The following is a 49,146-nucleotide window of genomic DNA, read 5'->3' as shown; positions in this document are numbered from 1 at the left end:
GGCGGAGGAGGAGGCGGCGGTTCGTGGTGACCTTCGTGCTGGTACTCGTCCTCGCCGTCGCCCTCGCGGTGCTCGCCGGGATCGTTGTGGGCTACAACAGACTTCGCGCCGCCGATGTCCGGGTCGATGAAGCGCTCGGCGGGATCGACGTTCAACTCACCCGGCGAGCGGCGCTGATCCCGGGCTTGGTCAGCGCGGTGCAGGGCTACGCCACGCACGAAAAGGCCGTCCTGGGCCGGATCGCCGATGCCCAGCTCGCACTGACCGAGGCGACGGCGGGCAAGTCGGTGGCGCAGCGCAGCTCGGCCGAGCACGAGTTCGACACCGCGGTCGGTCAGGTGCTCGCCCTGGGGCAGACCTATCCGCAGCTGAACTCGTCGAACAACTTCCTCAACCTGCAGCAGAACCTCGCCGACACCGAGGACAAGCTCGCCTTCGCGCGGCAGTACTACAACGACGCCGCGGCAACGGTGAATCGGCTGCGGACCACCATCCCGTGGATGTTCGTCGCGGGACTCGCGGGGGTTGGCGAGCGCGAGTTCTACCAGCTGCCGCGGTAGCGGCAAAGGACCCGCATGCGGATCGTTTTCGCCGGCACACCGGAGCCGGCCCTGCCGTCGCTGCGGCGGCTGATTGATTCCCCGCGCCACGAGGTGGTCGCGGTGCTCACCCGCCCGGACGCGGTCTCGGGTCGTAGGGGAGCCAAGCCGGTGCCCTCGCCGGTGGCGGCACTGGCCGCCGACGCCGGGATTCCGGTGCTGCGGCCCGCGCAGCCCAACTCGGCGCAGTTCGTCGCCGAACTGGCAGCCCTGGAGCCGGACTGCTGCGCGGTGGTGGCCTTCGGTGCGCTGCTCGGCGCCGAACTGCTGGCGGTGCCGGCCTTCGGCTGGGTGAATCTGCACCTCTCCGTGCTGCCCGCGTGGCGCGGCGCGGCTCCCGTCCAGGCAGCCATCGCCGCCGGGGACGCGGTCACCGGCGCGACGACCTTCCGCATCGTGCCCGAACTCGACGCCGGTCCCGTCTACGGCGTGATCACCGAACCGATCAGGCCCACCGACACCGCCGGCGGACTTTTGCAGCGGCTGGCCGACGCCGGCGCGGCACTGCTGGAGGCCACGCTGGACGGCATCGCCGACGGGTCGCTGACCGCGGTGCCGCAGTCCGCCGAGGGTGTCAGCAGGGCGGCGAAGATCTCCGTCGAGCAGGCGCGGGTCCGCTGGGATCTGCCCGCCCATGTCATCGAGCGCCGGATCAGGGCGATGACGCCGGTGCCGGGCGCGTGGACGCTGATCGGGGACCTGCGCGTCAAGATCGGGCCGGTGGCCGTCGATCCGGAGGGCGCGCAGAGTCCGCTCGCCCCGGGTGTGCTCGACGTGCGGCGTGCCGCGGTCCGGGTGGGCACGGCGTCGCAGCCCGTGCTGCTCGGGATGGTGCAGCCGCCCGGGCGCACACCGATGCCGGCGGCCGACTGGGCGCGCGGAGCGCGACTGGCCGACGGCGTGCGGGCGTCATGACCGCTCGCCAGCCCCGCCGCAGACACCTCGATCCGGCCCGGCAGGCGGCCTTCGACGTGCTGCGGGCGGTCTCGACGCGCGATGCCTATGCCAACCTCGCACTCCCGGCGATTCTCGCCCAGCGGGGCATCACCGGGCGAGACGCGGCGTTCGCGACCGAGTTGGCCTACGGCAGCTGCCGCTGTCGGGGACTGCTCGACGCTGTCATCGTGGCGGCAGCCGGACGTCCCCTTGACCGGATCGACCCGGTTTTGCTGGATCTGCTGCGCCTGGGCGCCTACCAGTTGCTGCGCACCAACGTCGCCCAGCACGCCGCCGTCACCACCACGGTGGAACAGGCCGGCAGTGAATTCGATTCGGCCCGTGCCGGATTCGTCAACGCTGTGCTTCGCACCATTGCGGGGCGTGACGAGGCATCCTGGGTTGCCGAACTCGCGCCGTCGGCCGACGTCGACCCGGTGGGCCATCTCGCCTTCGCGCACGCCCATCCCCGCTGGATCGCCCAGGCCTTCGCCGACGCGCTGGGGGCCGACGCCGGCGAGCTTGATGCCGCCCTCGCCGCTGACGACGCGCGGCCGGCGGTCCACCTGGCCGCCCGCCCCGGTGTGCTCACCGCCGCCGAACTCGCCGCCGCAGTCGGCGGAACGGTCGGCCGCTATTCGCCCTACGCGGTCTATCTCGGCGGGGGAGACCCGGGCCGGCTCGAGCCGATTCGGGAAGGCCGGGCCCTGGTGCAGGACGAGGGCAGCCAGCTGGTGGCCCGCGCGCTGACGCTGGCCGAGCTCACCGGGACCGACGGTGGCCGCTGGCTCGACCTGTGCGCGGGGCCCGGCGGCAAGACCGCGCTGATCGCGGCGATCGGCGCGGAGCGGGGCGCGGCGGTCACCGCCATCGAGCCCCACCACCGGCGCGCCGAGCTGGTGGAACAGAACACGGTCGGCCTGCCGGTCGAGGTGGTGCGAGCCGACGGGCGCCAGTCGCACGTGCCGCCGGACAGTTTCGACCGGGTTCTGCTCGACGCACCGTGCACGGGACTGGGTGCGCTGCGCCGCCGGCCCGAGGCGCGTTGGCGGCGCACCCCCGCCGACGTCGGCGCCCTGACGAAATTGCAGCGTGAACTGCTGGCCGCGGCGATCGCCCTGGTCCGCCCCGGGGGTGTGGTGCTCTACGCGACATGCTCGCCGCACCTCGCCGAGACCGTCGGCGTGGTGTCCGGCGGGCTGCGCCGAGACGTGACCGCGCTGGACACCCGGGAGCTGTTCGCGCCCGTCGATCGCCTCGGCGGGGGGCCGTTCGTGCAGTTGTGGCCGCACCGCCACGGCACCGACGCGATGTTCGCCGCCGCGCTGCGCAGGGACCGCTGAGGCACACACCCTAAGCTGACGGTCATGGCGACACCGACCCGTCCGATGATCGCGCCGTCGATCCTGTCGGCCGACTTCGCCCGGCTCGCCGCCGAAGCCGACGCCGTCGTCGGCGCCGACTGGCTGCACGTCGACGTGATGGACGCGCACTTCGTCCCGAACCTGACGCTGGGACTGCCGGTGGTCGAAAGCCTGCTCAAGGCGACCGACATCCCCCTGGACTGCCACCTGATGATCACCAACCCGGGACGCTGGGCGCCCGGCTACGCGGAGGCCGGATCGCACAACGTGACCTTCCACGCTGAAGCCTGCGACGATCCGGTGGCGGTGGCGCGCGACATCAGGGCCGCGGGCGCGAAGGCGGGGCTCTCGGTGAAACCCGGCACTCCGATCGAGCCCTACCTGGAGATCCTGCGCGACTTCGACACGCTGCTGGTGATGTCGGTCGAGCCCGGCTTCGGCGGACAGAGTTTCATCCCCGAGGTGCTCGGGAAAGTGGCGACCGTCCGCCGGCTGGTCGACTCCGGCGAGCTGACGGTCCTGGTCGAGATCGACGGCGGCATCAACGCCGACACCATCGAGCAGGCGGCCGAAGCGGGCGTGGACTGCTTTGTGGCCGGCTCCGCGGTGTACGGCGCATCCGATCCGATGACCGCGGTCGAGGCGCTGCGTCGCCGCGCCGGTGCCGCCTCGCGGCACCTGAAGGGATGACCGGGGCGGACGCAGTCCCGGTGGACCTCGACGCCGCAATGCGACTGGCCGTCGAAGAGTCCTGGCGGGTCAAAGGCGCCACCTACCCGAATCCGCCCGTCGGCGCGGTGATCCTCGATGCCGGAGGGCGGGTCGTCGGTGCGGGTGCCACCGAGCCGGCCGGCGGGGCGCATGCGGAGGTGGTCGCGCTGCGTGCCGCCGGTGAGCGTGCCGCGGGCGGGACGGCCGTGGTCACCCTTGAGCCGTGCAGTCACCACGGCCGTACCCCGCCGTGCGTCGACGCGCTGCTGAAAGCCGGTGTCGCCCGGGTCGTCTACGCGGTCGGCGATCCCCATCCCGCCGCGGCCGGCGGCGCGGGCCGGTTGCGATCCGCGGGCCTCGCGGTGACCGGCGGGATTCGCGCGGACGAGGTGGCCGCGGGCCCGCTGCGGGAATGGCTGCACAAACAGCGCACCGGCCTGCCGCACGTCACCTGGAAGTTCGCGGCCAGTATCGACGGCCGCAGTGCCGCCGCCGACGGTTCGTCGCAGTGGATCACCGGGGAGCCCGCACGGACCGATCTGCATCGCCGCCGCGGCGAGGCAGACGCGATCGTGGTCGGCACCGGAACGGTGTTCGCCGACGACCCGAGTCTGACGGCGCGACTGCCCGACGGCAGCCTGGCTTCGCGTCAGCCGCTACGGGTGGTGGTCGGGCTGCGTGAGATTCCGCCCGAATCACAGGTGCTCGAAGGGGATTCCCCCAGTCTGGTGCTGCACACCCGGGACCCGCACGACGTCCTGCGCGCTCTGGCCGACCGTACCGCCGTCCTCGTGGAGGGCGGCCCGACCCTGGCCGGCGCATTTCTGCGGGCCGGCCTGGTCGACAGGATCCTGGCCTACGTGGCACCGGTATTCCTCGGCGGCCCCTTCGCCGCGGTCGACGACGCCGGGGTGGACAGCATCGACGATGCGGTGCGCTGGCGCTACGAAGGCGTGGAGCAGATCGGAGCTGATTATCTGATCAGCCTGGTGCCGCCGGGCTGACGCCGCCGGAGCTCAGCCTTCGCTGTGAATCGCCTTGTGTTCGATGATGTCGCGCGATCCACTCGCCCCGAGCAGTTCACGGAAACCCTGCACCGTGTAGCTGATGACGACCGCGTCGGTACGGGCGCGCGCGGTCGCCGAGCGGGGTAGCGCGAACAGCGGCGCCATCTCGCCGAAGTAGTCGCCCGGGCCGGCCACCCTGATCGACTCCTCGGCACCGCTGGCCAGCTCACGCGTCAGTTCGATTTCGCCTTCGGAGACGACATAAATGGAGTCACCCATCATGCCCTGCTCGAAAAGGGCCTCGCCGGCCGCCACGGTGACCGTCTCGGGCTCGTGGTCGGAAGCCGAAAGGTGCGGCACCAGTTCCACCACCCGGTCGGCCAGCGGCAGCATCCTGGTGTCGTGGGTGGCGACCACCACCACGCGCTCGCCGGTGGCCAGCTCCCTGATCAGCCGCAGCACCCCCTCGACCTGGATGTAGTCGAGGTGCGCGGTGGGTTCGTCGGCGATCAGCAGGGGCGGATCCAACGCGATGGCCCGCGCGACCGCGACCCGCTGCTGTTGGCCTCCGCTGAGATCGCCGGGCCGGTGGTTCAGCCGGTGCGACAGCCCGACGCGGTCGAGCAGTTCGGCAGCGCGGTCATGTGCCTTCTCGCGTTCCCACCGGGCTGCCCACAGGGGCACCATGACGTTCTCGATCGCGGTGAGGCTGGGGATGAGATTGAACGCCTGGAACACGATGCCGACGGTGTTGCGCCGGTATTCCGAGAGCTGGTCGTCGTCGAGCGTGGTGAGGTCGATATCGCCGAATTCGATGCGCCCGGCGGTCGGGCGCAGAATGCCGCCGAGGCACGACAGCAGGGTGGTCTTGCCGCACCCGCTGGGCCCCAGCAGGATCGCCAGCGATCCCTCCGAGACGTCCAGGCTCAGCTCGTTGATCGGGCGCACGGACTCCTCGCCGCTGGAGTACTCCACGACGAGGTCCTTGATGCGTAGGTCAGCCATTGCTCAGGGTCCTCCGAACGCCCGCGCGGGATCGACGGTCACCGCGCGGCGTAACCCGGCCAGGCTGGCCAGTACCCCGATCGATATGGCGACCACGGGCAGCAGCAGGAACGCGATCTGCGGGATGTCGACCCGCATCGGGAACAGCGGTCCGAGCAGGACCGACAGCACCCCGCCCAGGGCTGCCGCCAGGATCGCGACCACCACGGCCTGCATCGCGAGGCCGGCGAGGATGGCGCGCGTCGGTACGCCGACGGCTTTGAAGACCGCGAAGTCGCGGGTGCGTTCCAGCGCCGACATGTAGATCATCGACCCGACGATCAACGCGGCCACCAGCCAGAGCAACCCGGCCATCAGGGTCATCGCCTGCCGCGCTCCGGTGAGCGCCCGCAACAGGTCATCGATCGCTCCGGTCCGGTCGACGATGCGGAATCCTTCCGGTGCCTCACTGGGCTTGCCGCGCACGCCGACCGACGATAGCAGCGACTGCCCGGAGAACAGCAGAGCCTGGGCGCCCGCGACGGTCAGGAAGATGTTGGCCTGGCCCGCAAGTGCGGTGGAGTCTTCGACGATGCCGACGATGCGCAGATCCTGGGAACCGATTTCGACGTTGTCCCCGATGTTCCTGTCCATCGTGCTGGAGACGGCGACCTCATCGTTGGTCGACGGCGGCCGTCCGTTCGACATCACCGGTATCCCCGGACCGCCCTCGGGGGCGCCGAAAACATTGACACTGCGCGCCGAACCGCCGACCGGCATGGTCGCACTTCCGTACACCAGGGGCACCGCCGTCGAGACACCCGGCAGGTCGAGCTCGGTCGGCGGGAACGCCGCCGAACCGAGGAACGGGCCGGTCGCTCCGGACTTCACCACGTAGGCGTCCAGCCCCAGGGAATCCACGGTGCGGGTCGCCTCGACCCGGAAACCGTTGGCCAGGCCGGTGAGCACCAGGGTCATCGCGAAAACCAAGCCGGTGCCGATGATCGCGATGGCGAACCGGCGCTTGCGCCATTGGAGGTCGCGCAGCGCGGCTTTGAGCACCCTGTCTCCTGAGTCTTCTCCCGGCCGGTCCTCTGACCGGTCCGCGGTGTGCGCTCGACGTTACCGACCGTGGGCCGCGGGCCGAGGGCTTCCGTCGATTTGCGCCAGTGCCTCGCCGTCGGCTCGCTCGACGGCGGCCTGCCGGCCGCCGATGAACAGCGCGAACGCCGCACCGGCCAGGCACACGATCATGGTGATGAAGAAAATCGAGCCGTACTGCAGGGCGAAAGCCGTGCGGTAGCGCTCGGCCTCGGCCGCGATCTTGGCGGCCAGGGTGTCGGCCTGGGCGCTGGGCAGCGTGGCCAGGATCTGGTTGAACCGGTAGAGGCCCCACGCGCTGAGCGCGGCCACCCCGATCAGCATGCCGGTCATCCGCGCCACCACCACCAGCGACGAGGCGATCCCGTGCTGGGCGGCGGGCACGACCCGCAGCGCGGCGGAGGTCAGCGGCCCGATCACCAGACCCAACCCGATGCCGGCCAGGGCGAGGTCGGTGTCGAAGGCGGGCAGGGTGACAAGGCCGAGGTCGTGGCGCGCCGAGAGGACGTCGACGCCCCACTTCGACACCAGCCAGTAGGCGAATGCGGCGATCAGCATCCCGGCCACCGCAACCACCCGGTCACCGACCCGGGTGGCCAGCCAGCCGCCGACCAGCGCGCCGATCGGCAGGGCGGCCAGGAAGCGCAGCAGCAGACCGGCGGCCTGGTTCTGGTTCATGCCCAGTACGCCCTGTCCGAAGAGCTCCACGTCGACCAGGGTCACCATGAGCGCCGCTCCTGCGCACATCGACGTCGCCAGGGAGGCCAGGAGCGGAACGAACCGCACGCCCCGGGGATCGATCAGCCTGGTCTTGGCGAACCGCTCCCACACCGCGAACGCGATCGCGGCCACCACCGCGCCGCCGACCAGCGGCAGGCCGTAGCTCGGCAGCACCTGCTTGCCGTCCGGGGCCGGGTTGTACAACCCCCACACCGCCAGCCCGAGCGCAAGCGCCAGCAGCAGGCCGCCGACGAGGTCGACCCGTTCGGGCTCGGCTTGCCGGTCGTGGCTGGGCAGGCTGATGTGGATCATCAGCATCGCGATCAGGGTCAGCGGAACGTTGATCCAGAAAACGTCACGCCAGGTGTTGAGCAGCCACACCACGGCGATGCCGTACAGCGGCCCCAGCACGCTCCCGAGTTCCTGGGCCGCTCCGATCCCGCCGAGGACCATCGCGCGGCTGCGGGCGGCCCAGAGGTCCGCCGCCAGGGCGAGGGTCACCGGTAGCAGCGCACCGCTGGCGACGCCCTGGATCAGCCGGCCGATCACGAGGGTGGTGAGGTCATCCGACAGCGCGGTGACCACCGAACCGACCGCGAACCCGACCAGGCTCAGCTGCAGCACCAGCTTGCGCCCGAAGCGGTCCGAGAGCCGGCCCAGCAGCGGCATCGCGGCGATGTACCCGAGCAGGTACCAGGTGATGATCGGGGTGACCTGCTGGATCTTGTTCACCGGGATGCCGATGTCCCGCATGATGTCGACCATGATCGTGACGACGACGTAGGTGTCCAGCGCTCCGAGCAGCACGGCCAGGCTGCCGGCGCTGATCGCGATGCGCCGGCTCCGGCCCGTTGCCGCGGACCGCTCGCCGGTACTGTTCGGCGCGTCGGGCATCACACCGCCGGCTTGGTCACGGTGACCGGCTTATCCCATTCCGACAACGTCAGCGACACGCTGTTGCCCGCGCTCTGGTCGACTTTGGCCTGCACCAGTTGATGGGGGGCGTCCTTCTCGATCCACACCGTCGCGGGCAGCGGTCCGCCGGCCTTCAGTTGCGGGATGAGCTTGTTGACGGCGGCGGCGCCGACCTCGCCGGCGATCCGCACCGTCGGCACGCCGCCGACGACCTCGGAGGCTTCCGACGTGGCGTTGGTGACGTTGGCGAGCATGTTGGCCAGGCCGGCGTCCGGGTTGAGGATCACCGAGGGGTCGTAGATGTCGACCGCCGGACCCATGTCCAGCCAATTGTTCGGGGTCAGCGCGGCAAAGAGGGTGCCGTCGAGCACCACGAGGTCGACGTCGACGTCGGAGCCGCCCATGGAGATCGTGGAGTTGCCCTTGACCGCGACGCTGGGCACGTTGGTCAGATCTCCGGACAGCGTCTTGAGCGGCAGGCCGTCGATCTTTCCGGTGACGACGATCTCCAGGTGGGCACTGGAGAGTTTCTTGGTGGCCTCGATGGACTGCTGGGTCAGGCCGGCTGCCTCCGGCAGCGGTTCAGATGCTTTCTTCGAGCAGCCCGAGATCAGCAGAGCGGCGGTCAGCGGCACGAAGAGAGCAGCGAAGATTCGGCGGTGAGTCGGCATAGCTGCATCGTAGTGGGTCACCGGTGGCCTAACCCGTCGGCGACGCCCGGGTTGTGTCGTCGTCACCGGATCGGTATGAGTGTGCCTATGCAAGGCGACCTGCACTTTCGGACCGTGCCGATCGACACCGGCGACGGGGCGGCTCTGGTCGCCGCGATGATCGCCGAGATGCGCGACCTCTACGACGGCCTGGACCTCGACGCCCCGGACATGCCCCGGGCCGGGCCTGCCGAGCTCGGCCCCCCGGGCGGGCTGTATCTGGCCGGCTACCGCGACGGGGTCGCGGTGTGCGGGGGCGGTATCAAGCGGCTGCCCGACGGGGCCTGCGAGATCAAGCGCATGTACGTGGTGCCGTCGGCGAGGCGCGCCGGGGTGGCGCGTGCGTTGCTGGCGGCACTGGAAAACGCAGCCCGGGGGATGGGCTACCGGATCGCCCGGCTCGACACCGGATCCCGCCAACCGCACGCCCAGGCGTTCTACGAGGCTGCCGGCTACCGGCGGGTGGACAACTTCAACGACAATCCGGCCGCGGCGTTCCACGGCGAGAAGCGGCTAGATTGAGCGGGTGTTCACCGGGATCGTCGAGGAACTTGGCGAGGTCGTCGCGCTGGAGGACCTCGGCGATTCCGCGCGCTTGACCATCCGCGGTCCGCTGGTGACCTCCGATACGCGCCACGGGGATTCGATCGCCGTCAACGGGGTGTGCCTGACCGTGGTCGAGGTGATCGGCGACGGCCGGTTCACCGCCGACGTGATGGCCGAGACGCTGAACCGGTCCAGCCTGGCGGGGCTGGCCGCGGGCGGTCCGGTCAACCTGGAGCGCGCCGCGCCGGTCAACGGCCGCCTGGGCGGACACATCGTGCAGGGGCACGTGGACGGCACCGGTGAGGTGATCTCGCGTACGCCGTCGCCGAACTGGGAGGTGGTGCGCCTTTCCCTGCCGCCGTCGCTGTCGCGCTACGTGGTGGAGAAGGGTTCGATCACCGTCGACGGGGTGTCACTGACGGTGTCCGCGGTGGGACGTGAGGGCAGCGCTGACTGGTTCGAGGTGTCGCTGATCCCGACCACGCTGGCGCGGACCACACTCGGTGTCGCCAAGCCCGGCAGCCGGGTGAACCTCGAGGTCGACGTGATCGCGAAATATGTCGAAAAGCTACTTGCCCACGAAAGCTAGCTGATCTGCTCGTGCGATGCGTGCACGCCCAGTCGCCGGTTCTCACACCGGTAACCGGCCGACTCAGGCGCCCGCCCTGGTGATCATCGACATGCAAACCGTCTTCGGCAACCCCTCCAGTGAGTGGTTCACGCCAAGGTTCGCCGACGCGTCCGCGGTCATCCAACGCCTGCTCCCGGCGTTCGGCGAACGGGTGATTCTCACCCGGTTCGTCCCTCCCGTGCTTCCGGCAGGGGGGTGGGTGACCTTCTACCGGGAATGGCGCTGGGCGTTGGTCCCCGATACCGACCCGCTCTACGACCTGGTCCCGCCGTTCGGCGACTCCGGCTATCCGACGGTCACCGAGACCACGTTCAGTAAGTGGGGCACGGCCCTTGAGCAGGCCCTTGAGCAGGCCCTGGGTGAGGGCGGGGAGATGGTTCTCACCGGTGTGGCGACGGACTGCTGCGTGCTCTCGACGGCACTCGCAGCGGCTGACGCCGGAGTGCGCGTGCGCGTGGTAGCGGATGGCTGTGCGGGATCGACTGACGCCAACCATCAGCGCGCGCTCGACGTGATGGCTGGCTGGGGACCTCCGCTGATCGACATCACCGACTCCGCAGCAGTGCTGGCGAACCTGACGTAACCGCAAGCCGTGCGCCCGGTGTCCTGTGGTTCCAGGACAGCGATTCATCAGGTGCGGGGGCGTGCTCGTCGACATACAGCCGGGCATTACCTTGGCATCGTTGGTGATGCCCCGCGCCAGGAGGCGAACGCGGCTTCAGAACCTGACTACCTCGCGTCTGCTCTCAGCGAGGTGGCGTACTGACGCGCACCGGCAAGTCATCGGCCCGGATCAGACCCGGACGGCCCAGCGCCAGCCCGGACAGCGACCGCTGTCCCGCCGAGATGACTGCGACCACGTCGACGACCGCCTCCTCGAGGCCGTCGTGACTCTCGTCGGCAGGGACCAGAATGTCGTAGCGCACGCGCAGGATCTCCCCATCCGCCCACCGGACTTCGGTTACGCCTTCGGCGTCGGCGAGTTCGACAAGCGCCCGAAGGATCGGGCTGCTGATGTGGTTCGTCACGTCACCGGGACTCTATCCACCACCTCGGCTGTCGGATTCGGTGTCCTGTGATTTCAGGACAGCGATTCATCAGGTGCGGGGGCGTGCTCGTCGACATACAGCCGGGCATCGCCTTGGCATCGTTGATGACATCGACCAGCCGGAACCTCGGCTGGCCGTAACCGACGAGAGGAAGCAATCATGACGAACACCACCAAAACCAAAGGCCGGTTCGCCCGGTTCGCGATCAGTGCGCTTGCCGTGATCGGAATGGCCTTCGGCGGATCGCTGAGTATGACCGCGGTCAGCCAGGCCATGCCGAACCCCGGCTTCACCCCCTATGACCCCTACACCCCGATCCCGGCCGTCAACTGGTGCCCGGGTGGGGGCACCTCGGGCGGCTGGGGCGGCTACTGCGAGGGCATCAACTTCCCCGACGGCTCCCGCTGGAACATCGCGTGGGCCAACGCCCCGTTCGCCGGCACCGTCTACCAGCCGATGAAGTGCATCATCCACACCGGCAACCCGGTGCCCCCGCTCGCCGGGCCGTGGGGCTGCGGCCGGGGCAACGGCATCGGCGCGGGCGTGGGGAGCGCACCGAACTGACCCTGATCGGACCGGGGCGCTGCAGGAAAATCCCCCTGCGGCGCCCCGGGCACGTCGACCGGGACCGGGGCCGGCCCGCGTCGTGGTTCATACTTGATCAACGGTCGCGAGGGCCTTTCGCGGCTTCGCTGGAATGGCAGGCGGCACGATGACGAGATTGGACACCGTCGAACGGGCGGTCGCCGACATCGCTGCGGGCAAGCCGGTGATCGTCATCGACGACGCGGACCGCGAGAACGAGGGCGACCTGATCTTCGCCGCCGAGAAGGCGACACCGGAGCTGGTGGCCTTCATGGTGCGCTACACGTCGGGCTATCTGTGCGTCCCCCTCGACGGAGCGATCTGCGACCGGTTGGGTCTGCTCCCGATGTATGCGATCAACCAGGACAAGCACGGCACCGCCTACACCGTCACCGTCGACGCCCGGCACGGTGTGGGGACCGGCATCTCGGCCGCCGACCGCGCCACCACGATGCGGCTGCTGGCCGACCCGTCGAGTGTCGCGGAGGATTTCACCCGGCCGGGCCACATGGTTCCGCTGCGCGCCAAGGACGGCGGGGTGCTCCGCCGCCCCGGCCACACCGAGGCCGCCGTGGACCTCGCGCGGATGGCCGGTCTGCAGCCCGCCGGCGCGATCGGTGAGATCGTCAGCCAGAAGGATGAGGGCGCGATGGCGCTCACCGACGAACTTCGGGTCTTCGCCGACGAGCATGAGCTGGCCATGATCTCGATCGCGGATCTCATCGAGTGGCGCCGCAAGCACGAGAAACAGGTCGAACGGGTGGCCGAGGCGCGCATCCCCACCCGGTACGGCGAGTTCCGCGCGGTCGGCTACGCCAGCATCTACGACGGCGTCGAACACGTGGCGCTGGTTCGCGGGGACATCGCCGGACCGGACAACGACGGCCAGGACGTCCTGGTCCGCGTGCACTCGGAGTGTCTGACCGGCGACGTCTTCGGCTCCCAGCGTTGCGACTGCGGCACCCAACTCGACGCCGCGATCGAGATGGTGGCCGGGGAGGGCCGCGGGATCGTGCTCTACATGCGCGGGCACGAAGGCCGCGGCATCGGGCTGATGCACAAGTTGCAGGCCTACCAACTTCAGGACGCCGGCGCGGACACCGTCGAGGCGAATCTGGAACTCGGATTGCCCGCCGATGCGCGCGACTACGGGACCGGAGCGCAGATTCTCGTCGACCTCGGGGTGCGCTCGATGCGGCTGTTGACCAACAACCCCGCCAAGCGGGTCGGGCTCGACGGATACGGGCTGACGATCACCGAGCGGGTGCCGCTGCCGGTGCGGGCCAACGCCGAGAACATCCGCTACCTGCGCACCAAGCGAGACCGGCTGGGTCACGAGCTTGCCGGGCTGGAAATCGACGACACCCCCCTTCCCGGCGATCTCGGCGGCATCCGGTGAGAGCCGGGCGCGGCACGGACCGATGAGCGGGGGAGCGGGAGTCCCACCGGTTCCTGAGATGGATGCCTCCGGCATCACGCTTGCGATCGTGGCCAGCACCTGGCACGCCGCCATCTGCGAGGCCCTGCTGGAGGGCGCTCTGCGAGTGGCCAGGCAGGCCGGTGCGGCCGATCCCACAGTGGCTCGGGTGCACGGCGCCATCGAGATTCCGGTCGTCGCGCAGGAACTCGCCCGCACCCACGACGCGGTGGTCGCACTCGGCGTGGTGATCCGCGGCCAGACCCCGCACTTCGACTACGTGTGCGACGCCGTCACCCAGGGATTGACCCGGGTGTCCCTGGATGCCGCCACCCCGGTCGCCAACGGAGTGTTGACCACCGACAACGAGGAGCAGGCCCTCGACCGCGCCGGATTGCCCGGCTCGGCGGAGGACAAGGGCGCACAGGCCACCGCGGCCGCGCTGTCCACCGCACTGACGTTGCGCGGCCTGCGCCGCACATGACCGCGTCCGGTGACGACGACTGGGATGCGGTGTTCAAGCCGCGGGTCGCACCGCTCGTCGCCTACGGGGTCGCCGTGCTGATCGCCGGAGTCGGGATCACGGTCGCCCTGCTGCTCCGAAAGGAGTCGACCGGGCCGACACTGCGCACCGCCGATCAATTCGCGATGGCGGGCCTGGCACTCCTCCTGGCGGCCGCCGTGCTGCTTCTGGCCCGGCCGAGGGTGAAGGTCGGCCGTCGCGGCCTGGCCGTGCGAAACGTTCTGGAATACCGGCTGATCGGGTGGGATGAGGTGGTCGACGTGGCGGTTCCGCCGGGCGGCCGCTGGGCGCGCGTCGAACTCGGTAGCAACGAGTACGTTCCGGTGCTGGCCATCCAGGTCGTCGACCGCGAGCGTGCGGCCGTCGCGATGGAGGCCGTGCGCGAATCGATGGCCCGTCACCGGGGGTCCGAACAGTAGCCTGGGATCGTGCCCGATCCCGCGACGTACCGACCGGCGCCCGGATCGATCCCGGTCGAACCGGGGGTGTACCGGTTCAGCGACCCACAGGGCCGGGTCATCTACGTCGGCAAGGCCAAGAGCCTGCGCAGCCGGCTGACGTCCTATTTCGCCGACATCGCGAGTCTGCATCCGCGGACCCGACAGATGGTGACGACCGCCGCGAAAGTGGAGTGGACGGTGGTGGCCACCGAGGTCGAGGCGCTCCAGCTCGAATACAACTGGATCAAGGAGTTCGACCCGAGATTCAATGTCCGCTATCGCGACGACAAGTCCTACCCGATGCTGGCGGTGACCCTCAACGAGGAGTTCCCCCGCCTGATGGTCTACCGGGGACCCCGGCGCAAGGGTGTGCGCTATTTCGGCCCCTACTCGCACGCCTGGGCGATCCGCGAGACGGTCGATCTTCTCACCAGAGTGTTCCCCGCCCGAACATGTTCCCCGGGAGTATTCAAGCGGCACAGCCAGATCCAGCGACCGTGTCTGCTCGGCTACATCGACAAGTGTGCTGCGCCGTGCGTGGGCCGGGTCAGCGCGGCCCAGCACCGTCAGATCGTCCTGGATTTCTGCGACTTCCTGTCCGGCAAGACCGATCGCTTCGCCCGCGATCTGGAGCGGCAGATGAACGCCGCAGCCGCCGAACTGGATTTCGAGCGGGCAGCCCGACTGCGTGACGACATCGGTGCGCTCAAGCGAGCGCTGGAGAAGCAGGCGGTTGTCCTCGGGGACGGAACCGATGCCGACGTCGTGGCCTTCGCCGATGACGATCTGGAAGCCGCGGTGCAGGTGTTCCACGTCCGGGGCGGCAGGGTCCGCGGCCAACGCGGCTGGGTCGTCGAGAAGCCGGGCGAACAGGGTGAGGCCGCGCATGCCCGGCTGGTGGAGCAGTTCCTCACCCAGTTCTACGGCGACCAGGCCGAATGGGAGGGTGCCGCGGCGGGTTCGACGAACCCGGTGCCCAAGGAGGTCCTGGTGCCCTGCCTGCCGCCCAACGCCGGGGAACTGGCCACCTGGCTGTCCGGTCTGCGCGGCTCCCGGGTCGCGCTGCGGATTCCCCGCCGCGGTGACAAGCGCGCACTGGCGGAAACGGTTCAGCGCAACGCGCAGGAGGCACTGCAGCAGCACAAGTTGCGCAGGGCCACCGACTTCACGGCGAGATCGGCCGCGCTGCAGAACATTCAGGACGCGCTCGGGCTGGCGCAGGCACCGCTTCGTATCGAGTGTGTCGATATCAGTCACGTGCAGGGCACCGACGTGGTCGGTTCGCTGGTGGTCTTCGAGGACGGTCTGCCGCGCAAGTCCGACTACCGGCACTTCGCGATCCGCGAAGCGGCCGGCGGTGGCCGCTCCGATGACGTCGCATCCATCGCGGAGGTGACCCGCCGCAGGTTCGCCCACCACACGCAGACCGGCCCACCGGAGTCGGGTCGCAGGTTCGCCTATCCGCCTAATCTCTATGTCGTCGACGGTGGCGCCGCACAGGTGAATGCCGCGCAGACGGTGCTCGACGAACTGGGGGTGACCGATGTGGCGGTGATCGGTCTGGCCAAGCGCCTGGAGGAGGTGTGGGTGCCGGCCGAACCCGATCCGGTGATCCTGCCGCGCCGCAGCGAGGCTCTGTATCTGTTGCAGCGTGTGCGTGATGAGGCGCACCGCTTCGCGATCGGCTACCACCGCAGCAAGCGGTCCAAGCGCATGACGGCCTCCGCGCTGGACGCCGTACCCGGACTCGGCGAGACCCGTCGCCGGGCGCTGGTCACCCACTTCGGCTCGCTGGCCCGGCTGCGACAGGCAAGCATCGAGGAGATCAGCGCGGTGCCCGGTGTCGGTGCGGCGACGGCGGCCGCGGTGGTCGCCGCGCTGGGCGGTCCGGCCGATGCGGGCGAAGCGGCCGGCGACGCCGCGCACCGGGCCGCGCGATGACCGCCCCCGGCGGTGCCGTCGCGCCGGACCTCGACGTCGTCCTGGTGACCGGTCTGTCCGGTGCCGGCCGGGGGACTGCGGCCAAGGTACTGGAGGACCTGGGCTGGTACGTCGCCGACAACCTGCCGCCCGAACTGATCGCCCGCATGGTGGACCTCGGGCTGGCGGCGGGCTCGCGGATCACCCAACTCGCCGTGGTCATGGATGTGCGCTCCCGCGGTTTCTCCGGCGACCTCGATCTGGTTCGGCACGATCTCGCGATGCGCTCGATCACGCCGCGGGTGCTGTTCCTGGAGGCCTCCGACGCCGTTCTGGTGCGCCGGTACGAGAGCAACCGCCGCAGCCATCCGCTGCAGGGCAACCAGACGCTCGCCGAGGGTATCGCCGCCGAGCGGGCCATGCTTGCGCCGGTGCGGGCGGTCGCCGACCTGATCATCGACACCTCGGCGCTGTCGGTGCCCGAGCTGCGGGCGAGCATCGAGCGATCCTTCGGGGGGGCCGCGGCGGCGCAGATCAGCGTCACGGTCGAGTCGTTCGGCTTCAAATACGGGTTGCCGATGGACGCCGACATGGTGATGGACGTGAGATTCCTGCCCAACCCGCACTGGATCGACGAATTGCGCCCGCAGACCGGTCAATCCCCGGCGGTTCGCGACTACGTTCTGGCCCAACCCGGTGCCACTGACTTCCTGCAGACCTACCATCGACTGCTGGGACTGGTCGTCGACGGCTATGTCCGGGAAGGAAAGCGGTACATGACCGTTGCGATCGGCTGCACCGGGGGTAAGCACCGTAGCGTGGCCATGTCGGAAGCGCTCGCCGGACTGCTGGCCGAAAATCCGCAACTCGAGGTCCGCGTGCTCCACCGCGATCTGGGGCGCGAGTGACCACTGCGCAGGGGAGCACCGCGCGGGCTGTCAATCCGCGCATCGTCGCACTGGGCGGCGGTCACGGTCTGTACGCCACCTTGTCGGCGGCGCGCAGACTCAGCCCGCATGTGACCGCGATCGTGACCGTCGCCGACGACGGCGGTTCCTCGGGACGGCTGCGTGCCGAACTCGACGTGGTGCCGCCGGGTGATTTGCGGATGGCGTTGGCGGCCTTGGCGTCGGACAGTCCGCACGGCCGGTTGTGGGCGACCATCATCCAGCACCGCTTCGGCGGAAGCGGTGCCCTGGCCGGTCACCCGATCGGGAACCTGCTGCTCGCCGGACTCAACGAGGTTCTCGCCGATCCCGTGGCCGCCCTCGACGAGTTGGGCCGGATCCTGGCCGTCAACGGCCGGGTGCTGCCGATGTGCCCGATTGCGCTGCAGATCGAAGCCGATGTCGCCGGCTTGGAAGGCGACCCGCGGATGAGCCGGGTCATCCGCGGTCAGGTCGCGGTGGCCACCACGCCCGGAAAGGTGCGCCGGGTGCGCCTGCTGCCCGGGGATCCGCCGGCCACCCGCCAGGCCGTCGACGCGGTGCTGGCGGCCGATCTCGTGGTCCTCGGGCCGGGATCGTGGTTCACCAGCGTGATTCCGCACGTCCTGGTGCCCGGGATGGCGGCCGCCCTGCGGTCAACCCGTGCGCGCCGGGCGCTGGTGTTGAACCTGGCCGCCGAGCCCGGTGAAACCGCGGGATTCTCCGCCGAACGGCATCTGCATGTCCTGGCCCAGCACGCGCCCGGCTTCACCGTGCACGACATCATCGTCGACGCCTCCCGGGTGCCCTCCGAACGGGAGCGTGATCAGTTGCGCCGCACCGCGAGCCTGCTCGAGGCGGCGGTCACCTTCGCCGAGGTTTCCCGGCCTGGTACACCGTTACATGACCCCGCTCGGCTGGCCGCTGCCCTCGATGCGGTCCGGTCGGGGGGCGGGGGCGCGTCGACGGCTACCATCCCGACGGCGGCGGCCATGACGTCGCCCGTGGCCGGCGGGCGGCCCGGCCGGACGCAGCGCCCCGCTGACGGACCGAGAGGTGACGACCAGTGGCGATGACAGCCGAGGTCAAAGACGAGTTGAGCCGACTCGTCATCAACTCGGTCAGCGCACGGCGCGCCGAAGTCGCCTCGCTCTTGCGGTTCGCCGGCGGCCTGCACATCGTGTCGGGCCGGGTGGTGGTGGAAGCCGAGGTGGACCTGGGCAACGTGGCGCGCCGGCTGCGCCGCGACATTCACGACCTCTACGGCTACAGCGCGGTGGTGCACGTTCTCTCGGCCAGCGGAATCCGGAAGACCACGCGCTACCTGGTCCGGGTCGCCAAGGACGGGGAGGCGCTGGCCCGTCAGACCGGCCTGCTGGACCTGCGCGGCCGGCCGGTGCGGGGGCTGCCGGCCCAGGTCGTCGGCGGCAGCATCGCCGACGCGGAGGCGGCCTGGCGGGGCGCCTTCCTCGCGCACGGTTCGCTGACCGAACCCGGGCGCTCCTCGGCGCTGGAGATCAGCTGCCCCGGGCCGGAGGCGGCGCTGGCCCTGGTCGGTGCCGCCCGACGACTGGGCATCAGCGCCAAGGCGCGCGAGGTGCGCGGCGCCGACCGCGTCGTGGTCCGCGACGGGGAAGCCATCGGCATGCTGCTGACCCGCATGGGCGCCCAGGACACCCGGCTGGTCTGGGAGGAGCGGCGGATGCGCCGGGAGGTGCGGGCCACCGCCAATCGGCTGGCCAACTTCGACGACGCCAACCTGCGCCGCTCCGCGCGTGCAGCGGTGGCCGCGGCCGCCCGGGTGGAGCGGGCGCTGGAGATCCTCGGCGACTCGGTGCCCTCCCATCTCGCCGCGGCCGGGCTGCTGCGGGTGGAGCACCGTCAGGCATCGCTGGAGGAGTTGGGCCGGCTGGCCGACCCGCCGATGACGAAAGACGCGGTGGCGGGACGCATCCGGCGGCTGCTGTCGATGGCGGATCGCAAGGCCAAGCAGGACGGGATCCCCGACACCGAGTCCGCGGTCACGCCCGACCTTCTCGAGGACGCCTGAGCGAACCGGTTATCCGGCCGTCTGCTCGGTCATGGCCCAGCGGATCGCCCCCACCAGCGCCCGGCCCGCCATCCTGATCGCGGTGGCCTCCAGCGGCGGAAGATAGGGCAGCCACAGCGGCGATCGCGCCCAGGGCGGCAGCATCGAGATCGACGTCGCGGCCAGAACCCCGTAGGGCCCTCGCGCCAGCAGCGGAAGCGGCGGTGTGATCAGCAGGAAGCGCGCGGCGTCGCGGGCCGCCTCGGTGCCGTGCAATTCACCGCGGTAGGCGTTGATCCGTTCGGCCAGCTGCGCCTCGGTCCGCGGCGGGTCGGGCACCCCCAGGGCGCTGGCCACCCGGGCGGTGTCGGCGACATAGCCGTCGCGGCCCTCCTGGTCGAGCGGGGCGGCCCCGTAGAGCTGGTAGGCCGTGAGGAAGCTGTCCGCCTCGGCGATGTGCACCCACTCCAGCAGATGCGGGTCGTCGGCGCGATAGGGCCGGCCGTCGGGGGCGGTGCCGTGCACCCGGCGGTGGATGCCGCGCACCTTGTCGACGGCGCGCTGGGCGTCGGCCGCGGTACCGAAGGTGGTGACCGCCAGGAAGGTGCTGGTGCGTTGCAGTCGCCCCCACGGATCGCCGCGGTAATCGGAATGCCCGGCCACTCCGGCCATGGCCAGCGGGTGCAGCGACTGGAGCAGCAGCGCGCGCAGGCCGCCGACGAACATCGACGCATCGGCGTGCACACGGCGGATCGGTCGGTCCTCGGCGAACCACCGCGGACCCGGGGTGTCGTGAATGCGGGCCCGCTTGCTCGGACCGTCGGGGCCGGCGACCATCGCGAACAGCCCCTGGCCGAGCCGTTCCCGCACTCCGGCGACGTCCAGGGGGATGAGAGAGGCCATGGTCCCGACGGTACGCGCCGACGGCGCCACCGGGCCAACACCGGGCCGATACCGGGCCAACACCGGGTCGTTTGGGCAGGCCGGCGGACGGCCGGTGGCCCAACTGTGGCTAAACCGCCGACCGACCCCCGCCGCGCGCCACTAGGCTGACGTCCTGGCTGCAGGCGAGAACGACTGTGAGGAGAAGTGCGTGACGATCCGGGTCGGCGTGAACGGCTTCGGCCGCATCGGTCGCAACTTCTACCGGGCGCTGTCCGCCCGCAAGAAGATCGAGGCGATGGGACGGATGGCCCAGGAACTCGGGCTGCCCAAGGGGGCCGAGGGCAAGGCCGCCGACATCGAGATCGTGGCGGTCAACGACCTCACCGACAACGCCACCCTGGCCCATCTGCTCAAGTTCGACTCGATTCTGGGCCGGCTCTCCGAGGACGTCTCGGTCGACGGTGACACGCTGGTCATCGGCAGTCAGCGGGTCACGGCACTGGAGGTCAAGGAAGGTCCGGCCGCGCTGCCCTGGGGCGAGCTCGGCGTCGACGTGGTGGTGGAGTCCACCGGCATCTTCACCGACGCGCGGGCCCGGGGCCACCTGGAAGCCGGCGCCAAGAAGGTGATCATCTCCGCGCCGGCCCAGGACGAGGACATCACCCTCGTGCTCGGAGTCAACGACGACAAGTACGACGGCAGCCAGAACGTCATCTCCAACGCGTCGTGCACCACCAACTGCCTGGCACCCCTTGCCAAAGTGGTCAACGACACCTTCGGTATCGAGCGCGGCCTGATGACCACGATTCACGCCTATACCCAGGACCAGAACCTCCAGGACGCGCCGCACCGCGACCTGCGCCGCGCCCGTGCGGCCGCGCTGAACATCGTTCCGACGTCGACCGGCGCGGCCAAGGCCATCGGCCTGGTGCTGCCGGAGCTGAAGGGCAAGCTGGACGGCTACGCGCTGCGGGTGCCGATCCCGACCGGCTCGGTGACCGATCTCACCGTCGACCTGAAGAAGAAAGCCAGCGCCGAGGAGATCAACGCCGCGCTCAAGTCGGCAGCCGACGGACCGCTGCGCGGCATCCTGAAGTACTACGACGTGCCGATCGTCTCCAGTGACATCGTCACCGACCCGCACAGTTCGATCGTCGACTCGCTGCTGACGAAGGTCATCGACAAGCAGGCCAAGGTGGTCTCCTGGTACGACAACGAGTGGGGCTACTCCAACCGCCTCATCGACCTCATCGCCCTGGTCGGCAAGTCCCTGTAGCCCGGACATGCCCGTGAAAAGTCTCGCCGACCTGCTCGCCGAGGGAGTGCAGGGGCGCGGCGTGCTGGTCCGCTGCGATCTCAACGTGCCCCTCGACGAACACGGAACGGTGACCGACGCCGGTCGCATCGAGGCGTCGGTGCCCACTCTCAAGGCGCTCTCGGACGCCGGCGCGAAGGTCATCGTCACCGCGCACCTGGGTCGGCCGAAGAGCGGACCCGACCCGACGCTGTCGCTGGCGCCGGTGGCCAAGGTGCTCGGCGACAAGCTGGGTCGCCACGTCCAGCTCGCGGGGGACGTGGTCGGTCCCGACGCGCTGGCGAGGGCCGAGGGACTGACCGACGGAGACATCCTGCTGCTGGAGAACATCCGGTTCGACGCCCGGGAGACCAGCAAGGACGACGCGGAACGCGGTGCGCTGGCCAGGAGCCTGGCCGGGCTCGTCGGCGGTGCGGGAGGGGATGGCGCGTTCGTCTCGGACGGTTTCGGCGTGGTGCACCGCAAGCAGGCCTCGGTCTACGACGTCGCCGCGCTGCTGCCGCACTACGCCGGCAGGCTGGTCGCAGCGGAAGTCAGGGTGCTCGAGCAGCTGGCCACGGCCGGCGAGGCCGGCGAGCGGCCCTATGCGGTGGTGCTGGGGGGTTCGAAGGTCTCCGACAAGCTCGCCGTCATCGAGAACCTCGCCGGCAAGGCCGACAGCCTGGTCATCGGCGGTGGGATGTGCTTCACCTTCCTGGCCGCCCAGGGTTTCTCGGTGGGCACGTCACTGCTGGAGCAGGGCATGATCGACACCTGCCGGCGCCTTCTCGAGGAATACGGCGACGTCATCCATCTGCCGGTCGACGTCGTCGTGGCATCGGAGTTCAGGGCCGACTCTCCGCCGGAAACCGTTGCGGTCCGCGCAATTCCGTCCGACAGGATGGGTCTGGACATCGGCCCCGAGTCGGTCGAGCGGTTCACCGCGCTGCTGTCCAACGCCCGGACCATCTTCTGGAACGGACCGATGGGTGTGTTCGAGTTCCCGGCGTTCGCCGCCGGCACCAAAGGAGTGGCCGAGGCGATCCTCGCGGCGACCGGCAAGGGAGCCTTCAGTGTGGTGGGCGGCGGGGACTCGGCTGCGGCCGTGCGCCGGCTCGGTCTGCGCGAGGACGGCTTCTCGCACATCTCCACCGGCGGTGGGGCCTCGCTGGAGTACCTCGAGGGCAAGACGCTCCCAGGCATCGAGATTCTGAACTGAAAGGCTCACCCCGTGTCCCGTAAACCGCTGATCGCGGGCAACTGGAAGATGAACCTCAATCACTTCGAGGCGATCGCCCTGGTCCAGAAGATCGCCTTTGCGCTGCCCGAGAAGTACTTCGACAAGGTCGACGTGACCGTCATCCCGCCGTTCACCGACCTGCGCAGCGTGCAGACCCTGGTGGACGGCGACCGGCTGCGGCTGACCTACGGGGCGCAGGACCTCTCCCCGCACGACGCGGGCGCCTACACCGGTGATATCAGCGGAGCATTCCTCGCCAAACTGGGATGCACGTTCGTCCTCGCCGGGCATTCCGAGCGTCGCACCTACCACCACGAGGATGATGCACTGGTCGCGGCGAAAGCGGCGGCGGCATTCCGGCACGGTCTGGTTCCGATCGTCTGTATCGGGGAGCACCTGGAGATCCGCGAGGCCGGCGCTCACGTCGAGCACAACGTCACCCAGTTGCGCGGTTCGCTGGCGGGTCTGACCGCCGAACAGCTTGCGACGGTGGTGATCGCCTACGAGCCGGTGTGGGCGATCGGCACCGGCCGGGTCGCCGGGCCCGCCGACGCGCAGGAGGTGTGCGCGGCGATCCGCGCCGAACTGACCGCGCTGGCGTCCCGCCAGGCCGCGGATGCGGTGCGGATTCTCTACGGGGGTTCGGTCAACGCGAAGAACGTCGCCGAGATCGTCGCCCAGCAGGACGTCGACGGGGCCCTGGTCGGCGGTGCCTCCCTGGAAGGTGAGCAGTTCGCGGTCCTGGCGGCGATCGCCGCCGGCGGGCCGCTGCCCTGACGGCCGCAGCGGCCCGGTAAACTGCGCCCATGGTCTTCACGCTGCAGATCCTGCTGGTCATCACCAGCCTGCTCATCGTGCTGCTGGTGCTGCTGCACCGCGCCAAGGGCGGCGGCCTGTCCACGCTGTTCGGCGGCGGGGTCCAGTCCAGCCTGTCGGGTTCCACGGTGGTGGAGAAGAACCTGGACCGGTTGACGTTGTTCGTCACCGGGATCTGGCTGGTGGCGATCATCGGTATCGCGCTGCAGATCAAGTACTCCTGAGACGCCGGCGGCGCTCGACGCGCCCCTCTCGCCGTGCAGGATGATCGGGCGGGGCCGATACTTGACGCCGTGTCGGAAACGTCGCTGGAGCCGATCGGTGCGGTTCACCGCAGCGCGACCGGCCGCGAGGCCACCGAGCCGATGCGCGCCGACATCCGCCTGCTGGGGGCGATCCTGGGTGACACCGTGCGCGAGCAGAACGGGCAGGACGTCTACCGGCTTGTCGAGCGCGCCCGGGTGGAGTCCTTCCGGGTGCGCCGCTCGGAGATAGACCGCACCGAGCTGGCCGGGATGTTCTCCGGGATCGACATCCACCTGGCCATCCCGGTGATCCGTGCGTTCAGCCACTTCGCCCTGCTGGCCAATGTCGCCGAGGACGTCCACCGCGAGCGCCGCCGCGCCGTGCACGCCGGGGCCGGAGAGCCGGCCCCGGACAGCACGCTGGCCGCGACCTACCGCAAACTCGATGAGGCGGTGCTGGATGCCGGCACCGTCGCCGAGGTGTTGAGCGACGCCCTGGTCTCGCCGGTGATCACCGCACATCCGACCGAGACCCGCCGGCGCACCGTTTTCGACACCCAGAACCGCATCACCAGCCTGTTGCGGTTGCGCCTGCACGGCCAGGACGAGACCGAAGAGGGCCGGCCGGTCGACCTGGAGTTGCGGCGCCAGATTCTGATCCTCTGGCAGACCGCGCTGATCCGGCTGTCCCGCTTGCGGATTGAGGACGAAATCGAGTCCGGCCTGCGCTACTACCCGGCGTCGTTCTTCGACGTGATCCCGAGGATCAACGCCGAGGTCCGCCGGGAGCTTCGACGGCGATGGCCGGATGCCGCTCTGCTCAGGCGGCCGATGCTGCGCCCCGGCTCGTGGATCGGGGGTGACCGCGACGGGAACCCGAACGTGACGGCCGATGTGGTGCGGATGGCGACCGCTGATGCCGCATTCACTGCGCTGTCGCACTACTTCGACGAACTGTTCGCCCTCGAGCAGGAACTGTCGATGTCGGCGCGACTGGTGGCGGTCAGTGCGGACCTCGCCGCGCTGGCCGACGGGTGCACGGATCCGGCGCGAGCCGATGAACCGTATCGCCGGGCGGTGCGGACGGTGCGCGCCCGGCTGACCGCCACCGCGACGGCGATCCTGGAGCGTCGGCCCGAGCACCTGGTCGATCTGGGTCTGGCCGGCTACCGCGCCCCCGACGAACTCCTCGCCGACCTCGATGTCCTCAGCGCGTCGCTGCGCGAACACGGCGGGGCCCTGCTCGCCGACGACCGGCTGGCCCGGCTTCGCGACGCGGTCGAGGTGTTCGGTTTCCACCTGTGCGGGCTGGACATGCGGCAGAACTCCGAGGTGCACGAGCAGGTGGTGACCGAGTTACTGGCGTGGGCCGGTGTGCACCCCGACTACACGTCGTTGCCGGAGGCCGAGCGTGTCGCGCTGCTGGTCGCCGAACTGGCCACCCGCCGGCCGTTGATCGGCGAGGACGCCGACATCGGCGAACTCGCCCGCAAGGAACTCGGCATTCTGCGCGCGGCCGCCGGGGCCGTGCGCACCCTCGGTGACGCGGCGATCCCGAACTACATCATCTCGATGTGCCAGTCGGTCTCGGATCTGCTGGAGGCGGCAGTTCTGCTCAAAGAGGCGGGGCTGTTGGATCTCGGATCGCCTCCCCGCACACCGGTCGGCATCGTCCCGTTGTTCGAGACCATCGACGACCTTCGGCACGGTGCGCAGATCCTGGAGTCCGCCCTGGACCTGCCGCTCTACCGGGAAATGGTCAGTGCCCGCGGCGACGCGCAGGAGGTGATGCTCGGCTATTCCGACTCCAACAAGGACGGCGGGTACTTGGCGGCCAATTGGGCGATCTACCGGGCCGAGCTGGATCTGGTCCGCGCGGCGCGCCGGCATCGAATCCGGTTGCGGCTCTTCCACGGTCGCGGTGGCACCGTGGGTCGCGGCGGCGGTCCGAGTTACGACGCGATTCTCGCCCAGCCGCCCGGAGCCGTCGGCGGGTCGCTGCGCCTGACCGAACAGGGCGAGATCATCGCCGCCAAGTACGCCGAACCGCATCTGGCCTACCGCAACCTGGAGAGCCTCATCTCGGCCACCCTGGAGGCCAGCCTGCTCGACGTCGAGGGACTCGGCGACGACGCCGAAGCCGCCTACCAGGTGTTCGACGAGCTCGCCGAGCGCGCCCGGCGCGCCTACCGCGAACTGGTGCATCAGACACCGGGTTTCGTGCAGTACTTCCAGGAGTCGACACCGGTCAGCGAGATCGGCGCGATGAACATCGGCAGCCGCCCGGCGTCGCGCAAACCGACCGCGCAGATCTCCGATCTTCGCGCCATCCCCTGGGTGCTGGCCTGGAGCCAGTCGCGGGTGATGCTGCCGGGCTGGTACGGCACCGGCACCGCAATCGAGGAATTCCTCGGCGCGGGCGCACCGGACAGGCTGGAGACGCTGCGCGAGCTTCACCGGACATGGCCGTTCTTCCGCACGGTGCTCTCCAACATGGCGCAGGTGCTGGCCAAGTCCGACATGGGCCTGGCGGCGCGGTACGCCGGGCTGGTCACCGACGCCGAGGTGCGCGGCACCGTTTTCGACAAGATCCGCACCGAACACGAGCGGACCCTCCGCATGCACGGGCTGGTCACCGGCCAGGATCTGCTGGCGGACAATCCCGCGCTGGCCCGGTCGGTGTTCAACCGATTCCCCTACCTCGAGCCGCTCAACCACCTGCAGGTCGAACTGCTGCGCCGCTACCGCGCCGGTGAGGACGACGAACTGGTGCGGCGCGGCATCCTGCTGACGATGAACGGGCTGTCCTCCGCGCTGCGCAACAGCGGCTAGCGCTCGCGGCCGCGTAGAACATTGACCACCCCGCGCACCGCGGACTCGGTGGCCACCAGCGGCGACATCACCGTCTCGCCGACGTCGACCATCCGCTCCACCCGGTCCACGACGCCCTCCATCCGGACCAGGGTCGCGTTGAGCGTTTTCAGGGTCGTGTCGAAGAACGTCAGCGAGCTTTCCAGGCCGCCGACTGCCCGGTTGAGGCTCACCAGGCTGGACTCCAGGTCGGTCAGAACGGTGTCGAGCTGGTCGACGGTGACGTCGGCGTTGAGCGCTGCCTGGGCGAGCGATCTGATCCGCTCACCCGGGGTGCGGGGCGTTGACTTGTCAGCCATGGTCGTCCTCCAGTTTCTGTGCGGCGGCTGCGTCGAGCAGCCAGACGGTCGCTTCCCGGCCGGTGGCGCCGGCGGCGGGAATGTCGGCGGGTGGGGCACCGCTGATCGCCGCGGCGACCGCCTCCGCCTTGGCCCCGCCCGACACCACCAGCCACACCTCCCGGGCGCGCCGTACCGCGGGCAGGGTCAGGGTGATCCGGTGCGGCGGCGGTTTGGGCGAGTCCGGCACCCCGACGACCATTCGCTCGTCCTCCAAGACCGCGGGGGTGTGCGGGAACAGTGAGTTGACGTGGCCCTCGCCACCCATGCCGAGCAGGTGGACGTCGAAGACCGGGGTCGGCTGGCCGGGCTCGGCGTCGGCGGCCAGTTCGTGGGCGTAGGCGCGCGCAGCCCCGTCCAGATCCGGGCCGAACCGGCCGTCGCTGGCGGGCATGGGGTGAATCTGGTTCTCCGGGACGGCGACGGAGTTCAGCAGCGCCTCGCGCGCCTGCTTCTCGTTGCGCTCGTCGTCGTCGTGCGGCACGTAGCGATCGTCGCCCCAGTACAGGTGAACCTTGCTCCAGTCGAGGAGATGCGAGCCGAGGCGCTTGAGCAGACCGATACCGGTGCCACCGCCGGTCAGTACGATCACCGCCCGGCCCCGCTGCGCGACGGCCGACGTGATCGCCGCGGCAAGCCGATCCCCGGCGGCACCCACCAGCGTGTCGGTGTCGGGGTAGGTCTCGACCGTGATGCTCACGGTCAGGTTTTTCCGCCGGGCGCGTATTGCACTTTGCCGATGCCGTTGAGCGCCTCGTGATAGATCTCGTCGGCATCGAGGCGGCGCAGATCCTCGGCCAGGCACTCGCGGGTCTCGCGGCGGGGCAGCGGCAGTTGCGCCGCGGGACGGCTGGTCCGGCTCAGGGTGGCCGTGGAGCCGGTCTGAGGTCTGCTCAGCGTGATGGTCTGACTCGGCTGCATCAATTCCACCTTGAGGTCGCCGACCTCTCGGCGCACCGCCCCGTCGATCCGGCTCGCCAGCCAGCCCGCCAGAATATCCAGGGCCGGTTCATCTTTGAGTCCGGAGACCACCGCCGCGGTGATCGGCTCGTAGGGAGGCTGGTCCAGTGCGGTGGTCAGCAGCGCCCGCCAGTAGGTGATCCGGCTCCAGGCAAGGTCGGTGTCACCCTGGGTGTAACCCTCCAGCCGACTGCGCAGCGCCGCCAGCGGATCCTCGGCTTTGGTCGCATCGGTGATCCGGCGGATGCCCAAGCGGCCCAGCGGATCGGTGGCCGGCACGGCCGGCGCGGTACCCGGCCACCACACCACGACCGGGGTGTCGGGCAGCAGGAACGGCAGCACCACGCTGCTGGCGTGGGCCGACAGCGGCCCCGAGATGCGCAGCACCACCACCTCGCCGGCACCGGCATCACCGCCCACCCGGAGTTGACCGTCCAGGCGCGCCTCGGAGGCGAGCCGGTCGTGGGGGACCACCACGATGATGCGGCACGGATGCTCGCGGCTGGCCGAGGTGGCCGCGTCGATCGCGTTCTCGACGAGCTCCTCGGTGTCGGGGGCGACCACCAGCGTCAGCACCCGGCCGAGGGTGATCGCGCCGCCTTCCTCGCGCAGTTCGGTGATCCGCTTGCTGATTTCGTTGGTGCTGGTGTCGGGAAGGTCGACGATCATGGGCGTCTCCATTCCCGGCCGGATCGTTCGAGCATCGCGAACGCCGAGTCCGGTCCCCAGGTGCCGGCCGGATAGGGGTCGGGTTTGCCGTGCGTCGCCCAGTAGTCGAGCACCGGATCGAGGATCTCCCAGGACAGTTCCACCTCGGCGTTGACCGGGAACAGGGACGGCTCCCCGAGCAGCACATCGAGGATCAGCCGTTCGTAGGCCTCGGGGGAGTCCTCGGCGAACGCCGAGCCGTAGGAGAAGTCCATGTTGACGTCGCGGACTTCCATCGTGCTGCCGGGCACCTTCGACCCGAACCGCAGCGTGATTCCCTCGTCGGGCTGGACCCGGAAGACCAGGGCGTTCTGGCTCAGTTCCTCGGTCATGGTCTGATCGAAGGGCAGGTGCGGTGCCCGCTTGAACATCAGCGCGATCTCGGTCACCCGCCGTCCCAGCCGCTTACCGGTCCGCAGATAGAACGGGACCCCGGCCCAGCGGCGGGTGTCGACCTCGAGGGTGATCGCGGCGAACGTCTCGGTCGTCGAGGTCTTGGAGAAGCCCTCCTCGTCGAGCAGGCCGACCACCTTCTCCCCACCCTGCCACCCCGCGGCGTACTGACCGCGCGCGCTGGTCAGGTCCAGCGGCTGGGCCAGCCGAGTTGCGGAGAGCACCTTGACCTTCTCCGCCTTGACCTCCTCGGCGCCGAAGTTGACCGGCTCCTCCATCGCGGTCAGGGCGAGCAGTTGCAGCAGATGGTTCTGGATCACGTCGCGCGCGGCCCCGATGCCGTCGTAGTAGCCGGCCCGCCCGCCGAGTCCGATGTCCTCAGCCATGGTGATCTGCACGCTGTCGACGTAGTGGCTGTTCCAGATCGGCTCGTAGAGCTCGTTGGCGAAACGCAGCGCGAGGATGTTCTGAACCGTCTCCTTGCCGAGGTAGTGGTCGATGCGGAAGACCGACTCCTCGGCGAACACGCTGTTGACCACCTGGTTGAGCTCCACCGCACTCTGCAGGTCGTGGCCGAACGGTTTCTCGATCACGACCCGGCTCCACCGGCCGTCGCGCGAGCTGGCCAGCCCCGACTTCTTCAGCTGCTCGCAGACGACCGGGAAGGCCTTCGGCGGGATGGACAGATAGAAGGCGTGGTTGCCGCCGGTGCCTCGCTCGGCGTCGAGTTTCTCGAGGGTCTCGGCGAGTTTGGCGAACGACGCGTCGTCGTCGAAGCTGCCCTGCACGAAGCGGAATCCCTCGGCCAGCCGATCCCAGACCTCCTGGCGGAAGGTGGTGCGGGAGTGCTGCTTGACCGCGTCGTAGACGATCTTGCCGAAGTCCTGGTCGGCCCAGTCCCGCCGGGCGAAACCGACCAGCGAGAAGGACGGCGGCAGCAGGCCGCGGTTGGCCAGGTCGTAGATCGCCGGCATGAGTTTCTTGCGGGACAGATCGCCGGTGACCCCGAAGATCACCACACCGCACGGGCCGGCGATTCGCGGCATCCGCTTGTCGCGCTTGTCGCGCAGGGGGTTGTGCCACCCGGACGGTCCGGGCGCACTCGCCGAGGGCTCAGCCGTGGAACTCATCCCGGACTCACTTCGCGGCGGCGGTCAACTGGTCCTGGGTCGCGTCGAGCAGCTCCTGCCAGGACTTCTCGAACTTCTCCACGCCGTCGTCCTCGAGAAGGGTGAACACGTCGGCGAGGTCGATCCCGGCCGCCGACAGCGAGTCGAACACCGCCTGCGCCGCGGTGGCCGTGCCGGAGACGGTGTCCCCGGTGACGGTGCCGTGGTCGGCGACCGCCTCGAGGGTCTTCTCCGGCATGGTGTTGACCGTGTCGCGGGCCACCAGTTCGGTGACGTAGAGGGTGTCGGAGTAGTCCGGATTCTTGACCCCGGTGGATGCCCACAGCGGGCGCTGCACCCGTGCTCCGGCGTCCGCCAGCGCCGCGAACCGCGTGCCGCCGAACACCTCCTGGTATGCCGCGTAGGCCAGACGGGCGTTGGCGACACCGGCCTGGCCGCGCAGTGCCAGCGCCTCGGCGGAGCCGATCTTCTCCAGGCGCTTGTCGATCTCGGTGTCCACCCGGGAGACGAAAAACGAAGCGACCGAGTGGATCGTGGACAGATCGTGTCCGGCCTGCCGGGCGGCTTCCAGCCCGGCGAGGTAGGCGTCCATCACGGCGCGATGCCGGTCGACGGAGAAGATCAGCGTGACGTTCACCGAGATCCCCTCGGCGAGGACGGCGGTGATGGCCGGCAGGCCGGCCAGTGTGGCGGGGATCTTGATCAGCAGGTTGGGCCGGTCGACGATCTTCCACAATTCGATGGCCTGCAAGATCGTCTTGTCGGTGTCGTGCGCCAGTCGCGGATCGACCTCGATCGAGACCCGACCGTCGATGCCGCTGGAGGCCTCCCACTGCGGCCGCAGCACGTCACACGCCTCCCGGACGTCGTCGGTGGTGACGGTGCGGATGGTCGCGTCGACATCGGCCCCGCGTTCGGCCAACTCCGCGACCTGGGCGTCGTAGGCGGTGCCTGTGGACAGCGCGGCCTGGAAGATGGACGGGTTGGTGGTGACGCCGACGACGCTGCGGGTGTCGATGAGCTGCTGGAGGTTTCCCGAGCGCAGCCGGTCGCGGGACAGGTCGTCGAGCCACACGGACACACCCGCCGCGGAGAGCGCCGCGAGATGGGGGTTCTGGGTCATGGTGTTCTCCTGGTGAGTGTTGGAAACTAGTTGTCGATCGCTCGTTCTGCGGCCGCCACTACCGCCTCCGGGGTGAACCCGAACTCGCGGAACAGCGTCTTGTCGTCGGCGGAGGCTCCGTAATGCTCGATCGAGATGATCTCCCCGGTGTCGCCGACGTACTTGTACCAACTCTGCGCGATACCGGCCTCCACCGCGACCCGGGCGGGAACGCCGGGCGGCAACACGCTGTCGCGGTACTGCTGAGGCTGCGACTCGAACCACTCGACGCAGGGCATCGAGACCACGCTGGCCCGGATGTCCCGCTCGGCCAGGATGCCGGCGGCCGCGACCGCCAGCTGCACCTCCGAACCGGTGGCGATGATGATGACGTCGGCGTCGGCCGCGTCCGAGCCGCCGAGCACGTATCCGCCGCGGGCGACACCGTCGCTGCTGGTGCCCTCCAGCACGGGGACGCCCTGGCGGGTCAGGATCAGGCCGACCGGCCCGCTGGCCGCCCCGCGGGACAGGATCGTGCGCCAGGCGAAGGCGGTCTCGTTCGGGTCGGCCGGTCGCACCACCGACAGGTTCGGGATCGCCCGCAGCGCGGCGAGATGTTCGATGGGCTGGTGGGTCGGGCCGTCCTCGCCGAGGCCGATCGAGTCGTGCGTCCAGACGTAGATCGGGTCGATGTCCATCAGGGCGGCCAGTCGAACCGCCGGCCGCATGTAGTCGGCGAACTGCAGGAACGTGCCGCCGTAGGCGCGGGTCGGGCCGTGCAGCACGATCCCGGACAGGATCGCGCCCATGGCATGCTCGCGGATTCCGAAGTGCAGGGTGCGCCCGTACCAGCTGGCGTCCCAGTCCTCGGTGGAGATCGACGGCGGGCCGAAGGACTTCACGCCCTTCATGGTGGTGTTGTTGCTGCCGGCCAGATCGGCGGAGCCGCCCCACAGCTCGGGCAGCTTCGGCCCGATCGCCGAGAGCACCTCCCCGGACGCGGCCCGGGTGGCCACCGCCTTGGAGCCGGGCTCCCAGCGCGGCAGGTTGTCGTCCCAGCCGTCGGGCAGCCGGCCGGCCAGCAGGCGATCCAGTAGCGCCTTGCGGTCCGGTTCGCGCCCGGCCCAGGCGTCGAACCCCCGCTGCCATTCGCGGTGCGCCTCGGCGCCCCGGTCGAGCAGTTTGCGGGTGTGCGCGATGACCTCGTCGCGAACCTCGAAGTTCCTGTCCGGGTCGAATCCGAGCACCTTCTTGGTCGCGGCGACCTCCTCGGCGCCCAGTGCGGACCCGTGCACCCCGCCGGTGTTCATCTTGGTGGGTGCGGGGTAGCCGATGATCGTGCGCAACGCGATGAACGACGGCTTGTCGGTGACCCGCTGTGCGGCCCGCACCGCCTCCTCGATGCCCGCGACGTTCTCGCCGCCCTCCACCACCTGCACGTGCCAGCCGTAGGCCGCGTAGCGGGCCGGGGTGTCCTCGGACAGTGCGATGCGGGTGTCGTGCTCGATGGAGATCTCGTTGTCGTCCCAGAACACGATCAGGTTGCCCAGCTGCTGGGTGCCGGCCAGCGAGGACGCCTCGCTGGTGACGCCCTCCTCGATGTCGCCGTCGGAGGCGATGACGTAGATGTAGTGGTCGAACGGGCTGGCGCCCGGGGCGGCGTCGGGGTCGAAGAGGCCCCGTTCGTAGCGCGACGCCATGGCCATCCCCACCGCGGAGGCCAGACCCTGGCCGAGCGGTCCGGTGGTGATCTCCACGCCCCGGGTGTGCCGGAACTCCGGGTGACCGGGGGTCAGCGAGCCCCAGGTGCGCAGGGCCTCGATGTCGGAGAGCTCCAGGCCGAAGCCGCCGAGGTAGAGCTGCAGGTAAAGGGTCAGGCTGCTGTGTCCGCAGGACAGCACGAACCGGTCCCGGCCCAGCCAGCCGGTGTCGGCGGGATCGTGCCGCATGACCCGCTGGAACAGCGTGTAGGCCAGCGGTGCCAGGCTCATCGCCGTTCCGGGGTGTCCGTTGCCGACCTTCTGCACGGCATCGGCGGCCAGCACCCGGACCGTGTCCACGGCCTGCGAGTCCAGCTCACTCCAGTCGTCCGGGTAGTGCGGCCGGGTCAGCGCGGAGATTTCCTCAAGGGTGGTCACGAACTCGCTCCTGGCGTCGGATCGGCAGGCTGGCCGGGCTGGTGGAAGCCCTTGTGCTCACCCTAATGCCGGGAATCGAGCCTGCAGTACCGAATCGGAAGCACGCCGGACTACCATCCTGTGTACTAGACACGGGGCGGTTGACGTCGGGCTGTCGGTGAGGAGTTGATTCCGTGAACATTCGCGAAGGCCGCGTCCGCGACGACGCCGCCCCCGCGAGACGGAATCGGTCCAGTCGGCTCGGCCGGACGCTGGCGGGGTATCTGGCCCTGACCAAGCCTCGGGTCATCGAACTGCTGCTGGTCACCACGATCCCGGCGATGCTGCTCGCCGACCGGGGCGACGTCGACCTGCTGCTCATCCTCAACACGCTGTTCGGGGGCATGCTGGCCGCCGGTGGCGCGAACACCCTCAACTGCGTGGCCGACGCTGACATCGACAAGGTCATGAAACGCACCGCCGGGCGTCCGCTGGCCCGGGCGGCGGTGCCCCGCAGCCACGCGCTGGTGTTCGGGCTCGCCCTGTCGGTGGGGTCGTTCTTCTGGCTGTGGTGGACCACCAACCTGCTCTCGGCGCACCTGGCTGCGGCCACCATCGCGTTCTACGTCCTGGTCTACACCCTGCTGCTCAAACGCCGCACACCGCAGAACGTGGTGTGGGGCGGGGCGGCCGGGTGCATGCCGGTGATGATCGGGTGGTCGGCGGCGACCGGGACGATCGGCTGGCCCGCGCTGGTGATGTTCGCCGTCATCTTCTTCTGGACGCCCCCGCACACCTGGGCGCTGGCGATGCGCTACAAGGACGACTACCGCGCCGCCGGGATCCCGATGCTGCCGGTGGTGGCCACCGAGCGCCAGGTCGCCCGCCAGATCGTGGTCTACACCTGGCTCACCGTGGTGGCCACCCTGGCGCTGATCCCGGCCACCGGGTGGCTCTACGCCGCTGTGGCGGTGCTGGCCGGGGCGTGGTTTTTGACCCAGGCCTACCGCCTGCAGGCCGGCGTGCGCCGCGGCGACGCGGTCAAGCCGTTGCGCCTGTTCCTGCAGTCCAACAACTACCTGTCCGCGCTGTTCTGCGCGCTGGCGGTGGATTCGGTCGCGGCGCTGCCCATGCTGCCGCTGCCGTTCGGTTAGCCCTCGGGCAACAGCACCACAGAGCCCACGGTGCGCCGGGCCTGCAGGTCCTCGTGGGCACGGCGGGCCTCGCCCAGCGGATAGTGCCCGCCCACCGTGATGACGATCGATCCGTCGGCGATCGCGTCCATCAGTTCGCCGGCACGCCAGGAGAACTCGTCCGCAGTGCGGGTGAAGTGGGTGAGGCTGGGCCGGGTCAGGAACACCGAGCCGGCCGCGTTGAGTCGCTGCGGGTCGACGGGGGGGACGGGGCCGCTGGAAGCGCCGAAGAGCGCGAGCGTGCCGCGCACCGCCAGGCTGGCCAGGCTGGCATCGAAGGTCGACTTTCCCACCCCGTCGTACACCACGGCGACGCCGTCCGGGGCGATGTCGCGCACCCGCCCGGCGAATTCGGGCGCTTCGCCCGGATAGTCGAGCACCTCGACGGCACCGGCCCGGCGGGACAGTTCAGCTTTCTCCGGCGTTGAGGCGGTCGTGATCACCCGCGCGCCCAGACCGGTGGCCCACTGGGTGAGGATCAGCCCGACCCCGCCCGCGCCGGCGTGGACCAGCACGAAGTCCCCCGGCTGCACGGCGTGGACCGACTTGAGTAGATAGTGCGCGGTCATCCCCTTGAGCAGCGCGGAGGCGATCGTGTCGGACTGGACCACGTCGGGCACGTAGGCGACGAAATCCGCGGGCGCCGTGCAGTATTCGGCGTAGGCACCCACCGCGCTGGCGGTGACAACGCGGTCGCCCTCGTTGAGCACCTCCACGCCGTCCCCGAGACCGGCCACCGTGCCGCACACTTCGGTGCCGACCACGAACGGCAGTGCGCGCGGGTAGAGCCCGGAGCGGAAGTAGGTGTCGATGTAGTTCACGCCGATGGCGTCGGCACGGATCAGGACCTCGCCGGGCCCGGGGGAGGGCGTGGGTCGGGTGACAGAGCGCAGAACCTCGGGACCGCCCGTCTCGGCGACTTCGACCGCGTGCATGGTCACTATCATCGCCTCCGTGGCCCGATACAGCCGAGCAACGTCTCGATGAAGGCGGCCCGGCCGGACGTCTTTCATCCGCGCATCGTGCTGGCCGGCTGCCGCCGGTTGGTCGACGGCGACGGCGATGACGCCGGACTGGTCGCCGCGCTGCGCCGCCGCGGTCTGCATGCCCGCTGGATGGCCTGGGACGACCCGGCGACCGAGGAAGCCGACCTGGTGATCCTGCGCGCGACGTGGGACTACGCCCAGCGGCGCGAGGAGTTCCTGGCCTGGTCGGGGCGGGTGGCGAATCTGGTGAACGCGCCCGCGGTGGTGGCCTGGAACAGCGACAAGGCCTACCTGGGCGACCTCGCCGCAGCGGGGGTGCCCACCGTGCGGTCGGCGTTCTTTCCGCCGGGTGCGGCGGTTCGCGTTCCTCGCGGCGAAGTGGTGGTGAAGCCGTCGGTGGGAGCGGGTGCGGTGGACACCCTGCGGTTCAGCGACGCCGGTGCGGCCCGGGCACATGCGCAGGCGCTGCAGCACAGCGGCCGGACCGCCTTGGTCCAGCCCTACGACGCCCGGGTCGAGAACGGCGAGACGGCGCTGGTGTTCCTCGGCGGGCGCCAGTCGCACGCCTTCACCAAGGGGCCGATGCTGCCGCCGCGGGGTGAGCAACCCGCGCTCGACGGTTCGGGCACCTACGCGACCGAAAGCTTGGCTGCGGCCGAACCCGACTTCGAGCTGTGGGACCTCGGGCACGCCGCGCTGGAGGCCGCCTGCGCGCGGCTGGGCATCGGCGTTGGCGAGCTGCTCTACGCGCGGGTCGACCTGATCGGCAGCCCACAGAATCCGGTGCTGCTCGAGTTGGAACTCATCGAACCCTCGCTCGGCTGGCGGCAACTCGATGCGAAGACGCGCGCCGCCCAGCAGCGCCGGTTCGCCCTGGAGGTGGAGTCAGCCCTCGAGCGCCTGGGGCTTGGCCCGTTGTCGCGTCGACGCCCATAGCGCGGCCGTCGCGACGGTGCAGGCCGCGGCGCCGGCGACGTGCAGGGCCACCAGGGCCGCCGGGACTCCGGTGCGGAACTGCACCGCGCCGATCAGGCCCTGCACGACGACCAGGCCGACGAGCACCGCCAGCCGCCGCCGGACCGCTTGCGGGGCGCCGACGGCCAGCAGCCCCGCGCCCAGTCCGATCAGCAGGCTGAGGTAGCCGATCAGCAGCGTGGAGTGCGCGTGGGCGAGGGTGACGATCTCGATCTGCAGCCGCGGAACCACTCGCTCGGGACTCTTGTCGCCGGCGTGCGGGCCGGCGCCGGTGACCATGGTGCCGGTGACCAGGGTTGCCGACAGGGCAAGAGCCGACAGAAAAGTCAACTGCCGCAACTGATTCGGGACGGTCGGCCGCACGGTGCCGCCGTCGGGTTCGCCGACCTTGACGTAGAGCAGGGTGGCCAGCCACACCATCGCCATCGACACCAGCAGGTGGATCGCCACCGTCCACCACAGCAGCCCGGTCAGCACGGTGATGCCGCCGATGACCGCCTGGAGCACCGTCGAGGCCGGCATCAGCCAGGCGTAGACGATGACCTCGCGGCGGCGCCGCGCGCGGGTGACGGTGACCACGGCCAGGATCGCGGTCAGGACGACGGCGAAGGTCAGCAGCCGGTTCCCGAATTCGACGGCCTGGTGGATGATCGGGACCTCGGCGTGCGGCACCGGGACGAAACTGCCCGGGAAGCACTGCGGCCAGGTCGGGCATCCCAGCCCGGAGGCGGTGACCCGCACGATCGCGCCGGTGACCGCGATCCCGGCCTGGGTGAGCACGACCGCACCGGCGACCAGTCGCTGGGTGCGCAGGCTGGGCATCGGCAGCCGGTCCACCAGCTGGGTGAGCCCCACGGTCGTCACGTGACCGATGGTAGGTCAGGTGAAGCGGAACCAGCGCAGCGCGGCGAGTGCGGACACGGCGCCCCAGGCGAGCAATACGGCGATGCCGAACCCGTCGACCGCGGGCGCGGCCCCGCCGACGGCCCGCGAGAGCGCCTCGGTCAGCGCGCCCGACGGGGTCAACCGCGCGAACCAGGACAGCGCGGCCGGGATGGTGCCGGTCTCCAGGGTGAGTGCGCCCAGCCCCGCGAAGACGAACCACAGCAGATTGCCCAGAGCCAGCACGATCTCGGCGCGCAGCGTGCCGCCGAGCAGCAGTCCCATCGCGGCGAACACCGCGGTGCCCAGGGCGACGACCGCCCCGCCGAGCAGAACACCGCTCAGCTGTGGTCGCCAGCCGAGGGCGTAACCGATGCCGCCCAGCAGGATCATCTGCAGCAGAACGACACTGACCACCGCCAGGGACTTGCCGGCGATGATGCACCACACCGGCAGCGCGGTCGCACCCAGTCGCTTCAAGGCGCCGTAGCGGCGGTCGAACGCCACCGCGATCGCCTGTCCGGTGAACGCGGTGGAGGTGACGGCGATCGCCATGATGGCGGGCACGAACACGTCGACCCGTCGCTCGCCGAACGATCCCAGCGGCAGCAGGGTGAGTCCGATCAGCAGCATGATCGGGATGAACATCGTCAGCAGCAGTTGCTCGCCGTTGCGCAACAACAGTTTCACGTCGAGGCGGTACTGGGCGGCCAGCATCTCCGGAACCCCGCTGGGGCGGGGGTCGGGGGTGAAGGTGCCGGCGGGGAACAGGGCGCTCACGGCCGTAACTCCCGGCCGGTCAGGTCGAGGAAGACGTCCTCGAGGCTGCGCTGCTCGACGCGGACGTCGTTGGCCATGATGTTCAGCCGCGCGCACCAGGCCGTGACCGTCGCCAGCACCTGCGGGTCGATCCGGCCCTCCACCAGGTACTCGCCCGGTGTGCGCTCGCTGGCCCGATAGCCCTCCGGCAGCGCCGAGGTCAGCAGGGAGAGGTCCAGCCGCGGGGCGGCGGTGAACCTCAACTGGTCCTCGGCGCCGTTGCGCATCAGCTCCGCGGGAGTCCCGGCGGCGACCTGCGCGCCGCGGTCGATGATCACGATCCGGTCGGCGAGGTGCTCGGCCTCCTGGAGCTGGTGGGTGGTCAGCACCACGGTGACGCCGTCGCGGCGCAGCGCGCTGATGAGGTCCCAGACCACCAGCCGGGCGTGGGCGTCCATACCCGCGGTCGGTTCGTCGAGGAACACCAACTCGGGTCGGCCGACGATGGCGCAGGCCAGCGCGAGCCGCTGCTGCTGGCCGCCGGAGAGCCGGCGGTAGGTGGTTTTCGCCGCATCGGTGAGCCCGAGGGTGTCGAGCAGCCAGGCGGGATCCAGGGGATCGGCGGAGTAGGCGGCGATCAGGTTCAGCAGTTCGGCGGCCCGGGCGGCGGGATAGCCGCCGCCGCCCTGGAGCATCACTCCGATGCGGGAGCGCAACCGGGCGTTGTCGGCGCGGGGATCCAGGCCGAGCACCTCGATGGAACCGCTGTCGGGCCGGACGAATCCCTCGCACATCTCGACGGTCGTCGTCTTTCCGGCACCGTTGGGCCCGAGCAGTGCGAAAACCTCGGCCTGATGCACCTCCAGATCCAGATCGCACACCGCCGCGGTGGAGCCGTAGTGCTTCGACACCCCCCGCATGCGGACCGCGACCGGCGTCGTCATGGGGACTCCGCGTACGCACCGGGGGCGGGGCTGGCCGCCGCCGGCCGCTGATCGTTCAGCGGTTGCGGATCGGGCCGCTGCCCGCTGTAGCGCTCGTCGGTGCCCGGCACGTAGCGCCAGGGCAACCGGTTGAAGGTCAGCGCGATCAGCAGCACGGTGATGACGGCGCTGGCCAGCGTGGCGTCGAGGATCTGGAACAGGGCGAACCGGTCGCCGTTGGCGGTGGGGCCGAAGATGCCGACGACCAGCGTGACCACGATCACCGCAACGCGGAACCGGGGCCGCGTCGCCCAGGCCGCCAGCGGGATGATGGCCCACAGCAGATACCACGGCTGCACGACCGGGAACAGCAGCACGGTGGCGCCCAGTGCGACGCCCAGACCGCCGACCGGGTTCAGCCGTCCGCGCAGCACGGCCAGCAGCAGCCAGCTCACCACCACGGCGATGATCAGCACGCCGATGGCGCGGGTCAGTGCCAGCACCGCGGTGGTGTGGTCGCCCAGCCCGAGCAGAATCCCGATCTGGCCGGTGGCCAGCGCCAGCAGGGTCGGCGGGGACATCCAGCTGCGCACCACGTTCGCGGTGCCCAGGGTGAACAGCCAGCCGAATCCCAGACCGCTGGCCCAGCCGATGAGGGCCATCACCGCCAGCGCCAGCGACCCGGTCAGCGCGGCCGAGGACAAGAAGGCCCTGAAGGTTCCGCCCCAGCGGTGGGCCAGTGCCATCGCGGTGAACCCCAGCGCCAGCAGTCCGGGCAGTTTGACCTGCGAGGACAGCGTGATCAGCGCGGTGCCGGCCACCAGCAGCGTCAGCGGCAGCCACGCCGACCACTGGGCCGCGGTGTGCGGCCAGCGCGGCCGGCGGGGCACCAGTGGCCGGTCGCTGTCGATGCCGCGCAGCGCAAGCTCGGTGCCGGTCAGCATCAGGCCGAGCATCAGCGCCTCGTTGTGGATCCCGGCGACCAGGTGCATCAGCAGCAGCGGGTTGGCCGCGCCCAGCCACAGCGCGGTCACCTCGGCGACACCGCAGCGCCGGGCCAGCCGGGGCACCGCCCAGACGATCAGACCGACCCCGACGAGCACCACGACCCGGTGGCAGAGCACCGCCGCGACGATGTTCTGCCCGGTGAGCGCCGAGATCCCCTCGCCGATCCACAGGAACAGCGGCCCGTAGGGCGCCGGGGTTTCCCGCCACAGGCTCGGGACCGAGGCGGTGAACACGTGGTCGAGACCGAGTCCGGGTGCCGGACCGACCCGGTAGGGGTCGAGGCCGTTGCGGGCGATCTCGCTCTGGGCGAGGTAGGAGTAGACGTCCTTGCTGTACATCGGGGGCGCGACGAGCAGCGGCAGCATCCACAGCAGCAGGGTCCGGTCCAGCTGGCTGCGCGACATCCGGCGCGGGCCGAGGGCGAAGCGGCCCAGCATCAACCAGGCCAGGGTCATCATCACCGCGCCCGTGGTCGTCATCGTCAGCGAGACGGTCTGGATCCGGGAGGGCAGGTTGAGCAGGCGCACACCGAAGGTGGGGTCCTGGATCACCGGCCGGGCGCCGGCACCGAGGGCCCCGATTCCCATCAGCACCGTCCCGGCGGCGCCAAACAGCCTGGTGCGCCGCATCGCGCGGAGTTCGGGCGCGTTGAGCGGCGATCCGACGGTCCGCTCGTCGCCGTGCCAGCTGGCGATGGACGTACTCATGGACGTACTCAGGGAGAGCTGGCGGGCAGCCACGACTGAACTCTAACTTCGTCCACGCCGCGCCCGCCGCACGCCTGCCCGGCCGAGTGAGGGTGGCCTTGCTAGACCCCGCCGCCGAATTGCGTCACACTGGTGTTGTGAAAATCGCGGCCGAGGACTCTGCGGTGCCGGTGTCCGCGTCGGCGCAGGAAGGCCGCACGCGCCGCGCGATCGTGCGCCTGCTGCTGGAGTCCGGCTCGACGACGGCGGCCGAGGTCGGCCGTCGGCTGGGGATCTCGGCGGCCGGGGTGCGACGGCACCTCGATGCGCTGGTGGACGGGGGCGACGCCGAGGCGACCCCGGCGGCCGCCTGGCAGCAGACGGGTCGGGGCCGGCCCGCCAAGCGCTTCCGGCTGACCCCGGCCGGCCGGGAGAAGCTGGAACACAGCTACGACGACCTGGCCGTGGCCGCGATGCGCCAGCTCCGCGAGCTCGGCGGAGACGAGGCGGTCCGCGCCTTCGCCCGCCGCCGCGTCGACGCGATCCTGGCCGGGGTGCCCGCGGCGCAGTCGCAGGAGGACCGCGCCGTGGAGGCGGCGGCCGACCGGGTCGCCGACGCGCTGACCCGGGCCGGCTACGCGACGACCGCCACCCGGGTGGGCGGCCCCATCCAGGGCATCGAGATCTGTCAGCACCACTGCCCGGTCTCCCATGTCGCCGAGGAGTTCCCGGAGCTGTGCGAGGCCGAGCAGCAGGCCATCTCCGACGTCGTCGGCACGCACGTGCAACTGCTCGCCTCGATCGTCAACGGCGACTGCGCCTGCACGACCCACGTACCGCTGCAGGTTCAGCGCCCTGACATCCCGCAGGACACCCCGCAAGACGCCCCAGACAAAGACACCCCAGGCAAAGGAGCGTCGGCATGACGACCACCCCGGAGACCCAGCCGCTCACCCAGGAGGAGACCATCGCCTCGCTGGGCCGATACGGCTACGGCTGGGCGGATTCCGACGACGCCGGCGCCAGCGCGAAGCGCGGCCTGTCCGAGGCGGTCGTGCGGGACATCTCGGCGAAGAAGAACGAACCCGAGTGGATGCTCGACGTGCGACTGCGGGCGCTGCGCACGTTCGACAAGAAGCCGATGCCGAACTGGGGATCCAACCTGGGGGGCATCGACTTCGACAACATCAAGTACTTCGTGCGCTCCACCGAGAAGCAGGCGGCGTCCTGGGAGGAACTACCCGACGACATCAAGCGGACCTACGACCGGCTGGGTATCCCGGAGGCGGAGAAGCAGCGTCTGGTGGCCGGCGTGGCCGCCCAGTATGAGTGCCTGGCCGGCGACACCCTGGTGTGGACCGCCAATCGCGGCCAGATCCCGATCAAGGAGATCGTCCGGGGCGACAGTGTTTTCGCCTACGACGAGACCTACGAACGCTTCGTTGTGGTCCCGGTCAAGTCAGCCGCCCAGACCGACACCAAGCAGACCTACACGGTGGCCACGGCGCGCCACAGTCTCCGGGCGACGGACAACCACCCCCTGCTGGTGCTGCGCGACGAGCGGAAGCCTGGCCGGCAGCGAGCCCGCTACGCACGGCGCTGGGTCACCGTCGGAGAGATCGCCCCGGGGGATTTCATCGCGGTGCCGCGGCAGATCCCCGACTTCGGCGTTCCCGCCCGGCTGCCGTCGGTAGAGGGGCTGCGCAGTCCCGCCGAGAGCACGGTCGATCTGATGTGGCTGCTGGGTTTGTACATCGGCGACGGGAATCTGCATCTGTCGACGCGGACCTACCGGGTGCAGTTCGCCATCCCCGCGACGGACACCGACCTTCGGGCTGAGCTGTCCCGGGTCATCGGGGAACTGTTCGGCCTGCGCTGCATCGAGGCCGACGAGTACCGGGTGGTGGTCAACTCCAAGGCTCTGACGGAGTGGTTGGTCGAACTGGGCTTTGCCGGGCTGTCTTTGACGAAGCGGATTCCGGACTGGGTCTACTCGACTCCGGTCGACCACAGGCTGGCTTTCCTCGGCGGCTGGGTCGACGCTGACGGCTACGTTCGCCCCGAACGCAGCGGCGCGGTCATACTCACGTCAGCCAATGAGACGCTGATCCGCCAGGGCCGCGAGCTCACCGAACTGTGCGGGCTCCGGCCCGGCGGCCCGTGGTCCCTCGTCCAGCCGTACCGCCACGCACCAGAGCGAATCCAAACTGCCTGGCGCCTCGGTATTTCCGGGGATTTCGAACGGCTCGGATGCCGCAATCCGAAGCGGACGAGTCGATTCGGCCGACGCGCTTACGCCCACTCCTCAGGCGGCGCCCGGGGCACGACCCTTCGAGCCCACACCAACCAGTGGCTTGGCTTCGAGCGGGTGACGTCGGTACAGCCGCACGAGGTCGAACCGGTCTACGACATCGAAGTCGACGGCCCGCACAACTTTCTCGCCGAGGGTCTGGTGGTGCACAACTCAGAGGTGGTTTACCACCAGATCCGCGAGGATCTTGAGGCCCAGGGTGTCATCTTCTTGGACACCGATACCGGTCTCAAGGAGCATCCGGAGGTCTTCAAGCAGTACTTCGGCACGGTGATCCCGGCCGGCGACAACAAGTTCTCCGCACTCAACACCGCGGTGTGGTCGGGCGGGTCCTTCATCTACGTGCCCCCGGGTGTGCACGTCGACATCCCGCTGCAGGCCTACTTCCGGATCAACACCGAGAACATGGGGCAGTTCGAGCGGACGCTGATCATCGCCGACGAGGGTTCGTACGTGCACTACGTCGAGGGCTGCCTGCCGGCCGGTGAGTTGATCACGACCGCCGACGGGGATCTCCGTCCGATCGAGTCGATCCGGGTCGGCGACCGAGTCGTCGGTCACGACGGACGCCCACACCGGGTTACCGCGGTCCAGATGCGTGACCTCAACGGTGAACTCTTCACGTTCACGCCGGTGTCGCCGGCGAACATGTTCTCGGTCACCGCCGAGCACCCCGTTCTTGTCGTGCCACGCGATGAGGTCCTGGTCCGGCGCAGACCCCGCAACGGGTGGCTGCCCGAGGTCGACTCCGCGAAGCTGCGGGCCGCCGAACCCCGCTGGGTCGCCGCCAAGGACGTGGCCGAGGGCGACTTCCTGATCTACCCGAAGCCAAAGCCGCAGCCGCACAAGACCGTCCTGCCGTTGGAGTTCGCCCGGCTTGCCGGCTATTACCTGGCTGAAGGCCATGCCACACTGACCGACAATCGCGAATCGCTGGTCTTCTCCTTCCACAGCGACGAGTTCGACTACGCCGAGGAAGTCCGGCAGGCCTGCAAATCGCTGTACGAGACGTCCGGTTCGGTGCTGATCGAAGAGCAGAAGCATTCGGCGCGCGTCACCGTCTACACCAGGGCCGGGTACGCGGCGATGCGGCACCACGTCGGCGTTGGTTCGGCGAACAAGCGGCTGTCGGACACGCTGATGCGCCAGGACGAGATCTTCCTGCGCGAACTCGTTGATTCCTACGTCAACGGTGACGGCAACGTGACCAAGCGCGCCGGTGCGGAATGGAAGCGGGTGCACACCACCTCACGGGTGTGGGCGTTCCAGCTGCAGTCCATCCTGGCCCGTCTGGGCCACTTCGCCACGGTCGAACTGCGCCGCCGGGGAGGCCCCGGCACCGTCATGGGCCGCGATGGCGTCCACCACGACCTCTACCAAGTGCGGTGGAACGAGGGTGGCCGGGGTCCGAAACTGGCCCGCGACTGCGGCGACCACTTCGCGGTTCCGATTCGCAAGCGAGCCGTACGGAACGTTCGCGAACCGGTGTACAACCTCGACGTGGAGGCGCCGGACAGCTACCTCGCGTACGGATTCGCGGTCCACAACTGCACTGCACCCATTTACAAGAGCGACTCGCTGCATTCGGCGGTCGTCGAGATCATCGTCAAACCCCATGCGCGGGTGCGGTACACGACGATCCAGAACTGGTCCAACAACGTCTACAACCTCGTCACCAAGCGCGCCCGCGCCGAAGCGGGGGCCACGATGGAGTGGATCGACGGCAACATCGGCTCCAAGGTGACGATGAAGTACCCGGCGGTCTGGATGACCGGCGAGCACGCCAAGGGCGAGGTGCTCTCGCTGGCCTTCGCCGGCGAGGGCCAGCACCAGGACACCGGCGCGAAGATGCTGCATCTGGCGCCCAACACGTCGAGCAACATCGTCTCGAAGTCGGTGGCCCGCGGCGGCGGCCGGGCCTCCTACCGCGGGCTGGTGCAGGTGAACAAGGGCGCTGCGGGTTCACGCTCGAGCGTGAAGTGCGACGCCCTGCTGGTCGACACCGTCAGCCGCAGCGACACCTACCCCTACGTCGACATCCGAGAGGACGACGTGACGATGGGGCACGAGGCCACCGTCTCCAAGGTCAGCGAGGATCAGATGTTCTATCTGATGAGCCGCGGCCTGACCGAGGACGAGGCGATGGCGATGGTGGTCCGCGGGTTCGTCGAACCGATCGCCAAGGAGCTCCCGATGGAGTACGCGCTGGAACTCAACCGGCTGATCGAGTTGCAGATGGAAGGCGCGGTCGGCTGATGGGCAATCTCACCGAGGCGGTCGAGGGATCACCGCTCACCGGCGCCAACAAGGGCGAACAGTTCGCCTCGTTCGACGTCGACGCCTTCGAGGTTCCCGGCGGCCGCGACGAGCTCTGGCGCTTCACCCCGCTGCGTCGGCTGCGCGGACTGCACGACGGCTCGGCCACGCCCGACGCCGCGGCGCTCATTTCCGTTTCGGAGCACGACGGTGTCACCGTCGAGACCGTCGGCCACGATGACCCGCGGCTGGGCCAGGGCGGGATTCCCGCCGACCGCGTTGCCGCCCAGGCGTTCTCGGCCTACGACACCGCCACCGTCGTCACGGTCGGCCGGGGGGTGCACACCGCGGAGCCGATCGATGTCACCGTGACCGGTCCCGGTGCGGGGCGGATCGGCTACGGGCATCTTCAGGTCCGCGTCGACGAACTCGCCGACGCGGTGGTCGTCGTGGACCTGCGGGGCGGCGGAACCTACGCCGACAATGTCGAATTCGTCGTCGCGGACGCCGCCCGCCTGACCGCGGTCTGGCTCGCCGACTGGGATGACGACATGGTGCACGTCAGCGCTCACCACGCCCGGCTGGGCAAGGATGCCGTGCTGCGCCACGTGGCCGTCATGCTCGGCGGGGACCTGGTGCGGTTGTCGGCGACGGTGCGCTTCGACGGCGTCGGCGGCGATGCCGAACTGCTCGGCCTGTACTTCGCCGACGCCGGACAGCACCTGGAGTCGAGGCTGCTGATCGACCACGCTCGGCCCAACTGCCGGTCCAACGTCCTCTACAAGGGGGCGCTGCAGGGTGACCCGGCCAGTGGCAAGCCTGATGCCCGCACCGTGTGGGTGGGCGACGTCCTGATCCGCGCCGAGGCCAGCGGCACCGACACCTTCGAGGTCAACCGCAACCTGGTGCTGACCGACGGCGCCCGCGCGGATTCGGTGCCCAACCTGGAGATCGAGACCGGGGAGATCCTCGGTGCGGGGCACGCCAGCGCCACCGGCCGCTTCGACGACGAGCAGCTGTTCTATCTGCGATCGCGCGGGATCCCCGAGGACCTGGCCCGCCGCCTGGTGGTGCGCGGGTTCTTCGGCGAGATCATCTCCAAGATCGGGATCGAGCAGGTCCGCGAGCGTCTCACCGACGCCATCGAGAAAGAGCTGTCCATCACCGAATCGAGGACCGCATGAGCACATTGGAAATCAAGGATCTGCACGTCAGCGTCACCAGCGCCGACGACTCGCAGAAGGAGATCCTCAAGGGTGTCAACCTGACGGTGCGGTCCGGGGAGGTCCATGCCGTCATGGGTCCCAACGGCTCGGGCAAGTCGACGCTGTCCTACGCCATCGCCGGGCACCCCAAGTACACCGTGACGTCCGGCTCGATCACCCTCGACGGCGAGGACGTGCTGGAGATGAGCGTTGACGAGCGCGCCCGGGCCGGACTGTTCCTGGCGATGCAGTATCCGGTCGAGGTTCCCGGAGTGTCCATGTCGAACTTCCTGCGCACGGCCGCGACCGCGGTCCGCGGGGAGGCGCCCAAGCTGCGGCAGTGGGTCAAAGAGGTCAAAGCCGCCATGGCCGACCTCGACATCGATCCCCAGTTCGCCGAACGCAGTGTCAACGAGGGTTTCTCCGGTGGCGAGAAGAAGCGCCACGAGATTCTCCAGCTGGGACTGCTCAAGCCGAGGATCGCCATTCTCGATGAGACCGACTCCGGTCTGGATGTGGATGCGCTGCGGGTGGTCAGTGAAGGCGTCAACCGTTACGCCGAGGCCGAAGACGCCGGCGTGCTGCTGATCACGCACTACACCCGGATCCTGCGCTACATCCACCCGCAATTCGTGCACGTGTTCGTCGACGGGCGCATCGTCGAGTCGGGCGGCCCGGAACTGGCCGACGAACTCGAGGAGAACGGCTACGAGCGGTTCACCCGCGCGGGAGCGGCGTCCTAGCGATGGCGGTGAGCGTTTCGGTGGATGCCGGGCTCGACCTGGACCGCATCCGGGCCGACTTCCCGATCCTGAACCGGGTGATGCGCGGCGGGCAGCCGCTGGCGTACCTGGACTCCGGCGCGACCTCCCAGAAGCCGTTGTCGGTGCTGGACGCCGAGCGGCATTTCCTGACCACCTCCAACGGCGCGGTGCACCGCGGGGCGCACCAGCTCATGGAGGAGGCCACCGACGCGTTCGAACAGGGCCGGGCCGAGATCGCCGCCTTCGTCGGGGCCGCGGAGGGTGAACTCGTGTTCACCAAGAACGCCACCGAAGCGCTCAACCTGGTGTCCTACGTGCTGGGGGATGACCGGTTCCACGGAGCCCTCGGTCCCGGTGACGTCATCGTCACCACCGAGCTCGAGCACCACGCCAACCTCATCCCGTGGCAGGAACTCGCCCGGCGCACCGGGGCCACGCTGCGCTGGTACGGCGTCACCGCCGACGGCGATATCGACCTCGATTCACTCGTCCTCGACGAGCGGACCAAAGTCGTCGCCTTCACCCATCACTCCAACGTCACCGGTACCGGAGCCCCGGTGGCGGAGCTGGTCCGCAGGGCGAAATCTGTCGGTGCGCTGACCGTGCTGGACGCCTGCCAGTCGGTGCCGCATCAGCCGGTCGACCTGCCGTCACTGGACGTCGACTTCGCCGCGTTCTCCGGCCACAAGATGCTCGGCCCGACCGGTATCGGGGCACTGTATGGACGGGCTGATCTACTCGCGGCGCTACCACCGTTTCTGACCGGCGGGTCGATGATCGAGACCGTCACCATGGAGTCGGCCACCTACGCCGCACCGCCCCAGCGATTCGAGGCCGGCACCCAGATGATCTCGCAGGTTGTCGGATTGGCCGCGGCCGCGACGTACCTCGATGCGATCGGTATGACCGCCGTGCAGGGGCACGAGCAGGGCCTGGTCGGTGCGACCCTGCAGGGGCTTGCCGAGATTCCCGAGGTTCGTATCATCGGTCCGGCCGATCCGGCTGTTCGGCGCTCGCCGGTGGCCTTCGTCGTCGACGGCGTGCACGCCCACGACGTCGGTCAGGTGCTCGATGACGACGGAGTGGCCGTGCGCGTCGGTCACCACTGTGCCGCCCCGCTACATCGCCGGTTCGGCGTTGCGGCCACGGTCCGGGCGTCGTTCGCGGTGTACAACACGCATGACGAGGTGCGCCGGCTCATCGCCGGGGTTCGTCGCGCCGTCGACTTCTTCGGGGACCGCTGAGTGCGACTGGAGCAGATCTATCAGGACGTGATCCTCGATCACTACAAGCGTCCCCACCACCGGGGACTGCGGGAGCCGTTCGACGCTGAGGTACGTCACTCCAACCCCGTGTGCGGCGACGAGGTGACCCTCAGGGTTGCCCTCTCCGGTGACCGCGTCACCGACGTCTCCTACGACGGGCAGGGCTGCTCGATCAGCCAGGCCGCCACGTCGGTGCTGACCGACCTGGTGATCGGACAGACAGTGGGCGACGCGCTCAAGACCGTGACGGAGTTCACCGAGATGATCTCCTCCCGGGGGACTGTCGAGGGCGACGAGGACGTTCTCGGCGATGCCGTCGCCTTCGCCGGGGTGGCCCGCTATCCGGCCCGGGTGAAGTGCGCGCTGCTGGGCTGGATGGCATTCAAGGACGCGGTACTGCGGGTTGCGGCGAAGGAGAAGAGATGAGCGAGACGGCCTCGGATGACCTGCTGGCCGACGTCGAGGAGGCCATGCACGACGTGGTCGACCCCGAACTCGGGATCAATGTCGTGGACCTGGGTCTGGTGTACGGAATCGACCTGGAGAAGAACGAAGGCCGAACCGTGGCGCTGATCGACATGACGCTGACATCGGCGGCCTGCCCGCTCACCGACGTGATCGAGGACCAGACGCTGGGCGCGCTGGTGGGTGCGGGGCTGGTCAACGAGGTGAAGATCAACTGGGTGTGGAATCCCCCGTGGGGCCCGGACAAGATCACCGA

47 protein-coding genes are annotated in these 49,146 nt (G+C 69.7%); 30 read left to right on the top strand and 17 right to left on the bottom strand.

Annotated elements, in window-relative coordinates:
- Window positions 1-23 precede the first annotated feature (23 nt).
- From ACKOB8_RS09975 to ribD, 5 genes are read left to right on the top strand one after another with little or no spacing between them, the layout of a single operon-like run.
- The gene (locus tag ACKOB8_RS09975; protein ID WP_526377058.1) at window positions 24-560 is read left to right on the top strand and encodes a LemA family protein; all 537 of its coding nucleotides are present in this window, start codon (window positions 24-26) and stop codon (window positions 558-560) included.
- Between the two features lie 15 nt (window positions 561-575).
- Window positions 576-1,514 (top strand): methionyl-tRNA formyltransferase, encoded by a 939-nt coding sequence (fmt, locus tag ACKOB8_RS09970; RefSeq protein WP_526377052.1) that lies wholly within the window; start codon window positions 576-578, stop codon window positions 1,512-1,514.
- Window positions 1,511-2,878: a transcription antitermination factor NusB gene (locus ACKOB8_RS09965; RefSeq protein WP_526377051.1), complete on the top strand. Its 1,368-nt coding sequence runs from the start codon at window positions 1,511-1,513 to the stop codon at window positions 2,876-2,878. The genes fmt and ACKOB8_RS09965 overlap by 4 nt, the downstream gene beginning before the upstream one ends.
- A 24-nt stretch (window positions 2,879-2,902) precedes the next feature.
- Window positions 2,903-3,589, top strand: coding sequence for a ribulose-phosphate 3-epimerase (gene rpe / locus ACKOB8_RS09960; protein WP_526377050.1), 687 nt, complete (start codon window positions 2,903-2,905; stop codon window positions 3,587-3,589).
- The gene (gene ribD, locus ACKOB8_RS09955) at window positions 3,586-4,614 is read left to right on the top strand and encodes a bifunctional diaminohydroxyphosphoribosylaminopyrimidine deaminase/5-amino-6-(5-phosphoribosylamino)uracil reductase RibD (RefSeq protein ID WP_526377049.1); all 1,029 of its coding nucleotides are present in this window, start codon (window positions 3,586-3,588) and stop codon (window positions 4,612-4,614) included. The genes rpe and ribD overlap by 4 nt, the downstream gene beginning before the upstream one ends.
- Before the next feature lie 12 nt (window positions 4,615-4,626).
- Here the strand turns inward: ribD and ACKOB8_RS09950 are convergent, their stop codons facing one another.
- The 4 genes from ACKOB8_RS09950 to ACKOB8_RS09935 are packed head-to-tail and all read right to left on the bottom strand — an operon-like array spanning window position 4,627 to window position 9,008.
- Entirely contained in the window at window positions 4,627-5,622 is a 996-nt protein-coding gene (locus tag ACKOB8_RS09950) for an ABC transporter ATP-binding protein (protein WP_526377048.1), read from the bottom strand.
- Window positions 5,623-5,625: 3 nt separating this feature from the next.
- Window positions 5,626-6,663, bottom strand: coding sequence for an ABC transporter permease (locus ACKOB8_RS09945; RefSeq protein ID WP_526377047.1), 1,038 nt, complete (start codon window positions 6,661-6,663; stop codon window positions 5,626-5,628).
- A gap of 60 nt (window positions 6,664-6,723) precedes the next feature.
- Window positions 6,724-8,316, bottom strand: coding sequence for an MFS transporter (locus ACKOB8_RS09940; protein WP_526377046.1), 1,593 nt, complete (start codon window positions 8,314-8,316; stop codon window positions 6,724-6,726).
- Entirely contained in the window at window positions 8,316-9,008 is a 693-nt protein-coding gene (locus tag ACKOB8_RS09935; protein ID WP_526377045.1) for an LppX_LprAFG lipoprotein, read from the bottom strand. The genes ACKOB8_RS09940 and ACKOB8_RS09935 overlap by 1 nt, the downstream gene beginning before the upstream one ends.
- 114 nt (window positions 9,009-9,122) lie before the next feature.
- Between ACKOB8_RS09935 and ACKOB8_RS09930 the strand changes: the two genes are divergently transcribed.
- Genes ACKOB8_RS09930 through ACKOB8_RS09920 form a run of 3 tightly spaced genes read left to right on the top strand, consistent with a single transcriptional unit; the run spans window position 9,123 to window position 10,807 of the window.
- Complete coding sequence (locus ACKOB8_RS09930) at window positions 9,123-9,569, top strand: GNAT family N-acetyltransferase (protein WP_526377044.1); 447 nt, start codon at window positions 9,123-9,125, stop codon at window positions 9,567-9,569.
- Between the two features lie 4 nt (window positions 9,570-9,573).
- Complete coding sequence (locus ACKOB8_RS09925; protein ID WP_526377043.1) at window positions 9,574-10,182, top strand: riboflavin synthase; 609 nt, start codon at window positions 9,574-9,576, stop codon at window positions 10,180-10,182.
- A 16-nt stretch (window positions 10,183-10,198) separates the two neighbouring features.
- Entirely contained in the window at window positions 10,199-10,807 is a 609-nt protein-coding gene (locus tag ACKOB8_RS09920; RefSeq protein WP_526377042.1) for a cysteine hydrolase family protein, read from the top strand.
- Between the two features lie 163 nt (window positions 10,808-10,970).
- On the opposite strand, the gene ACKOB8_RS09915 is transcribed toward ACKOB8_RS09920, so the two are convergent.
- Window positions 10,971-11,252: a hypothetical protein gene (locus tag ACKOB8_RS09915; protein WP_526377041.1), complete on the bottom strand. Its 282-nt coding sequence runs from the start codon at window positions 11,250-11,252 to the stop codon at window positions 10,971-10,973.
- Window positions 11,253-11,432: 180 nt separating this feature from the next.
- Here ACKOB8_RS09915 and ACKOB8_RS09910 point away from each other — a divergent pair, with 180 nt between their 5' ends.
- From ACKOB8_RS09910 to whiA, 8 genes are all read left to right on the top strand, one after another.
- Window positions 11,433-11,837, top strand: coding sequence for a hypothetical protein (locus tag ACKOB8_RS09910; protein WP_526377040.1), 405 nt, complete (start codon window positions 11,433-11,435; stop codon window positions 11,835-11,837).
- Between the two features lie 148 nt (window positions 11,838-11,985).
- A complete protein-coding gene (locus ACKOB8_RS09905; protein WP_526377039.1) occupies window positions 11,986-13,257 on the top strand; it encodes a bifunctional 3,4-dihydroxy-2-butanone-4-phosphate synthase/GTP cyclohydrolase II in 1,272 nt (423 codons plus the stop codon).
- Between the two features lie 22 nt (window positions 13,258-13,279).
- Window positions 13,280-13,759 carry a 6,7-dimethyl-8-ribityllumazine synthase gene (gene ribH, locus ACKOB8_RS09900; protein WP_526377038.1) on the top strand — a complete coding sequence of 160 codons (480 nt, stop codon included), beginning with the start codon at window positions 13,280-13,282 and terminating at the stop codon, window positions 13,757-13,759.
- Window positions 13,756-14,217, top strand: a complete 462-nt coding sequence (locus ACKOB8_RS09895) for a PH domain-containing protein (protein WP_526377037.1) — start codon at window positions 13,756-13,758, stop codon at window positions 14,215-14,217. Before ribH ends, ACKOB8_RS09895 begins: the two co-directional genes overlap by 4 nt.
- A gap of 9 nt (window positions 14,218-14,226) precedes the next feature.
- Window positions 14,227-16,179 (top strand): excinuclease ABC subunit UvrC, encoded by a 1,953-nt coding sequence (uvrC, locus tag ACKOB8_RS09890; RefSeq protein WP_526377036.1) that lies wholly within the window; start codon window positions 14,227-14,229, stop codon window positions 16,177-16,179.
- Entirely contained in the window at window positions 16,176-17,066 is an 891-nt protein-coding gene (gene rapZ, locus ACKOB8_RS09885) for an RNase adapter RapZ (protein ID WP_526377035.1), read from the top strand. The genes uvrC and rapZ overlap by 4 nt, the downstream gene beginning before the upstream one ends.
- Before the next feature lie 41 nt (window positions 17,067-17,107).
- On the top strand, window positions 17,108-18,160 hold the full coding sequence (gene yvcK, locus ACKOB8_RS09880) for a uridine diphosphate-N-acetylglucosamine-binding protein YvcK (RefSeq protein ID WP_526377057.1): 1,053 nt from the start codon (window positions 17,108-17,110) through the stop codon (window positions 18,158-18,160).
- Window positions 18,151-19,134: a DNA-binding protein WhiA gene (whiA, locus tag ACKOB8_RS09875; protein WP_526247735.1), complete on the top strand. Its 984-nt coding sequence runs from the start codon at window positions 18,151-18,153 to the stop codon at window positions 19,132-19,134. Before yvcK ends, whiA begins: the two co-directional genes overlap by 10 nt.
- 9 nt (window positions 19,135-19,143) lie before the next feature.
- Here the strand turns inward: whiA and ACKOB8_RS09870 are convergent, their stop codons facing one another.
- Entirely contained in the window at window positions 19,144-20,016 is an 873-nt protein-coding gene (locus tag ACKOB8_RS09870; RefSeq protein WP_526377034.1) for an oxygenase MpaB family protein, read from the bottom strand.
- A gap of 190 nt (window positions 20,017-20,206) precedes the next feature.
- Between ACKOB8_RS09870 and gap the strand changes: the two genes are divergently transcribed.
- The 5 genes from gap to ppc all read left to right on the top strand — a co-directional run bounded on the left by gap (window position 20,207) and on the right by ppc (window position 26,425).
- A complete protein-coding gene (gap, locus tag ACKOB8_RS09865) occupies window positions 20,207-21,274 on the top strand; it encodes a type I glyceraldehyde-3-phosphate dehydrogenase (protein ID WP_526377033.1) in 1,068 nt (355 codons plus the stop codon).
- A 7-nt stretch (window positions 21,275-21,281) separates the two neighbouring features.
- Window positions 21,282-22,511 carry a phosphoglycerate kinase gene (locus ACKOB8_RS09860; RefSeq protein ID WP_526377032.1) on the top strand — a complete coding sequence of 410 codons (1,230 nt, stop codon included), beginning with the start codon at window positions 21,282-21,284 and terminating at the stop codon, window positions 22,509-22,511.
- Between the two features lie 12 nt (window positions 22,512-22,523).
- Window positions 22,524-23,309: a triose-phosphate isomerase gene (gene tpiA / locus ACKOB8_RS09855; RefSeq protein ID WP_526377031.1), complete on the top strand. Its 786-nt coding sequence runs from the start codon at window positions 22,524-22,526 to the stop codon at window positions 23,307-23,309.
- A gap of 29 nt (window positions 23,310-23,338) precedes the next feature.
- Entirely contained in the window at window positions 23,339-23,572 is a 234-nt protein-coding gene (gene secG, locus ACKOB8_RS09850; protein ID WP_526377030.1) for a preprotein translocase subunit SecG, read from the top strand.
- 69 nt (window positions 23,573-23,641) lie between these two features.
- Window positions 23,642-26,425 (top strand): phosphoenolpyruvate carboxylase, encoded by a 2,784-nt coding sequence (gene ppc / locus ACKOB8_RS09845; protein ID WP_526377029.1) that lies wholly within the window; start codon window positions 23,642-23,644, stop codon window positions 26,423-26,425.
- Here the strand turns inward: ppc and ACKOB8_RS09840 are convergent.
- The 6 genes from ACKOB8_RS09840 to tkt are packed head-to-tail and all read right to left on the bottom strand — an operon-like array spanning window position 26,422 to window position 33,233.
- Entirely contained in the window at window positions 26,422-26,763 is a 342-nt protein-coding gene (locus tag ACKOB8_RS09840; protein ID WP_526377028.1) for an ATPase, read from the bottom strand. The two genes, ppc and ACKOB8_RS09840, sit on opposite strands and share 4 nt — an antisense overlap.
- Window positions 26,756-27,502, bottom strand: coding sequence for a 6-phosphogluconolactonase (gene pgl / locus ACKOB8_RS09835; RefSeq protein WP_526377027.1), 747 nt, complete (start codon window positions 27,500-27,502; stop codon window positions 26,756-26,758). The genes ACKOB8_RS09840 and pgl overlap by 8 nt, the downstream gene beginning before the upstream one ends.
- Window positions 27,503-27,504: 2 nt before the next feature.
- Complete coding sequence (gene opcA / locus ACKOB8_RS09830; RefSeq protein WP_526377056.1) at window positions 27,505-28,431, bottom strand: glucose-6-phosphate dehydrogenase assembly protein OpcA; 927 nt, start codon at window positions 28,429-28,431, stop codon at window positions 27,505-27,507.
- Window positions 28,428-29,993: a glucose-6-phosphate dehydrogenase gene (gene zwf / locus ACKOB8_RS09825; RefSeq protein WP_526377026.1), complete on the bottom strand. Its 1,566-nt coding sequence runs from the start codon at window positions 29,991-29,993 to the stop codon at window positions 28,428-28,430. The genes opcA and zwf overlap by 4 nt, the downstream gene beginning before the upstream one ends.
- A gap of 7 nt (window positions 29,994-30,000) precedes the next feature.
- Window positions 30,001-31,116 (bottom strand): transaldolase, encoded by a 1,116-nt coding sequence (tal, locus tag ACKOB8_RS09820; RefSeq protein ID WP_526377025.1) that lies wholly within the window; start codon window positions 31,114-31,116, stop codon window positions 30,001-30,003.
- A gap of 26 nt (window positions 31,117-31,142) precedes the next feature.
- The gene (gene tkt, locus ACKOB8_RS09815; protein ID WP_526377024.1) at window positions 31,143-33,233 is read right to left on the bottom strand and encodes a transketolase; all 2,091 of its coding nucleotides are present in this window, start codon (window positions 33,231-33,233) and stop codon (window positions 31,143-31,145) included.
- Window positions 33,234-33,406: 173 nt separating this feature from the next.
- Here tkt and ACKOB8_RS09810 point away from each other — a divergent pair, with 173 nt between their 5' ends.
- The gene (locus tag ACKOB8_RS09810; RefSeq protein ID WP_526377023.1) at window positions 33,407-34,366 is read left to right on the top strand and encodes a heme o synthase; all 960 of its coding nucleotides are present in this window, start codon (window positions 33,407-33,409) and stop codon (window positions 34,364-34,366) included.
- Here the strand turns inward: ACKOB8_RS09810 and ACKOB8_RS09805 are convergent.
- A complete protein-coding gene (locus tag ACKOB8_RS09805) occupies window positions 34,363-35,340 on the bottom strand; it encodes a quinone oxidoreductase family protein (RefSeq protein ID WP_526377055.1) in 978 nt (325 codons plus the stop codon). The two genes, ACKOB8_RS09810 and ACKOB8_RS09805, sit on opposite strands and share 4 nt — an antisense overlap.
- A gap of 48 nt (window positions 35,341-35,388) precedes the next feature.
- Here ACKOB8_RS09805 and ACKOB8_RS09800 point away from each other — a divergent pair, with 48 nt between their 5' ends.
- On the top strand, window positions 35,389-36,327 hold the full coding sequence (locus ACKOB8_RS09800; RefSeq protein ID WP_526377022.1) for an ATP-grasp domain-containing protein: 939 nt from the start codon (window positions 35,389-35,391) through the stop codon (window positions 36,325-36,327).
- On the opposite strand, the gene ACKOB8_RS09795 is transcribed toward ACKOB8_RS09800, so the two are convergent.
- The 4 genes from ACKOB8_RS09795 to mptB are packed head-to-tail and all read right to left on the bottom strand — an operon-like array spanning window position 36,277 to window position 40,678.
- Entirely contained in the window at window positions 36,277-37,188 is a 912-nt protein-coding gene (locus ACKOB8_RS09795; protein ID WP_526377054.1) for a COX15/CtaA family protein, read from the bottom strand. The two genes, ACKOB8_RS09800 and ACKOB8_RS09795, sit on opposite strands and share 51 nt — an antisense overlap.
- Window positions 37,189-37,245: 57 nt before the next feature.
- Window positions 37,246-37,965: an ABC transporter permease gene (locus ACKOB8_RS09790; protein WP_526377053.1), complete on the bottom strand. Its 720-nt coding sequence runs from the start codon at window positions 37,963-37,965 to the stop codon at window positions 37,246-37,248.
- A 59-nt stretch (window positions 37,966-38,024) separates the two neighbouring features.
- A complete protein-coding gene (locus ACKOB8_RS09785; protein ID WP_526377021.1) occupies window positions 38,025-38,951 on the bottom strand; it encodes an ABC transporter ATP-binding protein in 927 nt (308 codons plus the stop codon).
- A complete protein-coding gene (gene mptB, locus ACKOB8_RS09780; RefSeq protein ID WP_526377020.1) occupies window positions 38,948-40,678 on the bottom strand; it encodes a polyprenol phosphomannose-dependent alpha 1,6 mannosyltransferase MptB in 1,731 nt (576 codons plus the stop codon). The genes ACKOB8_RS09785 and mptB overlap by 4 nt, the downstream gene beginning before the upstream one ends.
- A 104-nt stretch (window positions 40,679-40,782) precedes the next feature.
- Here mptB and ACKOB8_RS09775 point away from each other — a divergent pair, with 104 nt between their 5' ends.
- The 7 genes from ACKOB8_RS09775 to ACKOB8_RS09745 all read left to right on the top strand — a co-directional run.
- Complete coding sequence (locus ACKOB8_RS09775) at window positions 40,783-41,550, top strand: helix-turn-helix transcriptional regulator (RefSeq protein WP_526377019.1); 768 nt, start codon at window positions 40,783-40,785, stop codon at window positions 41,548-41,550.
- Window positions 41,547-45,191 carry a Fe-S cluster assembly protein SufB gene (gene sufB / locus ACKOB8_RS09770; RefSeq protein ID WP_526377018.1) on the top strand — a complete coding sequence of 1,215 codons (3,645 nt, stop codon included), beginning with the start codon at window positions 41,547-41,549 and terminating at the stop codon, window positions 45,189-45,191. Before ACKOB8_RS09775 ends, sufB begins: the two co-directional genes overlap by 4 nt.
- The gene (gene sufD, locus ACKOB8_RS09765) at window positions 45,191-46,375 is read left to right on the top strand and encodes a Fe-S cluster assembly protein SufD (RefSeq protein WP_526377017.1); all 1,185 of its coding nucleotides are present in this window, start codon (window positions 45,191-45,193) and stop codon (window positions 46,373-46,375) included. The genes sufB and sufD overlap by 1 nt, the downstream gene beginning before the upstream one ends.
- On the top strand, window positions 46,372-47,139 hold the full coding sequence (gene sufC, locus ACKOB8_RS09760) for a Fe-S cluster assembly ATPase SufC (RefSeq protein WP_526377016.1): 768 nt from the start codon (window positions 46,372-46,374) through the stop codon (window positions 47,137-47,139). The genes sufD and sufC overlap by 4 nt, the downstream gene beginning before the upstream one ends.
- A 2-nt stretch (window positions 47,140-47,141) precedes the next feature.
- The gene (locus tag ACKOB8_RS09755) at window positions 47,142-48,404 is read left to right on the top strand and encodes a cysteine desulfurase (protein WP_526377015.1); all 1,263 of its coding nucleotides are present in this window, start codon (window positions 47,142-47,144) and stop codon (window positions 48,402-48,404) included.
- Complete coding sequence (sufU, locus tag ACKOB8_RS09750; protein ID WP_526377014.1) at window positions 48,405-48,851, top strand: Fe-S cluster assembly sulfur transfer protein SufU; 447 nt, start codon at window positions 48,405-48,407, stop codon at window positions 48,849-48,851.
- Window positions 48,848-49,146 (top strand): metal-sulfur cluster assembly factor (locus ACKOB8_RS09745; RefSeq protein ID WP_526377013.1); only part of this gene is annotated, 299 nt, incomplete at its 3' end. The genes sufU and ACKOB8_RS09745, both read left to right, overlap by 4 nt.

Origin of the sequence: Mycobacterium sp. (assembly GCF_046091765.1) — a bacterium.
GTDB lineage: Bacteria > Actinomycetota > Actinomycetes > Mycobacteriales > Mycobacteriaceae > Mycobacterium.
Note: the sequence above shows the minus strand (reverse complement) of the source record. Positions and strands in the feature narration are given on the sequence as shown.

Coding starts and splice junctions, on each gene's coding strand:
- fmt (WP_526377052.1), top strand. CDS start 576: ATGCGGATCGTTTTCGCCGGCACACCGGAGCCGGCCCTGCCGTCGCTG.
- ACKOB8_RS09965 (WP_526377051.1), top strand. CDS start 1,511: ATGACCGCTCGCCAGCCCCGCCGCAGACACCTCGATCCGGCCCGGCAG.
- rpe (WP_526377050.1), top strand. CDS start 2,903: ATGGCGACACCGACCCGTCCGATGATCGCGCCGTCGATCCTGTCGGCC.
- ribD (WP_526377049.1), top strand. CDS start 3,586: ATGACCGGGGCGGACGCAGTCCCGGTGGACCTCGACGCCGCAATGCGA.
- ACKOB8_RS09950 (WP_526377048.1), bottom strand. CDS start 5,622: ATGGCTGACCTACGCATCAAGGACCTCGTCGTGGAGTACTCCAGCGGC.
- ACKOB8_RS09940 (WP_526377046.1), bottom strand. CDS start 8,316: ATGCCCGACGCGCCGAACAGTACCGGCGAGCGGTCCGCGGCAACGGGC.
- ACKOB8_RS09935 (WP_526377045.1), bottom strand. CDS start 9,008: ATGCCGACTCACCGCCGAATCTTCGCTGCTCTCTTCGTGCCGCTGACC.
- ACKOB8_RS09920 (WP_526377042.1), top strand. CDS start 10,199: ATGCGTGCACGCCCAGTCGCCGGTTCTCACACCGGTAACCGGCCGACT.
- ACKOB8_RS09910 (WP_526377040.1), top strand. CDS start 11,433: ATGACGAACACCACCAAAACCAAAGGCCGGTTCGCCCGGTTCGCGATC.
- ACKOB8_RS09905 (WP_526377039.1), top strand. CDS start 11,986: ATGACGAGATTGGACACCGTCGAACGGGCGGTCGCCGACATCGCTGCG.
- ribH (WP_526377038.1), top strand. CDS start 13,280: ATGAGCGGGGGAGCGGGAGTCCCACCGGTTCCTGAGATGGATGCCTCC.
- ACKOB8_RS09895 (WP_526377037.1), top strand. CDS start 13,756: ATGACCGCGTCCGGTGACGACGACTGGGATGCGGTGTTCAAGCCGCGG.
- rapZ (WP_526377035.1), top strand. CDS start 16,176: ATGACCGCCCCCGGCGGTGCCGTCGCGCCGGACCTCGACGTCGTCCTG.
- ACKOB8_RS09870 (WP_526377034.1), bottom strand. CDS start 20,016: ATGGCCTCTCTCATCCCCCTGGACGTCGCCGGAGTGCGGGAACGGCTC.
- ACKOB8_RS09860 (WP_526377032.1), top strand. CDS start 21,282: ATGCCCGTGAAAAGTCTCGCCGACCTGCTCGCCGAGGGAGTGCAGGGG.
- secG (WP_526377030.1), top strand. CDS start 23,339: ATGGTCTTCACGCTGCAGATCCTGCTGGTCATCACCAGCCTGCTCATC.
- ACKOB8_RS09840 (WP_526377028.1), bottom strand. CDS start 26,763: ATGGCTGACAAGTCAACGCCCCGCACCCCGGGTGAGCGGATCAGATCG.
- opcA (WP_526377056.1), bottom strand. CDS start 28,431: ATGATCGTCGACCTTCCCGACACCAGCACCAACGAAATCAGCAAGCGG.
- zwf (WP_526377026.1), bottom strand. CDS start 29,993: ATGAGTTCCACGGCTGAGCCCTCGGCGAGTGCGCCCGGACCGTCCGGG.
- tal (WP_526377025.1), bottom strand. CDS start 31,116: ATGACCCAGAACCCCCATCTCGCGGCGCTCTCCGCGGCGGGTGTGTCC.
- ACKOB8_RS09805 (WP_526377055.1), bottom strand. CDS start 35,340: ATGCACGCGGTCGAAGTCGCCGAGACGGGCGGTCCCGAGGTTCTGCGC.
- ACKOB8_RS09800 (WP_526377022.1), top strand. CDS start 35,389: ATGAAGGCGGCCCGGCCGGACGTCTTTCATCCGCGCATCGTGCTGGCC.
- ACKOB8_RS09795 (WP_526377054.1), bottom strand. CDS start 37,188: ATGCCCAGCCTGCGCACCCAGCGACTGGTCGCCGGTGCGGTCGTGCTC.
- ACKOB8_RS09790 (WP_526377053.1), bottom strand. CDS start 37,965: ATGCTGGCCGCCCAGTACCGCCTCGACGTGAAACTGTTGTTGCGCAAC.
- ACKOB8_RS09785 (WP_526377021.1), bottom strand. CDS start 38,951: ATGACGACGCCGGTCGCGGTCCGCATGCGGGGGGTGTCGAAGCACTAC.
- sufB (WP_526377018.1), top strand. CDS start 41,547: ATGACGACCACCCCGGAGACCCAGCCGCTCACCCAGGAGGAGACCATC.
- sufD (WP_526377017.1), top strand. CDS start 45,191: ATGGGCAATCTCACCGAGGCGGTCGAGGGATCACCGCTCACCGGCGCC.
- sufC (WP_526377016.1), top strand. CDS start 46,372: ATGAGCACATTGGAAATCAAGGATCTGCACGTCAGCGTCACCAGCGCC.
- ACKOB8_RS09755 (WP_526377015.1), top strand. CDS start 47,142: ATGGCGGTGAGCGTTTCGGTGGATGCCGGGCTCGACCTGGACCGCATC.